Origin of the sequence: Sphingobacterium corticis (assembly GCF_042684745.1) — a bacterium.
Taxonomy (GTDB): Bacteria; Bacteroidota; Bacteroidia; order Sphingobacteriales; family Sphingobacteriaceae; genus Sphingobacterium; species Sphingobacterium corticis.
This window is the reverse complement of sequence record NZ_JBHUMA010000003.1, coordinates 173,015-230,685: the sequence shown is the minus strand read 5'-3', so window position 1 is coordinate 230,685 and position 57,671 is coordinate 173,015. Positions and strand designations below refer to the sequence as shown.

52 protein-coding genes and 1 tRNA gene (2 of these 53 running past the window's edge) are annotated in these 57,671 nt (G+C 41.9%); 19 read left to right on the top strand and 34 right to left on the bottom strand.

Annotated features, from left to right (window positions below; translation table 11 throughout):
• The 16 genes from ACFSQ3_RS01090 to ACFSQ3_RS01015 all read right to left on the bottom strand — a co-directional run.
• Positions 1-260, bottom strand: the start of a protein-coding gene (locus tag ACFSQ3_RS01090; RefSeq protein ID WP_380866744.1) for a tape measure protein. 3,250 nt of this gene lie to the left of the window's left edge; the window shows 260 of its 3,510 coding nt (coding positions 1-260); the start codon lies at positions 258-260; its stop codon lies off the left edge, out of view.
• Between the two features lie 3 nt (positions 261-263).
• A complete protein-coding gene (locus ACFSQ3_RS01085) occupies positions 264-407 on the bottom strand; it encodes a hypothetical protein (RefSeq protein ID WP_380866742.1) in 144 nt (47 codons plus the stop codon).
• A gap of 146 nt (positions 408-553) precedes the next feature.
• The gene (locus tag ACFSQ3_RS01080) at positions 554-967 is read right to left on the bottom strand and encodes a hypothetical protein (RefSeq protein WP_380866741.1); all 414 of its coding nucleotides are present in this window, start codon (positions 965-967) and stop codon (positions 554-556) included.
• A gap of 4 nt (positions 968-971) precedes the next feature.
• Positions 972-1,409 (bottom strand): phage tail tube protein, encoded by a 438-nt coding sequence (locus ACFSQ3_RS01075; protein ID WP_380866739.1) that lies wholly within the window; start codon positions 1,407-1,409, stop codon positions 972-974.
• Between the two features lie 20 nt (positions 1,410-1,429).
• Positions 1,430-1,864, bottom strand: coding sequence for a hypothetical protein (locus ACFSQ3_RS01070; protein ID WP_380866737.1), 435 nt, complete (start codon positions 1,862-1,864; stop codon positions 1,430-1,432).
• On the bottom strand, positions 1,861-2,304 hold the full coding sequence (locus ACFSQ3_RS01065; protein ID WP_380866735.1) for a hypothetical protein: 444 nt from the start codon (positions 2,302-2,304) through the stop codon (positions 1,861-1,863). The genes ACFSQ3_RS01070 and ACFSQ3_RS01065 overlap by 4 nt, the downstream gene beginning before the upstream one ends.
• 2 nt (positions 2,305-2,306) lie before the next feature.
• Entirely contained in the window at positions 2,307-2,642 is a 336-nt protein-coding gene (locus tag ACFSQ3_RS01060) for a phage head completion protein (RefSeq protein WP_380866733.1), read from the bottom strand.
• A complete protein-coding gene (locus ACFSQ3_RS01055) occupies positions 2,633-3,157 on the bottom strand; it encodes a head-tail connector protein (protein WP_380866732.1) in 525 nt (174 codons plus the stop codon). The genes ACFSQ3_RS01060 and ACFSQ3_RS01055 overlap by 10 nt, the downstream gene beginning before the upstream one ends.
• Positions 3,158-3,161: 4 nt before the next feature.
• Positions 3,162-3,374 carry a hypothetical protein gene (locus tag ACFSQ3_RS01050; RefSeq protein ID WP_380866730.1) on the bottom strand — a complete coding sequence of 71 codons (213 nt, stop codon included), beginning with the start codon at positions 3,372-3,374 and terminating at the stop codon, positions 3,162-3,164.
• A gap of 67 nt (positions 3,375-3,441) precedes the next feature.
• Positions 3,442-3,606: a hypothetical protein gene (locus ACFSQ3_RS01045; protein ID WP_380866728.1), complete on the bottom strand. Its 165-nt coding sequence runs from the start codon at positions 3,604-3,606 to the stop codon at positions 3,442-3,444.
• Between the two features lie 29 nt (positions 3,607-3,635).
• The gene (locus ACFSQ3_RS01040) at positions 3,636-4,901 is read right to left on the bottom strand and encodes a phage major capsid protein (protein ID WP_380866727.1); all 1,266 of its coding nucleotides are present in this window, start codon (positions 4,899-4,901) and stop codon (positions 3,636-3,638) included.
• Between the two features lie 28 nt (positions 4,902-4,929).
• Positions 4,930-5,580: an HK97 family phage prohead protease gene (locus ACFSQ3_RS01035; protein WP_380866725.1), complete on the bottom strand. Its 651-nt coding sequence runs from the start codon at positions 5,578-5,580 to the stop codon at positions 4,930-4,932.
• A gap of 186 nt (positions 5,581-5,766) precedes the next feature.
• Positions 5,767-7,740: a phage portal protein gene (locus tag ACFSQ3_RS01030; protein ID WP_380866724.1), complete on the bottom strand. Its 1,974-nt coding sequence runs from the start codon at positions 7,738-7,740 to the stop codon at positions 5,767-5,769.
• Between the two features lie 14 nt (positions 7,741-7,754).
• The gene (locus ACFSQ3_RS01025; RefSeq protein ID WP_380866722.1) at positions 7,755-9,083 is read right to left on the bottom strand and encodes a PBSX family phage terminase large subunit; all 1,329 of its coding nucleotides are present in this window, start codon (positions 9,081-9,083) and stop codon (positions 7,755-7,757) included.
• Positions 9,052-9,549: a terminase small subunit-like protein gene (locus ACFSQ3_RS01020; protein WP_380866720.1), complete on the bottom strand. Its 498-nt coding sequence runs from the start codon at positions 9,547-9,549 to the stop codon at positions 9,052-9,054. The genes ACFSQ3_RS01025 and ACFSQ3_RS01020 overlap by 32 nt, the downstream gene beginning before the upstream one ends.
• 96 nt (positions 9,550-9,645) lie before the next feature.
• On the bottom strand, positions 9,646-9,933 hold the full coding sequence (locus ACFSQ3_RS01015) for a hypothetical protein (protein ID WP_380866718.1): 288 nt from the start codon (positions 9,931-9,933) through the stop codon (positions 9,646-9,648).
• 116 nt (positions 9,934-10,049) lie between these two features.
• Between ACFSQ3_RS01015 and ACFSQ3_RS01010 the strand changes: the two genes are divergently transcribed.
• From ACFSQ3_RS01010 to ACFSQ3_RS01000, 3 genes are all read left to right on the top strand, one after another.
• Positions 10,050-10,262 (top strand): hypothetical protein, encoded by a 213-nt coding sequence (locus ACFSQ3_RS01010; protein WP_380866717.1) that lies wholly within the window; start codon positions 10,050-10,052, stop codon positions 10,260-10,262.
• A 100-nt stretch (positions 10,263-10,362) separates the two neighbouring features.
• Positions 10,363-10,439 (top strand) — tRNA-OTHER (locus ACFSQ3_RS01005).
• Positions 10,440-10,567: 128 nt separating this feature from the next.
• Complete coding sequence (locus ACFSQ3_RS01000) at positions 10,568-10,933, top strand: hypothetical protein (RefSeq protein ID WP_380866715.1); 366 nt, start codon at positions 10,568-10,570, stop codon at positions 10,931-10,933.
• Positions 10,934-11,025: 92 nt separating this feature from the next.
• On the opposite strand, the gene ACFSQ3_RS00995 is transcribed toward ACFSQ3_RS01000, so the two are convergent.
• From ACFSQ3_RS00995 to ACFSQ3_RS00980, 4 genes are read right to left on the bottom strand one after another with little or no spacing between them, the layout of a single operon-like run.
• Positions 11,026-11,472: a PepSY-like domain-containing protein gene (locus tag ACFSQ3_RS00995; protein ID WP_380866714.1), complete on the bottom strand. Its 447-nt coding sequence runs from the start codon at positions 11,470-11,472 to the stop codon at positions 11,026-11,028.
• Positions 11,473-11,491: 19 nt separating this feature from the next.
• Entirely contained in the window at positions 11,492-11,941 is a 450-nt protein-coding gene (locus tag ACFSQ3_RS00990; RefSeq protein ID WP_380866712.1) for a PepSY-like domain-containing protein, read from the bottom strand.
• Positions 11,942-11,995: 54 nt separating this feature from the next.
• The gene (locus ACFSQ3_RS00985) at positions 11,996-13,288 is read right to left on the bottom strand and encodes a sensor histidine kinase (RefSeq protein ID WP_380866711.1); all 1,293 of its coding nucleotides are present in this window, start codon (positions 13,286-13,288) and stop codon (positions 11,996-11,998) included.
• Between the two features lie 5 nt (positions 13,289-13,293).
• Positions 13,294-13,965, bottom strand: coding sequence for a response regulator transcription factor (locus ACFSQ3_RS00980; protein WP_380866709.1), 672 nt, complete (start codon positions 13,963-13,965; stop codon positions 13,294-13,296).
• A gap of 215 nt (positions 13,966-14,180) precedes the next feature.
• On the opposite strand from ACFSQ3_RS00980, the gene ACFSQ3_RS00975 reads away from it, so the two are divergent.
• The 4 genes from ACFSQ3_RS00975 to ACFSQ3_RS00960 are packed head-to-tail and all read left to right on the top strand — an operon-like array spanning position 14,181 to position 23,321.
• Positions 14,181-19,496, top strand: coding sequence for a translocation/assembly module TamB domain-containing protein (locus ACFSQ3_RS00975; RefSeq protein WP_380866707.1), 5,316 nt, complete (start codon positions 14,181-14,183; stop codon positions 19,494-19,496).
• Positions 19,462-21,771: a translocation and assembly module lipoprotein TamL gene (tamL, locus tag ACFSQ3_RS00970; RefSeq protein ID WP_380866705.1), complete on the top strand. Its 2,310-nt coding sequence runs from the start codon at positions 19,462-19,464 to the stop codon at positions 21,769-21,771. Before ACFSQ3_RS00975 ends, tamL begins: the two co-directional genes overlap by 35 nt.
• 59 nt (positions 21,772-21,830) lie before the next feature.
• Positions 21,831-22,769, top strand: coding sequence for a malate dehydrogenase (locus ACFSQ3_RS00965; RefSeq protein WP_380866704.1), 939 nt, complete (start codon positions 21,831-21,833; stop codon positions 22,767-22,769).
• 60 nt (positions 22,770-22,829) lie between these two features.
• Complete coding sequence (locus ACFSQ3_RS00960) at positions 22,830-23,321, top strand: aspartyl protease family protein (RefSeq protein WP_380866702.1); 492 nt, start codon at positions 22,830-22,832, stop codon at positions 23,319-23,321.
• Here ACFSQ3_RS00960 and ACFSQ3_RS00955 read toward each other — a convergent pair.
• Entirely contained in the window at positions 23,299-24,531 is a 1,233-nt protein-coding gene (locus ACFSQ3_RS00955; RefSeq protein ID WP_380866700.1) for an MFS transporter, read from the bottom strand. The two genes, ACFSQ3_RS00960 and ACFSQ3_RS00955, sit on opposite strands and share 23 nt — an antisense overlap.
• Before the next feature lie 129 nt (positions 24,532-24,660).
• On the opposite strand from ACFSQ3_RS00955, the gene fsa reads away from it, so the two are divergent.
• The 3 genes from fsa (at position 24,661) to rnr (ending at position 28,431) form a co-directional block, all read left to right on the top strand.
• Positions 24,661-25,320 (top strand): fructose-6-phosphate aldolase, encoded by a 660-nt coding sequence (gene fsa / locus ACFSQ3_RS00950; protein ID WP_380866699.1) that lies wholly within the window; start codon positions 24,661-24,663, stop codon positions 25,318-25,320.
• A gap of 104 nt (positions 25,321-25,424) precedes the next feature.
• Complete coding sequence (locus ACFSQ3_RS00945; protein WP_380866697.1) at positions 25,425-25,880, top strand: Fur family transcriptional regulator; 456 nt, start codon at positions 25,425-25,427, stop codon at positions 25,878-25,880.
• A 421-nt stretch (positions 25,881-26,301) separates the two neighbouring features.
• Positions 26,302-28,431, top strand: coding sequence for a ribonuclease R (gene rnr, locus ACFSQ3_RS00940; RefSeq protein ID WP_380866749.1), 2,130 nt, complete (start codon positions 26,302-26,304; stop codon positions 28,429-28,431).
• Between the two features lie 52 nt (positions 28,432-28,483).
• On the opposite strand, the gene ACFSQ3_RS00935 is transcribed toward rnr, so the two are convergent.
• Complete coding sequence (locus ACFSQ3_RS00935) at positions 28,484-28,936, bottom strand: hypothetical protein (RefSeq protein ID WP_380866696.1); 453 nt, start codon at positions 28,934-28,936, stop codon at positions 28,484-28,486.
• 274 nt (positions 28,937-29,210) lie between these two features.
• Between ACFSQ3_RS00935 and rpsL the strand changes: the two genes are divergently transcribed.
• From rpsL to ACFSQ3_RS00895, 8 genes are all read left to right on the top strand, one after another.
• Positions 29,211-29,624: a 30S ribosomal protein S12 gene (gene rpsL, locus ACFSQ3_RS00930; protein WP_002993550.1), complete on the top strand. Its 414-nt coding sequence runs from the start codon at positions 29,211-29,213 to the stop codon at positions 29,622-29,624.
• Positions 29,625-29,643: 19 nt separating this feature from the next.
• Positions 29,644-30,111 (top strand): 30S ribosomal protein S7, encoded by a 468-nt coding sequence (rpsG, locus tag ACFSQ3_RS00925; RefSeq protein ID WP_066753031.1) that lies wholly within the window; start codon positions 29,644-29,646, stop codon positions 30,109-30,111.
• Between the two features lie 131 nt (positions 30,112-30,242).
• Complete coding sequence (gene fusA / locus ACFSQ3_RS00920) at positions 30,243-32,363, top strand: elongation factor G (protein ID WP_380866694.1); 2,121 nt, start codon at positions 30,243-30,245, stop codon at positions 32,361-32,363.
• Positions 32,364-32,445: 82 nt separating this feature from the next.
• Positions 32,446-32,751 (top strand): 30S ribosomal protein S10, encoded by a 306-nt coding sequence (rpsJ, locus tag ACFSQ3_RS00915; RefSeq protein ID WP_066753028.1) that lies wholly within the window; start codon positions 32,446-32,448, stop codon positions 32,749-32,751.
• Between the two features lie 120 nt (positions 32,752-32,871).
• The gene (locus ACFSQ3_RS00910) at positions 32,872-33,477 is read left to right on the top strand and encodes an RNA polymerase sigma factor (protein ID WP_380866693.1); all 606 of its coding nucleotides are present in this window, start codon (positions 32,872-32,874) and stop codon (positions 33,475-33,477) included.
• Positions 33,478-33,589: 112 nt separating this feature from the next.
• Complete coding sequence (locus ACFSQ3_RS00905) at positions 33,590-34,558, top strand: FecR family protein (RefSeq protein ID WP_380866691.1); 969 nt, start codon at positions 33,590-33,592, stop codon at positions 34,556-34,558.
• 143 nt (positions 34,559-34,701) lie between these two features.
• The gene (locus ACFSQ3_RS00900) at positions 34,702-38,274 is read left to right on the top strand and encodes a SusC/RagA family TonB-linked outer membrane protein (protein ID WP_380866689.1); all 3,573 of its coding nucleotides are present in this window, start codon (positions 34,702-34,704) and stop codon (positions 38,272-38,274) included.
• Between the two features lie 13 nt (positions 38,275-38,287).
• Positions 38,288-40,057: a RagB/SusD family nutrient uptake outer membrane protein gene (locus tag ACFSQ3_RS00895; RefSeq protein WP_380866688.1), complete on the top strand. Its 1,770-nt coding sequence runs from the start codon at positions 38,288-38,290 to the stop codon at positions 40,055-40,057.
• An 86-nt stretch (positions 40,058-40,143) separates the two neighbouring features.
• Here the strand turns inward: ACFSQ3_RS00895 and ACFSQ3_RS00890 are convergent, their stop codons facing one another.
• From ACFSQ3_RS00890 to pheT, 12 genes are all read right to left on the bottom strand, one after another.
• Positions 40,144-40,785, bottom strand: coding sequence for an outer membrane protein (locus tag ACFSQ3_RS00890; protein ID WP_380866686.1), 642 nt, complete (start codon positions 40,783-40,785; stop codon positions 40,144-40,146).
• 26 nt (positions 40,786-40,811) lie between these two features.
• Positions 40,812-41,453, bottom strand: a complete 642-nt coding sequence (locus ACFSQ3_RS00885) for a hypothetical protein (RefSeq protein WP_380866684.1) — start codon at positions 41,451-41,453, stop codon at positions 40,812-40,814.
• Between the two features lie 209 nt (positions 41,454-41,662).
• Positions 41,663-43,876, bottom strand: a complete 2,214-nt coding sequence (locus tag ACFSQ3_RS00880) for an NADP-dependent isocitrate dehydrogenase (RefSeq protein WP_380866682.1) — start codon at positions 43,874-43,876, stop codon at positions 41,663-41,665.
• A gap of 56 nt (positions 43,877-43,932) precedes the next feature.
• Entirely contained in the window at positions 43,933-47,025 is a 3,093-nt protein-coding gene (locus ACFSQ3_RS00875; RefSeq protein ID WP_380866681.1) for an efflux RND transporter permease subunit, read from the bottom strand.
• A gap of 10 nt (positions 47,026-47,035) precedes the next feature.
• Positions 47,036-48,142 (bottom strand): efflux RND transporter periplasmic adaptor subunit, encoded by a 1,107-nt coding sequence (locus ACFSQ3_RS00870; protein ID WP_380866679.1) that lies wholly within the window; start codon positions 48,140-48,142, stop codon positions 47,036-47,038.
• A gap of 3 nt (positions 48,143-48,145) precedes the next feature.
• The gene (locus tag ACFSQ3_RS00865; protein WP_380866677.1) at positions 48,146-49,402 is read right to left on the bottom strand and encodes a TolC family protein; all 1,257 of its coding nucleotides are present in this window, start codon (positions 49,400-49,402) and stop codon (positions 48,146-48,148) included.
• Between the two features lie 101 nt (positions 49,403-49,503).
• Positions 49,504-50,844 (bottom strand): sensor histidine kinase, encoded by a 1,341-nt coding sequence (locus ACFSQ3_RS00860; protein WP_380866676.1) that lies wholly within the window; start codon positions 50,842-50,844, stop codon positions 49,504-49,506.
• 9 nt (positions 50,845-50,853) lie between these two features.
• A complete protein-coding gene (locus ACFSQ3_RS00855) occupies positions 50,854-51,618 on the bottom strand; it encodes a response regulator transcription factor (RefSeq protein WP_380866674.1) in 765 nt (254 codons plus the stop codon).
• 161 nt (positions 51,619-51,779) lie between these two features.
• A complete protein-coding gene (rny, locus tag ACFSQ3_RS00850) occupies positions 51,780-53,339 on the bottom strand; it encodes a ribonuclease Y (RefSeq protein ID WP_380866673.1) in 1,560 nt (519 codons plus the stop codon).
• Positions 53,340-53,584: 245 nt separating this feature from the next.
• Complete coding sequence (locus ACFSQ3_RS00845; RefSeq protein WP_380866671.1) at positions 53,585-53,875, bottom strand: cell division protein ZapA; 291 nt, start codon at positions 53,873-53,875, stop codon at positions 53,585-53,587.
• A gap of 45 nt (positions 53,876-53,920) precedes the next feature.
• Complete coding sequence (locus tag ACFSQ3_RS00840; protein ID WP_380866669.1) at positions 53,921-54,226, bottom strand: hypothetical protein; 306 nt, start codon at positions 54,224-54,226, stop codon at positions 53,921-53,923.
• 29 nt (positions 54,227-54,255) lie between these two features.
• Positions 54,256-56,652 carry a phenylalanine--tRNA ligase subunit beta gene (pheT, locus tag ACFSQ3_RS00835; protein ID WP_380866667.1) on the bottom strand — a complete coding sequence of 799 codons (2,397 nt, stop codon included), beginning with the start codon at positions 56,650-56,652 and terminating at the stop codon, positions 54,256-54,258.
• A 129-nt stretch (positions 56,653-56,781) separates the two neighbouring features.
• On the opposite strand from pheT, the gene ACFSQ3_RS00830 reads away from it, so the two are divergent.
• Positions 56,782-57,671, top strand: partial view of a valine--tRNA ligase gene (locus ACFSQ3_RS00830; protein WP_380866666.1) — the start only. Its footprint extends 1,726 nt past the window's final position; the window shows 890 of its 2,616 coding nt (coding positions 1-890); its start codon is at positions 56,782-56,784; its stop codon lies off the right edge, out of view.

The window sequence follows — 57,671 nt, the reverse complement described above, 5'->3', positions numbered from 1 at the left end:
CGAGCTTTAGCGATATCGCCCTGGCTGTTACTAAAAGCTTCCATGTATTTATCCATGGAAATTCCACCCAATGCGCTTTTGATATTGGAAGCAATATCTTTAGTCGTTTTGCCTAAACTTTCGAACTTAGCTTCTATTTTGGATAGATTACGATCACCAGCAGCAACGAAATCCCCAATATTCTTTTCACCGTCTTTCAGTCCTTTTGAAAGCTTTTCGAGCTTGGCTCTAAGCTCTACACTTAATACTGCATCTGCCATACTTTATCTCTCCACTGTGCTCCTGATCAACTCTAAGGCAGCATTTCTTTCTTCTTCACTCCAGTTAGCAATATTCATCGATCTCGAAGCCGAAACCGTTTGATCATCGCGGTCGATTGGCCACCAATCCTCCGGTGTTTTAGCCATATCTTTAGGATCCGCCCATCCTTTCACTATAAAAAAAGAAAGGAGTCTAAGGTCTTTTTTGCGCTTAGTCTCCTTTTCGATATGTCCATGGTACATTAGACCAAATTCCACAGGAGTAAGGGCATAGTACTCTCGTGGCAATAATCCTATTTCCCCGAACGCGATTTTTTTGAGGTCGTCGAATGATTGACTACTCGCTTCTTTTTTTTTAATTCTTCATTCCCATTGGCCACAACATCCACTAAGTCATCTATAGCCTGAAATAGTCGCGATCCAGCTTTGCTCTTCTCGAAAGCAGCTAAAATCTCATTCAAATTGCTATCAACTTCTTTTTCTTCAGAAAAGAAATGAGTCTCCAGTATTTCCATCACGTCAGCATACAACATGTCTGGTACGACGGCTTGAATAGCGCAATGATTAAGATATCCAGCCCAAACGACATCAGATGCATACTTATTTGTCCCCATGTATGACGTTACAAGCTTTTGCATCTCTTCTAGAGCAACCATTCCAAAATGAAGGGGGATTGTTTCACCCCCAATTTTTAAGTCGATCTTCATACGATTACGCTGCTGGCTCCTTATCTTCTAAAGCTCCAGTACCGTTGATCGTTAAATCGAAAGTCACTGCTTCATTATGGTTTGCTGCTTTGGATAATGAACTGATATGCCCCATACCATAATCAACATCTGTAGACCCGACCTTTGCCATTTTCCAAGCGCATGTCTCACCAGCTTTCCAAATCGCTTTCAACTCCTTGTACGATGCTTCATCAGCCTTCAAGTCAGAATCAATAGCATTTCCATTGGCAGTCATGGTCCAGCTTGTTTCTCCGGGTAACGCTTCCTTTGCGTTGCCACTACATTTTGACGACGCCGTGATTTCGTCCGCGGACATATCGACACCGTTACTGATTAAGCAAGCCAATACTTTCCATGTTGTGGCCGCCGGTCTTTTAACAAATAATAGGTACTTACTCCCATTCTCAAATCTTAACGCCATCTTTCCCTAATTTTGAATGTTTAATTTATCTGATTTATACTGTGTTGAAATGTCAACACTTTCGTTATTACTCTCTCGCTACCCGTCTCGTCGACGATTGTTCTATTGGTCACTAAACGGGTATTCCATATATCGAAATCTTCACTTATCACAACACCTGTAGTGCTAATTGACGGATAAACCCGTTCTAATACCATATTCGATATCTCTTCGCTATCTTTCTTCGTTCCGGAACCAATTGGATACTTACAAACAATATTCAATGTTATCATGTAGTCTCCGGAAAACCCGCATTTAAAAGATGTTTCGGATGATGATTGACCTGAAACCACGATGTAATTTTTTTCTTCCTGATCTGCTATTTCATCGTAGGAAAAAACCTCTCCATCCTTAAAAAATATACCTTCTAAAGATTTGATGTAGGCAACTCTCAACGAATAACTTGCATCTTTCATCGTACTGATCTTAAACCGCTCCTTACGGCTTCTTTGAATCTAGTTGAGTGAGTATTCCAAGCTGGATATAGGAAACTATGCACCTTTGTTTTTCCTTTACCATTGATGTAAAATTGCTTAGCCACCTCTTGCCACTCTTTTGGCAAAGTTGGAACGTAGCTCGCAGCATATAGTCCGGTTCCAAATTCAAGATAGATAGGCATGTTTTTCATCATGCCGCTACCAGGCATAGCTTTAACACGTATCGCATAGCCGTATCCATTTTGGTCTGAAACAACCTCACCATAAATGAGAGAATCAATTTTTACTGGAGCGTTAAGCTTCGCCGCATTTTCCACATTGTTACCCACTAAGCGCGACGCATGACGAGTAGCATTACGATAGCCTTTGTGCTTACGAGCAAAATTTGCCTTCAGTGATGATAATCCTTTGATTGCCATAACTAATCTCCCGTTACTATGATCTCTACAAACCTATCCCGATACGTGTCTGTGTCAATACTATGAATGGCCATCTTTTTGCCATCTACTTCCGCTGTCATCGATCCTTCCAATTGCTTATCTGATCGATATCGGAAGCGGATGGATAAAACTTTCTTCAATTTGTCTTGAAATGACTGAGCAACCCGAGAAGCTTTGACGTGTTGGACATCAGCCATCGTTTGCCAATACAGCACCGGCAAAGTCGTAGTACCACCTCCCTCATCGCGCACACGCTCCATCCTGTAAATCGAAACGACCTCACTTCTACGGCCAATCAACGTGTGTTTTAAAGCCATAGATTACGATTATATGGTTTCACTAATGACTTTGCGCTATTACTTAATTCAACACCGGATATAACCTGCGACCTTTCAGATACGGTAAAGTTTTCCCTATTATCGTAATCGGTAGCCACCTGTTTCATAATAGCAAGCTTCAAATCAGCAGGAACTTTACCAAAACCAGCTTGATAGGTTACGACATATCCATTATGGCTATTGACTTTCAATCGCTGCGCCTGTGGAGACTCTAAGTACAAAGTATCGCCGTTTTCATCAACCAAACTTTCAATTTCTATAACTGGCGACATCGGAAGCCAGAATAACTTTGTGCTATCCGTGAATACCTCTAGTCTTTTTTTGATAAGGGATATGTTAGCGTATTGTTCAATCATAGAGCGAGCGGAGGATATGAGTGTCTTAAGCAAATCATCTTCTCCTATATAATCTTGGTCAATACGGCAAAATCTTTTTACCTCTTCCAAGCTTACGGGTTCATCACCGATAATATTTAGAACATTTACGCGAAACATAATTCTACTTTGCTTCTTTCGTTTTTACTTCCGTTTTGTCTTCTTTAGCAGATGCTTTTTTCGCTGGAGCTTCAATAACGTCAACCTCATTGTTGTCGATATATTGCTGGGCTTTCTTCTCACTCTTTTCGTTGAATTCTTCTCCGGGATGATAGAAACCTCCGCAATTGCATTTAGGATCTTTGCTGATTAGTACTTTTGCTTTCAACTTGTACATAATGATAGTATTTGATTTGCAGCATCCAGCGGAATCGAACCGCTGGCTTGTACCATAATGCTGATGCTTACTTAATGAAGCCTTTTGATTTTAAGTGATCTACTTGAAGCACTCCGACCTTAAGTTTATCACCATCTTTTTTGAACGGGTGTTTATCAGTAGCTACTACGTCAACACGCTTATGAAGGTCTACAACCTTACCCTTTGATTTTGATTCTTCAGCTTTCGCCATTTCTATCTGTTTTAGTTATGATTCATGGGTTAAGCAGCTGCTTCATCAGCTACAATTGCCGCCTTGATGTTGTCAAATGTGTCGTAAACGAAAGCAGTTTTATCGTGCTTCTTGATGTACGCATGAAGACGGCGCTCCACGATGATCGTACGTAAGTTTTTACGCAAATCATCATTCTCTGTGCCGATCTCGATGGTATATGGACCATAAGGACGTACATGGAACTTGCGCATATCTCCGACCAGCACGCTACCTACTTCGATTTCGTCTGACTTTACGACTCTAATCTCCGCGATCTGGATACGCTCACCATCTTTAGTAGCAAACAAAGGCATGATGTAATGACCATCAGATCCTTTAGTAAGCGCCAAATTTGTGAAATCGATCGAATTTACGAATGCAATATTTGGTGTATGGCGAAGCATTGAAACCTGTAATGATGCAGCTACAATAGCATCATAATTATTAGGATTAGCAACCGTTAGCCCAACAACGTTAAACGCCGCCGCTTGAACGATTAATCCTTTCGGCTCAGTTGCAATAGTACCATCTCCGTTCAATAGCTTGTCGTTTACTTCATCTTCAACCGCTTCAATACCGTCTTGACGAATTTCATCTGCTAGGATGCTAATATCCTGCAATGACTCTGTAGTTACTTTGAAAGCAACCGCAACTTTCTTTGCTTTAGACTCCTCTTGACTATACTCGAAAGAGCGCAAAGGTTTTAATTCACCTTCTCCAAGAAACTCCGCGTTACCTTCACTATTCTCACGATTAACCCACTCAATCGTCGCGGCAGTGGTTGCACGGACATTTGCGTTATTTAAAACGTTTCTTTGAGGAGCATTTGGGCGATTAATCCCACCATCAACTTCACGAGAAACAATCAGATCTGCGTTCCCGCCTACAGAACCTACTGTCATAGGACTAGCTACAGCTTTGATCTCCATCTTCGCGATAACTGTAGAATTACTCTTAGTGTCCATCGCCTTTTTCAAGTCTCCGTTTTCTTCAGCTTCCTTTAAAGCTTTTGCAAGAAAATCCTCATCGGAGGTCCTACGCGTTTTTGTTCCCTGAAGTTCAACGTCAAGTTGATCTAAATGCTTCTGCATCTCGTCTTGATTCTTCTCCAGCTCTTTAGCTTTCTTCTCTGCTTCATCAGCGCGAGTTTCAGCAGCTTTGATCTTCTCGTCCGCATTGTCTAACTGAGCTTTGAAACCTTTAGTTGCTTCATCAGTTGCCTGTTTCTGTGCTGCCTTTACTTTTTCTAAGGCTTCTTTTTCTTTTTCGTCCATCTCACTAATCTTTCTCGTGAATTTTAAATTATAAACCGTTGATTATTGACTCGTAGACCGTCGGCTTTTGCTCTACCGAAGTGGTCTTTGCCGGCTTAAGTAGACTTGAAAGTGACTTGATACGTTCGTTTAATTGAATGCATGTTTCATCGGTGTAGGTGGCATTGCGTAATGCCTTCTCAAGCATGGTAATTGTTGCTATTACTTCTATTTCCGATTTAATACCAATGATTGGAGTGTTGGCATTTGCGCCCCAGAATTGAAGGCTTGATCCTTCCAAAAGAATGTTTTCGTAAATGTAATTGGCATCAGCTTTCTGCTGTTCTTTCAATGTGATATAACCGTGGGAATGCTCGGTAATGATTCCATCTTCTACCATTTTCAAGAAGTCTTGACCAGCAGTATGGCGACCAGCTTTTGATTCATAGTATAGGCCGAAATCATCTTCTTTTAAAACGGTGATCTTGGCAATCGCATTCTTCTTGTTATGATCCAGAAGATGTTTGATTCTAGGGTGATTTGATTCTGGACCATTCTCGCGAATTGATTTTGCGAAGGCACCAGCCACGATAATATCACCATCGCTATCCTTTGAGCCAAAGTGAGCAAAGTAACCTGTTACGATCCCTTGCTTTACGTCTACATCTTTAAATCCTTGATTGATTCCCTTGGTTAACATTCCCTGCATAATCCCACTACACTAAAAAGAAAACGGGCGATAGAACCTCCACACAAATCTTGCTCACTTCTATCAACTCCCGTTTTACTGCCATTCCCTGACCACATTTACCTCACTACCTACAGAAACAATGATACATAGGTTTTTTAGTTTTCCAATTTATTTTGGAAAATTTTGCTAACCTAATTAGCCAGCACCAATGACAGTTTTTCGCTTGCTGGAATCCGAATATTTCATCAGCCCACTATTGATGTTCTTCAAACCATACTCACTCAAATCAATCAACGCTCCGTCGAAGTACTGGCCGGAGCCTTTCTTAGCATAAGCTATTGTGATGTGAGGTTTGTAAACTGGATAGTCATTTTGATATGTAAATTCCTCTTTCAATAACTGATTTAAACGTGTCAGATTTCCGTTCAGATCCTCTACATTGATCTTTATTACATCCATGTCATTTGAAAACACACCAATTCGTGTAGCGTCGATAGCTATTGGATTCTCACTAAGGAAGCGGCCAACAACCTCTGCCAAACGTGTAGTTTCCATAGCTTGGTCATCGAATCCATATAAAACCGTCAAATGCGGATCAAAATAATATTCTTCAACTATATGGCTTGGCACTAGCTTTCGGATACCATTCACCCAATCATTAACATCTATGTCTGGATAAAACATCAAACATCCTTTCAAGAATTCCGCTTTGGTTCTATCTGAAGTATTTAACAGCTTTGCCTTAACATCCGGAGTGACTCCATCGTTCGCGGCTGGCTTCTCCTTTCCTGCCTGTTGTTCATTGATTATCTCCATTGATGTAGGCTTGACATTCGTTGCGACCAACATCAGATCAGCTATAGGGTCGACATGTGCATCCCAACCCAATTCGCTTCGATATTCGTTGTATGTGAAGCCACCACTTGCATAAGTCTCTTTGATCAACTTAGCATCTGGCTGTAGCTCTGGGTAAAACTTGCTATCTGCTTCCAGAAAATAAGCTTTAGTAGCTACCTCATCTCCACCTTCCGACTTCTTCGTGTACATAGGCAACAACCAATTATTCAAACCCTCTGCTAGATCATTCAGTTGAGGCATGATAGTTTGCGTCACTAGGGCTTTGTATGCTCCTTCTTGGTTATCATACTTAGCGCCTTCTTTAAGGCCTAAAAGGATCGGATCAACGTTCATGATAGCGCATATCTTTCTCAATCCCTCTTTATCCGCCTCAATAAGCTTCATATCAGCTACACTATCTCCGACTTTTTGCACTTTAACTGGAGCATTAGTAGCGGTTATTGTTCCGTAATTCTCTACGCCTTGAATACGCTCTTTGATGCGATCATTCAGAATATCTAGCTGCTCCTGCGTCATTCCATCGAACGTGTCGTTGGGCGTTTCTGAACTCATTAAGAACGCTGATCCACCATTGATGAAAGCCTTTGTTTGCGCTGTTTGGTTCGCTTTACCACGATTGATTAAATCTCTTGCTACTTGTACCGGAGCTATAGCATGGAGTCCACCCCCGTTGTAGTTGTATAAAGGATTCCACTTTTTGATATGCAAGATTCGACTGGGATCAATATCTATTGGATTTCCGTCAAACGAGAATTGATAGTGCTTAATTGGGTTTCGATAGTCATTCGAATAAATCGGCTCTACCAAATGTGCTGGCAACGAGTACAGCGCCGTAGGCTTACCAGCGTTACGACCGCGAACCGGAATATCGGCGTAGATAAAGCATTCACCAAGCGTGTTGTAGAAACCTAGTACATCCTCAATGAACTGTGATCTCGTTTGATAATTATTTGGCTTATTGAGCAAATCCAAAATTGGATTATCCTCCACTTCCTTAAGCGCCTTCTCTTTGAGTTGTCGCTCTTTGGTAAAATGCTCGGACTTATTACGATAACTTAGGTAATAATCAAGATCGCCCTTTTGCTGATTCTTTACCTCATACAAACGCCATGGGCACGGCTTCGCTTTGTCCAATATCACGCGGACAACTGGAAAAACATTCTCACTATTGAACATAGCTTCTTCTAGTGACCCAGCCTTCCCTCCTTTCAGCAAATCGATGATATCCCGACTTACACTGATTACGGGATACACAGGAGCAAAAGCACCCGCACTTAAACTTTTCTTTTTAATCCAACTCCACATTCCCATACCGCACTCTAATTTTAGTTCGTTAACAGTTCAAATTTCTTCTTGTAGTATTGTGGGTAAACTGCGTATCGAATGGCATCTATTGCGTGGTTGTAGGCATCCACTGGTATTTTACTCTTCTTATCGTGCCAGACATAGTTGTTGAACTCTCGGCCCAGCTCAACGCTTTCCCGATCAACAATTATTTCGTCAAAGTCTTGCATAATTGCAATACCGGCCGTAACGCTTCCCTGCCCTTTAATAGTTGGCTTTATATTGTTACCCAATCCTTTTAACTCGGATATCAAACGTGGCTCCGCACTGTCTCCATAAATCAATGCGTTGCGGGCATGCTCGCTGTTGATGTCGTATATTTCGCTTGTTTTTAGTTTCGGCTTGTAGGTGTGTAGCTTTACGTATAAGCGTTTACGTTTCTTATCGATAGATGTTTGTACGAGTGTCGTAGGATCCGTGCTAAATCCGAAATCTTGCCCCCAAACACTCGGTGCGACCTCTTCAAATTCTCCATATCTCCAGTTGGTAAACACAACACCTTCCGCATTATTTAGCCACCCGCCGAGCACCGAGTGTTTGTAATATCGAGCTAGTTTGACTAATCTAGGCTTCGTTACTTCCAATTTAATCAAATCATCTTCCGTAAACGATTTGGTCTCTTCGTATGCCAGCCTAGCTTCTTCAAATTCTTCCCAAAGGTTATCGGCGATATGGTCGCGTTCCATATCTAAGTAGGTAGAGTGGATATACAGGATGTTGCCGACAATACCATTGAAGCCTTCCTGTACACCGCGCTCCTCAAAAAACTCTTTGTATATCCAATGCTCTTTGGTTGCAGGATTTAGAATGAGGACGTTTAGGTTTCGTTTTTCTGCACGAATTGATTTCTTTATCTTATCCCATTGCTTGAAATCGGGCATCTCCTCTGCTTCTTCCAAAACGAAAACCGAAAAGCCCTTTAACGACTTTAATGATGCTGTCTGATTACCGGATGATGTCTTGATGCCCTTGAATACGATTTTTGCTTTACCATCGACTGTATTGACGCGATCCTTAAGGACTTCGAACGCTGGCTCACAATTTAGGATGTCAATCTTTTCTTTGAACTCTGGAATAATGGAATCTTCAGTAGTAGCCATTGTATATCTGGTGTACAATACTGACCTCGCATGATCTTTCGCCGCGATGCACATGGCCGTACCCGCCGCGAAGGACTTTTGACTATTACGTCCACCGGTTACAACAACTGTATCAACCTTGTACAACGGATCATCTGCAGGAGCATCGAACCATTGAAATAGCGGCTCATACTTAGCACTAATCTTTAGTTCCTTCTCCGCTACTTCCATCTGGATTACTTCCCCTGGTGAACACTATTTTGGTTGGAGCAGACATAGAACCGTCGCTTGAGGTGTGATCAACGTCTAGCCTATCGCCGTACTTTTTAGGCTGCATTTTTGATAACGCCCACTTACGAGCATCGATCCTTAATCGGCTACGTTGGACTATATCGCCCCGAATTATCATCTTTCCTTCATCAGATAGATCCGTGTCAGCGTTGGACTCGTCAGCTATTTCAAGTATCTCATCGAACAGCATATCGGACCTGATATCCATCGCGCGCGCGTACTGGTCTTTTAATTGGTTATCTTCACTCACCCATTTCAAAAATAAGCTCATTGAAGGGAGTATGTCTCGGTTAGCGTATAATAGAATGGAGCGTAGGCTTTCGCCGTCACAAATCCTATTTATGATCGCTTCTATTGCTTCCGCCCTCTTTTCTTCTATCCATATATCCGGACGTCCTACTCCCATATCTACCTCACTAGCGTTCCAATCAAATGTGTAAAAGATTTTCTCAAAAAAAAAGACCGCCAATTTGAGCGGTCCTAAACTGTGTTGTATTATACTTTAATTTCGATTTCCTGATACTATGCGAATCACTTTCACACTACGACCATTCTTATCTTTAAGATTATCCCCTACCTGAGTTCCAAGCGGAGCGACAAACGCCGCGTCTTTGATTCCTCCTTGATATTCTACACGAACAGCCATCAAACCGTTATTTGCCAAACTGATGTCATACCGTTCTGCGCTTTTTCTGTGGTCTTCTTGCACCCTTCTATCAAATCCCTCACAAGAAGTGAATGAGATTGCCAATGTTAATACTGTGATGATGTTAAATAATACCGTTTTCATGTTCTTTTTGTTTAATGTTTAACCTTAATTGTATGACACAAATATAGAATATATATTCTATACATCTACTACTTTTATAGAATTATTATTCATTATTTTATTTATTATCTTTGTTTATGGATTTGAAGAAGTTTTTAGAGGATCATCCGGTAATCAATAAGGCCGAATTTGCTAGACTACTATGGGTTGAGAATAAAGCGGCTAATACTAAATTAGCCAATAAAATCGCCGAGCATGGCAAACAGCGTATTACTGAAAAAGACGAAGCTCGGGCAAAGGAAGTTCTTGCTGGCATAGCGAAAAAGATATTGGAGTATATACACGGTTAATGCTGCTATGTTGCTGCTTTGTTACCGACCTTTATATCATGTAGCTGTTTGTTACAATTAAATTTGTTCCGCAAATGTTCCGTAAATAAGTCGAATTAACACGTTAATATATCATTAAAACGTATTATTATCGGTTTTCTAAACCGTCGGTCAGGGGTTCGAATCCCTTTTGGCGTACTTTACAAGAAGCTTCCGATCATTCGATCGGGAGCTTTTTTGTTTTAAGCTTACCTAAAAAAATAGACTCTCGTTGCTCAAAACATTTGAATTTGCTATTTTAAACAACAGCAACAAAACCTTAATGCATGAAAACTTTATTCACTATCCTTACCTTATTCTTGAGTCTATCCTTCGCTCACGCGCAGGAAAACGAAGAAAAACCTAAAGCAAAAGAAGAATATTGTATGGTCATTTTCGACCCATCGCAATTTAGGTCTTCCGGGATTAGTATTTCCGTTGATTTTGGACAGAAAAGTTCAGGATTATTTGATAGAAAATTCCTTCGAGATGAAAACGACAAAAAGATGGAATTCGATTCTATTATCGACGCACTCAATTATTTAGCAAGCCTTGGTTGGGAATTTGTGAACGCATACGCGGCGAAAGATAATATTGACAACACGCGACATCATTATATTTTAAAACGAAAAACGGCGGAGGCAATTTTGTGAAATCGAACATTTAAATTACACAAAAAAACGGAGCCACTGTTCAGTAGCTCCGTTTCAGTTACGCATTAATTACTAGAAGACTTTTGGTCGACTTAATCCACACGTTTGAAGTTGCCAGCCAAATCGAAAACAAGATCAATTCCGCTCGGTGTAAGTTCTACGTCGAACTCATTTCTATCCTTCTCAATGCTTGAAATTTTCTGACCTGAATACGTTTTAGCGATGTAATCTTTGATCGGTTGAATAACAAATCCATCTGGAATTGCTGCCGTACCCGGACCGTCCACTTCTGTCCAATTGCCATCTTTGTCGAATGAAATTTGTGTTCCATCATTCAACGTTACTTCGTATTCACGTCCGTTCAAACCTTCGCGTTCGCGTTTCACATTGGCAATGGTCGCATTCGGGAAGTTCGCAGAAACAAAAGTCGATGCAGTTCCCGGCAAATCCGCGGCCTGCACATTCTCTTCCTTGTCGCAAGAAAGTGTAGCAACAGCGATCGTTAGTAATACAAGCGTGTTTAGAATAAACTTTTTCATGTTTTTGATGTGTAAGTTATTAGTGATTGATTTTTATAAATTTTCCTTTTCTATTAAATTCTAATTCGAGACCATTTGAAATAGCAACTAAATATTTATCGTCGTCTCGTCGCATACGTACTACAAAGTTTTTCGGAAAACTTCTAGCCAAATATATACGCACCTTTTCTGGAACAATAGCGAGCGGTAATGCAGCACGTTTTCCGTCCAACTCTTTCCAATTTCCCAATTCATCGAACTCAATACTTTTGCCGTCACGCAGTTTTACTTGAAAAGCATCTTTAGCAAACCAAGATTTTATTTCAGAAGTTACCGACGATACTTGCACGCGCTCGTAATGCTCCATCAGAAAATCTTTTGCTTTACTCGGTAGCTCAGCTACAGATACTGCTTTCTTTTGGGCGTAGGATGTTGCCCAAAACGAATACATGATCACACCTATAAAAGCGATTCGCCAAACTTGCTCCATACCTAAACTACCCCATTTACAAAGGACAATATTCAGGTGAGTTTTAGGAAAAATTTAGGAATTATCGAACGTTACAGAAAATTGATGAAAATTTTGTTCAAAAAAATACGCAATGCCACCTCCCGGGGTAATATCCAAGATAGATTTCACAAGTGATAAGCCTAATCCACTGGACTGAATGGCATCCGAACCTTTGTAAAATCGATTGTATATATAAGATTCTGGCAAAGCTCCCGTTGCGCTGGAGTTCCGAATTTGCCATGCGTTGTCGACGATCTCAATCTGAATTTCTCCACCACTTTGCGTATAACGAATAGCATTTCGAATAAGATTAGAAAGCGCCATCGTTAGCAAATCCAGATTCCCTGTTACAATTAAATGATGTTGAAAGTCAGCGTGAATATGCACACCTTTATGTACAGCAATTTCGTTGAGATTTTCCAACAGCTCCGACGTGATTTTGTTTATATCCACTTGCTGTGTTTGAACAAACTGCCGATTTTCGATGCGCGAAAGAATTAAGAGCGAACGGTTCAAGTCGATCAATCGTTGCAGTGCAGATTTCGTTTCGGACAACTTAATAAGTAGTGACGGTGGCGTTTGACTATCATCCATTATCAAGTCAATCTTATTAACGGTAATCGCTAATGGAGTTTGTAGCTCATGCGACGCATTTTCGATAAATAGCTTTTGATCGGCAAAAACCGCAGCATTACGTGCAATCATTGAAGCAACATGCTGCTGCAAATTATTAAACTCTTGCACCTCGGTATCTACAGCTGCAACATTTGCGGTAGTACCCACTTCATACGCATTCAAATCTTTTAATATTGCGTAAAACGGTTTCCAAGCAGTTCTAAAAATCCTGTATTTGAGCAGGAAAAAGATCCCTAAAACGACCGCAACATATAAAACAAATAGTGCTGTAGACAAATCGATGATTAGATCATCGCGTTCGACCGTCGAAGCGCGAATTTCCAAATGATAAGGCAACTTATCAGGTCCGTAAAACATGGTTCGCAACACACGATACGGCTCGTCCTCGTCGTCGTAAGGCATATAGAAAAATTCGTGCGAAAAGTTGTTACGTTCATCAATCTCACTTCCTTTGGCAGCATGAATTCGAAATTGATTGACCCCGTATGTCGACAGCTTTAATATTGATGGATCCTCATAGGCCGAACGCAGTATAGTAATCTTTTGGTCGCGTAAGCCATCATCTACATTATCATATACTTCTTCCAATATATAGGCGTAGAAAAGCAGCGCCCAAATGGTCATCACTGCAAAAATAGCCAGCATGAAATGGCGCATCATATATTGCTGTAGAGAAACCAACTTTTTCATTCGATTTAAATCAGTTTGTAGCCAACTCCGTAAACAGCTTGTATATCCAAATCTGCACCATGGTCACGCAATTTTTTACGAAGGTTTTTTATTTGAGAATAAATAAAATCTAAACTATCTGCCTGATCAACAGCATCTCCCCAAATCGATTCTGCTAGCAATGATTTTTGCACTAATTTCTCTGGCCTTATAATAAAGTAATAGAAAACATCAAATTCTTTACGATTCAACAACAATTCTACACCGTCGACTTCAACACGTCGGTCTTCTGGCCAAAGCAACACATTCTTATAACTAAGCTGATTATCTACGTGGTTATTGTGCCGACGAATCGCAGACTTTACACGAGCATGTAGCTCTGCTAAATGAAATGGTTTGGGGAGGTAATCATCTGCGCCTAGATTTAAGCCTTCAATACGATGATCCACAGAGCCTTTAGCCGATATTATAATGACTGGGGTAGCATCGCTGCGCTCCCGCAAATATTTTAGCAATTCGCTTCCATCTCCATCTGGTAATGTGAGATCTAACAAGATGCACGCATATTGGTAAATAGAAACTTTTTCCTTCGCCGTCTCGAAATTGTTTGCCAGCTCTGGCAAATAGCCTTCCGAAGATAAAAACTTCGCGATCGTTTCCTGAAGATCCTGCTCGTCTTCGACAATTAATATTTTCATTCAGTATATTCCAAAATAGATAAAAAAATGGCTTCCATTCAAAAAAGGAACATTATTTGCTCTTTCACGATAGAATACAAAAATTATGCTCATTTTTTTGCTTTAGAGACATTGGATCGCAGAATCTTGTCCAAGATTAGACTTTCTAACTTTACCAAAACATATTAAGCATCATGGTGTTTTCAACATAATATTAACATATATACACTTTTATTTTGAACAGATTCGGAAAAATTGCGCTGAAGACTCTCTTGTGGATCATCGGTTCTGTCATCTTTCTGGTGCTATTAATTATTATCCTGATTCGTATACCATCGGTACAAAACTTTGTGGTGGGTAAAGTAACTAATTACGTAGAGGGAAAAATTGGCACTCCGGTACGCATTGGATACATCAATATTGCTTTTCCCAAAAAGTTGGTATTGGAGAATATCTATTTTGAAGATCAATCGCGAGATACTTTGCTTTCTGGAGAAAGTATTTTGGTTGACATCAACATGTGGCGTCTGCTAGATAACACGGTAGAATTAAATGAACTGGAGGTAAAAGGTGTAACTGCAAAAATCAATAGAACGTTGCCCGACAGCACGTTCAACTTCGATTACATCGTAAATGCTTTTGCTTCTCCAGAAACGCAACCAAAACAAGAGGAAACCGAATCGACGATGGTTTTTGATCTCGATAAAGTGTTGTTTGAAAGGATTCGTTTTGTGTATGATGACCAAACGATAGGAACAGCTGCCGAACTAAACCTAAATCATTTCAGCACTAGAATCAAAAAGTTCGATTTGAGTGGCGATATGGCCTTCGAAATTCCAACGATAAATCTAGACGGCGTAGATGCCACCATCCGCCAATGGGCAGTAGCCGATAGCACGGATGTACCGGATGCGAGTGATTTCGGCATCGCCACCGCGGATACATCTGCAAGCGCAGCTATGCCAGCATTGGCTATCAACACCTTGAACTTAAGTAACATTCGAATAAAATACGATGATGCTGCTTCTGGCATGGACACTAAATTTGATCTCAAAAAATTCATTGCGAACATTGATGAGATGGATTTGAACAAAGAAGTTGTACGTATAAAAGATGTCACTTTAGAAGAATCCGATTCGTATGTGCTGTTTGGAAAGGTAACAAACCCTACTCCATCCGCACAACCCACCCCTGCCGACACCACCGCAACCGAGGCACAGCCGATGAACTGGGTGGTTACCTTGGGAAAACTAAACGTTGAAAAAACGAACTTTTGGTTTAAAGACGAAAATCAGCCAAGAACAAAAGGTCTGGATTTCTTCAACATGCGATTATCGAACTTCGAAACCGATCTTCAGGATTTGTATTATTCGGCAGATTCCATTTCCGGATCATTGAAAAATCTAACGGTAAGAGATCATTCTGGATTTTTGCTGAAGCAATTGAAAGCCGATTTTGCTTACCATAATACGGGTGCGCTGATTGAAAACCTACATGCCGAAACGTCAAAAAGTTTAATTCGCGATTACGTCAAAGTGAGTTATCCTTCCTTAGACGCACTTTCTAATGATCTGAATGCCGTACGAATTGAGGCAAATATCAAGAAAAGTCATATCGATATGTCGGATCTTCGCTTTCTAGCACCAGATCTAGAGAAGGAAGAGTCAATGCGGCCGTTATTAAATAAGAAGTTCTATATCGATGGACGCGTTTATGGACGTGTAAACGATCTTCACATTCCAAACTTCGAGTTTAAAACGCTGGATAATACACACATGCTGGCAAAGGCACACATTAAAGGTTTGCCAGATATGGAAAAATTGTATGTGGATTTAGATTTGCGAAAATTCACGACTGGCCGTCGCGATATCGAGCGACTAGTAGCGCCGTCTATGTTGCCGGACAGCATCCAATTGCCAAGATCGATCAGTCTGAACGGAACTTTTAAAGGCGGTATGAAAGCCTTCGCGACTAAGTTAGATCTGATTACAGAGCAAGGTAATGCTAGCGTAAACGGTAACATGCGCATGGCACGTGATACGACGTACGATATGCGGGTGGCGATTAAGGATTTGAATATTGGTCAGATTTTAAATCAAGATTCGGTATTAGGAATCATCGCTGCACAAGCAGAGGTAAAAGGAACTGGTTTGGATCCGAAAACCATGCAAGCTCAAGTAAAAGGCGCCATCAACCGCGTGGATGCTATGGGTTACTCCTACCGTGATATCACTATGGATTTGGTATCTGATCGCGGGGATATTCGTGGAAACGTTCATAGTCCAGATCCAAATATTCGTTTTGATTTGGATTTAGACGCGAACATGCACGATACCTACCCTCGATTGACTGCAACTCTAATGGTGGACAGTGTAAACCTTCAAAAGCTTAAGCTGATGAATGAGGATTTCCGCTATCATGGACGCGTCGTTGCCGATTTCGAAACCTTGGATTTGGACTATCTTAATGGTTCGTTGAAAGTGTTAAACTCGAATATCGCTTATCACAACGAGCGCTATCTACTCGACACATTGGCGCTAACTGCAGTAGCGGATGGCGAACGAAATAAGATTTTATTTAATTCGGAATTTCTAAACGCTCACTTGGTGGGTAACTACAAAATAAGTGAACTAGGAACATCCATTCAAGATATCGTTCGGGTTTATTACAACCCAACAAACACCATCGATACGACATCCTACTCGCCACAACGATTCGAATTCAGCGCGCGGGTAAATCATTCGCGCATTATTCGAGAAATGGTTCCGGAATTGGAGGAAATGCGTGACATTACAATGGATGGTACTTTCGATAGCGAAACAAAAACATTAATTGCAAAAATCCTTGCTCCAAAGCTAATTTATGCGGGAAACGAGGTAGAGAACGTAGGCGCAGATATCATCACAGTGGATAGCACGATGTACTATAACGCGTTGATTAACCGTATTGCTGCAAGTGGAGTTGAATTGATTAATACCGTAATAAGTGGTGATGTGGTCCAAAATAACGTAAAATTTGGACTTTGGATTCGAGATAAAGCTAGCAAACCGCAGTATCATCTTGGCGCAAAAATGAGCGCCGAAAACAACAATTTTGTGTTGAGTATGCTTGAAGACGGCCTAATGCTAAACTACGAAAACTGGAACGTCATGCCGAACAATCGTATTGCTTTTGGTGACGCAGGTGTATTGGTTCGCGACTTTATGCTAAGCAATAATGGGCAAGAGCTATCTATACAATCGCAAGATTCTACATTTAATGCACCGATTGCAGTAAACTTCAATGACTTCCGTATAGAAACTCTGAGTAGAATGCTCGACTCGGAAACGCTTGATGTAGGCGGTGGTATCAACGGGTCAGCTACTGTTTCCCGTCTAGAAAGTAGTCCAGTTTTCGTTTCGGACTTAACAATCAATGAATTTAGCTTCGCTAAACAACAAGTAGGCGACATCAGCATCAAAGTAAATAATGAACAGGAAAATACCTTCGCTGCAGACATTGGCATAACCGGTAATGGCAATGAAGTACAGTTGTTGGGAACATTTACATCGCCTCCTGAAGGTGATGCGCAAATTAATGCGAGTTTAGAGTTGAAACCAATGATGATGAAAACTTTAGAAGCATTCAGTTTGGGCAACCTAAAAGATACTGAAGGTGATATCACCGGAAAAATTAATATTACTGGCACTACTGCAACTCCACAAATCAGTGGTGGTCTTACATTCAATAATAGCAAAATGAATGTGGCGATGCTCAACTCCACCATGTTGATCAACAACCAAACGATCTCATTCAATGATCAGGGAATTCGTTTTAGACAATTTGAAATTCGCGATGCGAAAAACAATACGGCTCGTATAGATGGTCGAGTGTTGACGAAAGATTATAGCGACTTCGGTTTCAACTTAAGTCTAGCGATGGACGATTTCGAAGCGATGAACTCCACGTCGGAAGATAACGAGATGTTCTATGGACAAATGTATTTAACCACGAATTTGCGCGTAACTGGCGACATGAATAGCCCGCGCGTAGATGGTAGCATCCGCACAAACGATAGAACCGATTTTTATTTTGTAGTTCCGAATGAGAACCCAGGAGTTGCGGAGCGTGATGGCGTCGTGAAGTTTGTGAATCGCAGCGACAGCGCTGGGCGCAACGTATTCGCACAACTTGATTCCATGACCACCGTACCAACTGTGCTTACAGGAATGGATATTAGTTTGAAATTGCAAACAGATCCAGAAGCTCGCTTCACGGTAGTCTTAGATCCTGGAACTAAGGACGAGTTGCACATACAAGGTATTGCAGAATTGACCGCAGGGATCGATGCGAGTGAAAAAATCACCATGTCTGGAACATATACTATTGAAAAAGGAGAATATACCGTTCCGTTAGGCCCACTTTCTAGACGTTTTACATTCCAAAAAGGAAGTGTTATCACTTGGGGTGGTGATCCGCTCGATGCAAACTTAAGTATTACCGCCGTGTATAGGAACCGCTTCCCGACGCTTGAGTTAGTACAATCGCAAATTAATCCGCAGTCACAAAACTTGTACCGCCAACGTATACCGTTTAACGTATTATTGAAATTGTCCGGTGCGTTATTCACACCTAATTTAGGCTTCGATATCGAATTGGATGAAAGCTCATCAGTGGTACCACAAGATGTGACGAATAACGTTAATATCGCACTATCAAATATGCGTAACGACCCAGCAGAACTAAACAAGCAAGTATTCTCGTTGATCGCTTTAGGCAGGTTTATGTCGGCTAATCCGTTCGAAAGTTTATCCGGTGGCGGAGGTGTTGAAGGCGCGGCAAGAAGCACCGTCAGTAATTTCTTGACCGGACAACTTAACAACTTAACGTCTGATTTAATCCGTGGAGTCGATATCGATTTCAATTTACAATCCGAGCAAGATTACCTAACTGGTAGCGCGCAAAATCGTACGGATCTGAATGTGGGTATTTCCAGAGCATTATTCAACGACCGCATAAAGGTAACTGTAGGTTCGAACTTCGAAGTCGAAGGAAATTCAAGACCAGGTGAGAAAGCGTCCAACATTGCAGGCGATGTTTCTATTGAAGGACGTATTTCTGCGGACGGACGTTATGTGGGACGGGTATATAGAAACAATCAATATCAGCCTACGCTACAAGGTCAATTCATCGAAACGGGTATTGGTTTAGTTGCGAACATGACGTACGATAAATTCCGCGAAATATTCATGAGTTCGCGCGCAGCAGACAGGTACTACGATACGGACAATCCAAACTTCCGCCGACGTTTTGATTTAGATAGAATAGAAACAGATTCAGTGTATAGGGATAGCGTAAGAACGCTGATACAGGATAGTCTTGAACGTCGACAGAATAGACAACTCCGTCGCCAGTCATCGGCTGGAGGCCAACGTTCAAGAAGAGACTCTGCACAAAACAATGGCGTAACCAACTTCGGAACAAGGGAGCGCAACAAAAGAGATTCAGTAAAAAGAAAAGAAAATACAGCCATAAGAAATGAGGAAGAAGAAAGGGGGTCTAATGAAAAATAATCCAAGGCTATATACCGGCATGTTATTGCTGTTACTTGCAGGCTGTAATGCAACGAAGCACATTGCCGATGGTGAACATCTTTTTGAGGAAGCTACGGTTAATATTCAAAATGACACGCTCGACAAAGACCGCAAGGAGCTATTCGAAAGCAGACTTCAAAGCTTCGTTCGACCGGAACCAACATCGAAGCTTAAAGTAGCTTTGTGGAATATGGGCGGAGGTCCAGATACCACAGTTGGTTTCATCAAGCGTTTTATCAAACGACAAGGAAAACCGCCGGTTCTATTGAGCGAGGTTAATCAAGAATATAATGAGAACCTACTGCGCAACAGACTGGAGAATTTCGGTTTCTTTCAAGCCGAAGTTACCTCTGATACTATCATTGACGGAAAAAAAGCGACCGTTCAATTCGACGCACTTCCTGGGCCGGGTTACAAAATTAGAGAGGTTTCTTTTGATGTGGACACGACCAAGCAATGGGGGCGCGACGTGGCAAGTTCACAAGCAAACACCCTACTCCGCAAGGGGAACAACTATAATTTGGATGTTGTAATCAATGAAAGAGAACGCATTGATGTGGATATGAAAAATAAAGGCTACTATTACTTTAATGCAGACAACCTATTGCTAGATGTAGATAGTACAGTAGGGCAACATCAGGTCGACATGTACATGACGGTGAAACCCGAAACTGCGGAACGTGCTAAGCAGCCGCAGCGCATCGGAAAAATTGTTGTATTCCCAGATTACAAACAGACTGCCGATGGGTACACACGTCGAATCCCTCGCGGAACCGAAGCGTACCAAAATGACTATTACATTTACGACCCTAACCAAAAGTTCCGTAAAAAAGTATTAGCTAATCATCTCTTTTTCCATAAAGGCGAAATGTATAATCGAGAGGATCACAACATGACGATCAATCATTTGGTGAATCTCAACACCTTCCAATTTGTGAAAAACGATTTTGTGGATAGTAAGGATTCAGCAAACACGATGGATGTGTACTATTACCTCACTCCTATGAAACCCCGTACGCTTAGAACGGAATTAATTGCGAAGACAGCAACCGTGTACGACGGTATTGAAGGGAATGTAAACTGGAGTCTGAAAAATGCGTTCAAAGGTTTTGAAACGCTTACGCTTAGTGCTTTTGCCGGATTTGAAACGCAGTCTGGAGGTGGAGTTGCATTAAACTCAAACTTTATTAGATATGGTGCAGAAGCGGCTATTAGCTGGCCGCGTTTACTCTCTCCTTATAAATGGGCGCCATCTCGAAAATATATTCCACGCACCTTTACTAGTTTGCGTTACGAATTTTTAGATCGTCGAACAGCTTATACACTGAGTTCCCTTACTTACAATTTTGGCTATTCATGGAAAGAAAATGAACGCAAAATCCATGATTTGACCGTAGCGGAGATCATCTATGCACAACCGAGAAACATTACTCCGGAATATCAAGCACTTATCAATAACTTCCCTACACTTGGCCATATTATCGAGCCGCAGTTCTCCTTTGGACCGAACTATGTGTATACCTTCCAAAATAATATGGAAGATCGTACTCATACCTATTTCGTTCGCAGCGCGCTAAATACGTCTGGTAATGTATTGGGTTTGATTCAAGGTGCTGATGCGTCCGCAGATAGCCCAGAGTTTTTATTTGGAACCAGATATGCTCAATTTGTGCGTGGTGAGGCAGACTTCAGACATTATTGGAAGCTTACACCGAAAACAACATTTGTAACCCGTGCTATGATTGGCCTCAGTCATTCGTACGGTAACTCAAGACAGCTACCATATTTGAAACAATTCTTTTCAGGTGGTCCTAATGGTATGCGCGCTTTTCGCGCGCGTTCGGTCGGTCCAGGTTTAACAAATGTGGCTGATTTGGGAATTGATGAATTTTTCGCTGACCAAACGGGTGATTTTAAGGTAGAACTTAATGCAGAATACCGCGCACCAATCTCTGGGATCTTTCAATGGGCAGCGTTCGTCGATGCCGGTAACATTTGGTTACAACGAGCAGATCCATCTAGACCCGGAGCCGAAATAACGAGTAAATTTTACGAACAGTTGGCAGTAGGTGGCGGTTTGGGTTTACGTGTCGATATTGACTTTTTAGTGATCCGTACCGACTTCGCTATTCCTTTCCGCCAACCCCACGTGCGAACAAACAACGGTTGGGTATTTAACGCGATAGATTTCGGAGATCGAGATTGGAGAAGTAAAAACTTGGTTTTCAACTTAGCAATTGGTTATCCATTTTAACACTTATGCCGTCTAGGTTATTTTATGTAACTTTAAATGAATCAATAATCCGCTAAGCTATGAAAGTAACTGTAGTTGGTGCAGGCGCCGTGGGTGCGACGACTGCCGATAATATTATTCGAAGAAACATTGCTCAAGAACTCGTTCTGCTCGACATCAAAGAAGGTTTTGCCGAAGGCAAAGCACAAGATATGTCACAAACAGCAGCATTGTTGGGTTTCGAATCAAAGATTAATGGCGTAACAAATGACTACCTAGCTACGGCAGGATCGGCGGTTGCTGTAATAACTTCGGGTATCCCACGTAAACCTGGAATGACGCGTGAAGAATTAATTGGCACTAATGCCAACATTGTTAAAACTGTGCTAGAAAACCTGGTTAAACACTCACCAGACATCATTATCTTGATTGTTTCGAACCCGATGGATACAATGACTTATTTAGCGTTAAAATCAAGTGGATTGCCCAAAAACCGTATTATCGGCATGGGTGGCGCATTGGATTCGGCGCGATTTAAATATCAAATCAGTCAGAAACTAAACGCCGCTGCAACAGATCTCAACGCAATCGTGATTGGCGGGCACGGCGACACCACCATGATTCCACTGATTAAACATGCGACATGGAATAGCGTGCGCGTTAGCGACTTTCTATCGGAGGACGAAGAAGCGGATATTGTGCAAAAAACGATGGTCGGTGGAGCTACCTTGACTAGTTTAATTGGTACATCCGCTTGGTATGCGCCTGGAGCTGCTGCTGCCGCGATGGTTGAAAGTATTGTACGCAATCAAGGAAAGCTATTTACGGCCTCCGTGCTTTTAGAAGGTGAATTCGGACATGATGATATCGCTTTAGGCGTCCCTGTTATCATTAACAGCAAAGGATGGGATCGTATTATCCCGCTGGATTTATCTCCAGAAGAAGAAGAGTTACTAGCAAATAGTGCAACTGCGGTTCGCAAAATGAATCAAGTACTTTCCGACGAAGGAATTATTTAACACAACAAAGTTTTAAGAATAACTCGGCGCTGTTTTACAGCGCCTTTCTAATATCCATACATGACTAAAATACCTTTGGAAATTATTGCCTTGCAACCTGACGGTTTCCACGTACTTGTAGAAGTACAATTGCTGGAGTGCACCTTTAAAATGGTGGTGGACACCGGCGCCTCGAAAACCGTTTTGGACAAGGAAACATTATTAGCTTCCGGCATTGATGAATCCGCCCTGCAATCGACCAATGTACTATCCTCTGGCTTGGGAACCAATGCCATGGAAAGCTATTTCGTACATATTCCTTCCATGCGTATGTTGAACTGGGAAATAAACACATATGATTTTGCCGTACTGGATTTAAGCAGCATTAATTACGCGTATCGTCAGATGGAAATTGAGCCTGTCGTTGGTGTTTTAGGTGGAGATATCTTGCAAGCTTATGGCGCTGTGATCAATTACAGAACTAGCACTATGCAACTGACAAACCGTAAGCGCAGCACCAAAACGAAAAGGAAAATAACGTTGGACGAGGTTAATGTGGTCGATAACGTTTGAACAACCGACGCTTAATGTGCAAGCGCAAATACAGGTAGAATCCGAGCGAGATCAATACCGCGCAGGTTCCCATAATATACAGCGTGTTCTTCAATCCGGCAACTTCAGCAATACTACCAATCAGCAAACTTCCGACCGGAAAAATGCCTTGCACCGCCATCACATAATAGGACATCGCACGTGCCCGATAAGCCGGCATAGCGTGGGTTTGGATATAGGTGTTGATGGAAGAATTTTGCATCATCATACCGAAAGCCACGCAGGAAGTGAAAGCTAGTGCGGATGGCAAATAATGCGCATAAGCGAGAAACAGGAGCGCCACACCCATAATTCCTGCAGAGAACATGACGCGATAACGCAAGTTCTGCCCAGATTTTAATCGCGCCATATTTACAGCTCCAATCATCGCTCCTAAACCAGCCATACTCTCAAACCAAGAGAAGGTAGATTCGTCGCCATTAAATAGCTCACGAGCCACCGCAGGAAGCAACGATGTATATGGTATCACTAATAAGCTCGAACAAGTAAGCACAATGATCAGCGAAGCGATATGCGGCGATCTTTTCAAATAGTGAAATCCTTCCACCAATCCTTGCCAATTACTGCCTTTCCGTGGCGGCATTGCCCGTTCCGTCACGCGCATCAGCATCAAGCAAATGATCACCGGAATGAAGCTAATGAAATTCAACCCAAAGCAAAATAATTCCCCATACGTACTAAGTAGTATGCCACCAATTGCAGGACCAACCATCCGCGCAGCATTGAATATGGATGAATTTAAGGCGATCGCATTAGGCAAATCTTTCCGATCATCCACCAACGACACCATTAACGATTGCCGACCAAGCACATCAAAAACATTGACTAACCCCTGAATAAAGCCCAAAACGGAAAGCAAAAGAACAGATTGTTGTTCCAAATAAACCAACAATGTTAGCAACCCAGCTTGTAACATCAGCCCGAACTGTGTCCGTCGAACAAGATCATACTTCTTTCGCTTATCGATAACAGAACCAATAAATGGCGCTAAAAATAATGATGGGGATAAGGAGATAAAAGATACAAAGCCCAACCAAAAGACGGACTCCGTCATAGAATAAACCATCCAACTGATTGCCACACGTTGCATCCATGTACCCATCAAAGAAATAGACTGACCGATCACATGCAGTCGGAAATTAGGGTATTGGAGGGATCTAAAAATATTCATGTATACGTGTGAACTCCGAATTTAAGGATTAGCTTTCATTCTTTGTATTTTTTATAGTTAACTTTGGAACAACTAACGAGACGGTTAGTTTTCTATAAGTATAACAGTCTAAAAATCAAGACATCGAATATGAAGTTTTTTATCGACACGGCTAATCTGGCTCAAATCAAAGAAGCTCAAGATTTAGGCGTTTTGGATGGCGTAACAACCAATCCAAGCCTGATGGCGAAAGAAGGAATTTCCGGACAGGAAAACATTATTAACCACTACAAAGCAATTTGTGAGATCGTTGACGGCGACGTTAGTGCAGAAGTTATCGCAACAACGTATGCAGAAATGATCGAAGAAGGTGAAGCTTTAGCAGCCTTGGACAGCAAGATCGTGGTGAAAGTTCCCATGATTAAAGATGGTATCAAAGCGATAAAATACTTCAGCAGCAAAGGTATCAAAACGAACTGCACATTGGTATTTTCTGCGGGTCAAGCTTTACTTGCGGCGAAGGCTGGAGCGACATATGTGTCTCCATTTATCGGTCGTTTGGATGACATTTCCGTAGATGGTTTAGCGCTTATTGAAGAGATCAGACTGATCTATGACAACTACGGTTTTCAAACACAAATCTTGGCCGCATCAGTACGTCACAGTGCACACATTTTAGGTTGTGCGAAGATCGGGGCCGACGTGATGACTGGCCCTCTATCGGCGATCGTTTCTTTGTTGAAACATCCATTAACTGATAGCGGACTTGCTCAATTTTTAGCGGATCATAGCAAGGCAGCCGGACAGTAAAAACCCGAGCGTTGTTGACCGATATTTGACGGCTCAAAAAGCCTCCATTACGTATCGTAATGGAGGCTTTTTTTTACCCCTACAATTGCTTAATTTTACAGGATATGAAAGAGGATTTGAAAGGCGTATCTGGCCATAGCGATACCGAAGGATTCAAGGCACTTCTTCGTGAAAACAACTTGAAAGTGACGCAACCGCGCTTGCGTGTTTTGGAAATCATATCCGAAAAAGACACCGCAATTTCACAACCGGAGTTGGAGAAGATGCTCGGAAAAGAAACTGACAGAGTGACATTATATCGCATCTTAGCAAGTTTTGAGGAGAAGGGGATTTTACATAAGGTTTTTGATTTGCATGGTACAGCAACGTACGCAACCTGTTCGCAAGATTGTACAGCACACAAGCACGAAGATCAACACATCCATTTCATTTGTTCGAACTGTAATAGCGTAACCTGCCTTGACGAAACAGCTATTCCAAACATTAAAGTCCCTGCAAATTTCACGTTGCAATCCGTCGCTATAAACGCAGTCGGCCTTTGCGACAAGTGCCATCTGTAAAATTCATCAATCGATATTTACAGAACCAATAACTGCAAAAATAAAGCCCGACCTAGTCGGGCTAATTTTTTATCAAAAATTTCATAAAACACTAAACTATAAACATTTTGTGAAATTAATCAGCAAATTGACTTTAGGTAAAATATTTTAGCAAAACACACTTTTTCAGTACTGAAAACAGCAAACACTTCACAATGTATTTAACCACACTTTATGTTTTAGCAAAATGAATTTATAAATCTTATTTTCAGCACTTTTAATAAGCTAAAATAAACTTTAAAATTACCTATTGATTTTCTCCACCGCTCTCCCCTGCTAACCTTGCTTTTCCCATCGAAAAAAGGTATCTTCGAATAGATGCGATAACCAAAATTTGAAAATTTCTATTGCATCACACGTTACAACATCAAACTCAATAATGATGAAGAATAAAACAGACAAAGTGTATAAAGACGTTTTTGTAAAACTGATCGCAGAAGTTTTTGAGAAGAACGGAAACAAAGCACTAAACTATAAACAAGTCGCTGCAAAACTGCATTTGGACGACGCCGAAGCAAAGCAAGCTGTTAAAGACATTCTGTCAGACAACAATAAAGATGGATTATTCATTTCGCCTGATCGTGGCAAATACAAATTGAGAGCGCTAAAGGTTTATGTCAATGGAAAAGTAGACATGACCGCAGACGGATCAGCATTCATCGTTCCGGAAGATTCGCAAGATGGAGACATCTATGTAGCACCGAGAAAGCTTCGCCAGGCACTACATGGTGACATGGTAAAAGTTCACGTTTTCGAACGAAAAAGCGGACGCAAAAAAGAGGGTGAAGTAGTGGAGATTTTACAGCGTGCAAAAACCGATTTTACCGGAACCTTGGACATCGCAGGAAGCTTTGCTTTCTTCGTTGCCGACGACCGAAAAATGCACCACGACATCTTCATCCCCTTGGACAATTTGAACGGCGCGAAGAACGGCGAAAAGGTGGTGGTCTCGATTTTGGAATGGCCGCGCAGCGCGAAGAATCCAATTGGAAAAGTCAAGAATATTTTGGGCAAAAAAGGAGAGAATAATACCGAGATGAATGCCATCTTAGCCGACTTCGGATTTCCCCTTTCCTTCCCACAAAATGTCGAAGATGAATCCAACAACATATCGTCGGAAATAACGAAAGATGAGATTACAAAACGTCGAGATTTCCGAAGTAAAATTACTTTCACCATCGACCCTGCAGATGCGAAAGATTTTGACGACGCGATCTCTTTTGAGCGTTTGGAAAATGGCAATTACGAGATCGGGGTTCACATCGCCGATGTTTCGCATTACGTGATTCCGGATTCCGCTTTAGATAAGGAAGCATTCGACCGCGGAACATCCGTTTACCTTGTCGACCGCGTTATCCCAATGCTTCCTGAACGTTTGTCGAACAACTTATGTTCACTCCGCCCAAATGAAGATAAACTCTGTTTCTCTGCTGTATTCGAACTTAATGATCAAGCCCAAATTCAATCAGAATGGTTCGGCAGAACGGTCATTCATTCCGATCGTCGATTTACCTACGAAGAGGCACAAGAAGTGATTGAAAATAAAGCCGGCGATTTTTCCGAGGAAATACTAAAGCTAAATGAACTTGCCTACATCCTTCGGGAGAAGAAATTTAAAAGTGGCGCAATTAGCTTTGAATCGGAGGAAGTCAAATTTCATTTGGATGAAGACGGAAAACCGACGGGCGTCTACACAAAAGTGCGTAAAGACGCGCATAAGTTGATCGAGGATTTCATGCTACTAGCGAACCGACGCGTTGCAGAATACATTGGCAAACAAGGAAAGGGCAAAAACAAACCAACTTTCGTTTATCGCTTTCACGACGTTCCAAAACCGGATGCCCTAGCGTCATTCTCCCAATTCGCATCCCGTTTCGGGCACAAGATGAATACGCGCACCGACAAAGAAACAGCCAAGTCGTTAAACGCTTTAATGACGAAAATTGAAGGACAGAAAGAACAGAACATCTTAACGTCACTTGCTGTGCGCTCGATGGCAAAAGCCATATACACCACCAAGCATACTTCGCATTATGGCTTGGCTTTCGATTATTATACGCACTTCACGTCTCCCATTCGTCGATATCCTGATGTGATGGTTCACCGACTTCTACAATTTTATTTGGACGGAGGCGATAAGGTAAATCCGGAGCACTACGAGAAGCTTTGCGAGCATAGCTCACAGATGGAGAAGAAAGCCGCAGAAGCAGAACGCGCGTCTATTAAATACAAACAAGCGGAATTTTTGCAAGATCAAATCGGCGCGGAATATACTGGTTTAATATCGGGAGTTACCGAATGGGGTATGTATGTAGAAATTGAATCCAACAAGTGCGAAGGAATGGTGCGCTTGCGCGACATCAATGACGATTTCTACACCTTGGATGAAAAGAACTACGCGATTATTGGACAACGCAAGAAAAAGGTTTATCAATTAGGCGACGAAGTGCAAATTAAAGTGAAAAAAGTAGATCTGGAGAAACGTCAGATTGATTTCACGTTGATTAGTTAGTTTTTGATTAAACACAAAAAAGCCGGATCCAAAAAATCCGGCTTTCTTGTAATTAATACTGAAAACTCAGCACAGTAGGTGTTGCGTTAGGCACAATATCCGCAGATTGCTCAACAATCACTTTTCCACCTTGTTCAATTTTATAAACCAGTTTGAATGGCACAGAGTACGCTGCCGCGCCGATCTGAACAGTAGCTGCGAGATATGATGACTCACTTTCAAATACACCAGTCTTACCTCCAGCAAAATATTCTCTGTTTAACTCGTAAATGGATTTTCCCGAAACACCAGACGCTCCATTAACTTTCCACAATGTTGGACCTTGAGCAGTTGAACCAATCACAGTTGCAGACATTGAACTACCTTCTTCACCCGTGTAACCTTCAGCCGTCACTGTCACTTTCAAAACACCTTTATTTGACACGGAATCATCATCCTTAGAACATCCAACGAATGCCAATGTCACCAACGCCAATATAAGGGCGGAAATCCATTTTGTTTTCATAGTTTTTAATAGATAAATAGTAATGTTTTTAATAGTTACGCATTTGACAAACGATATGCCAAAACTTTGCAAAAATAACAAAATAATCAATCGTTTGCTATGACCACTATTTTTAAAGCATAAAATCGACTGAATTACGAACCTTTATTATTACCCTAAAGCCGATACGTATCAAAACGCATCATAAATTTATTCCGTTAACTATTTAATATTCAAAAGGGAATAAGTATCTTTGCGGACTTTAAAAAAATTAATTTTAAACAAAAACAGGTAAATGCCTACTATTCAACAATTAGTTAGAAAAGGTAGAGTAGCTCTGGTTGACAAGAGTAAGTCGCCAGCGTTGGACTCATGTCCACAGCGAAGAGGTGTATGTACACGTGTATATACTACTACCCCTAAAAAACCAAACTCAGCAATGCGTAAAGTCGCTCGTGTACGTCTTACAAACGGTAAAGAGGTGAATGCCTACATTCCGGGAGAAGGACACAACTTGCAAGAGCACTCGATCGTGTTAATCCGCGGTGGTCGTGTGAAAGATTTACCAGGTGTACGTTACCACATCATCCGTGGTGCGTTAGATACATCAGGTGTAGCTGGTCGTAACCAACGTCGTTCTAAATACGGAACAAAACGTCCTAAACCAGGACAAGCAGCAGCAGCTCCTGCAAAAGGCAAAAAGAAATAATTAAACGGAGGAAAATAAAATGAGAAAGTCAAAACCAAAAAAGAGAATCATTTTACCTGATCCGAAGTTTAATGACGTTCAGGTAACTCGTTTCGTAAATAACATGATGTTCGATGGTAAAAAATCTATCGCATATTCTATCTTTTACGATGCAGTAGAATTAGTAGAATCTAAAACTCAAGAGAATGGTCTTGAGGCTTGGAAAAAAGCATTAAACAACGTAATGCCAGCCGTAGAGGTTAAATCTCGTCGTGTTGGTGGTGCTAACTTCCAAGTTCCTATGGAGGTTCGTCCAGATCGTAAAATCGCTTTGGGTATGAAATGGTTAATTTCTTATGCGCGCAAACGTGGTGAAAAAACTATGTTTGAAAAATTAGCAGGAGAAATCATTTCAGCTTCTAAAGGTGAAGGTGCAGCTGTTAAGAAGAAAGAGGATACGCATAAAATGGCGGAAGCTAACAAAGCGTTCTCACACTTCAGATTCTAATCGTGAAAACAAGCAGAATCCAATAAGGTATACGCCGGCTTTGACAAACTCGAAAGAGATCGTCAAAGTCGGTGTACTTATTTAAACCATTGAACAACTTTACAGGCTTACGCCTATCGCTTTAAAATATTATGGCAAGAGATTTAAGATTAACTAGAAATATCGGTATCGCTGCCCACATCGATGCTGGTAAGACTACAACCACAGAGCGTATTCTTTACTATTCTGGGGTTAACCACAAAATCGGTGAGGTTCACGAAGGTGCATCTACCATGGACTGGATGGAGCAAGAAGCAGAGCGTGGTATCACGATCACTTCAGCAGCTACTACCGTTTTCTGGAACTACCGCAACAACAAATATCAAGTAAACGTTATCGATACACCAGGGCACGTTGACTTTACCGTAGAGGTAAACCGTTCTTTGCGCGTATTGGACGGATTGGTGTTCTTATTCTCCGCAGTAGACGGAGTAGAGCCACAGTCTGAAACTAACTGGCGCTTGGCAGATAACTACAAAGTTCCTCGTATCGGTTTCGTAAACAAAATGGACCGTTCTGGTGCTGACTTCTTAAAAGTAGTTGGTCAAGTAAAATCCATGTTAGGATCGGAAGCAGTTGCTTTGCAATTGCCAATCGGTGCGGAAGACACTTTCAAAGGTGTAGTTGATTTGATCAACAACCGTGGTATCGTATGGAACGAGCACGATAAAGGAATGACCTTTACTGAAGTGCCAATTCCTGATGATATGGTTGACGAAGTAGCAGAATACCGTGAGAAATTATTGGAAGCTGTTGCTGGTTATGATGAAACTTTGATGGAGAAATTCTTCGAAGATCCAAATTCATTGACTGAGCGCGAAATCTTAAACGCTTTGCGTGCAGCTGTTTTGGATAACTCTATCGTACCTATGGTATGTGGATCATCATTCAAAAACAAAGGTGTACAAACCATGCTAGATTTAGTAATGGAATTGTTGCCTTCGCCAATGGATTCAGAAGGTGTGAAAGGTACTCACCCTGACACTGGCGCAGAATTATTGCGTAAACCAGATGTCAACGAACCTTTCGCAGCGCTAGGATTTAAAATCGCAACTGACCCATTCGTAGGTCGTTTGTGTTTCATCCGTGCTTATTCTGGTAAATTAGATGCAGGTTCATACGTATTGAATACTCGTTCTGGTAACAAAGAACGTATCTCTCGTATCTTCCAAATGCACGCTAACAAACAAAACCCTATCCCTTTCATCGAGGCAGGTGATATCGGTGCGGTAGTTGGTTTCAAAGACATCAAAACAGGTGATACACTTTGTGATGAGAAACACCCTATCGTATTGGAATCAATGAACTTCCCTGAGCCAGTTATCGGTTTAGCTATTGAGCCTAAAACACAAGCTGACATGGATCGTTTGGGTATTGGTCTTGGTAAATTAGCAGAAGAGGATCCTACCTTCGTAGTAAACACAGACGAAGATACTGGTCAAACAGTAATCTCTGGTATGGGTGAGCTTCACTTAGAAATCTTGATCGACCGTTTGAAACGTGAGTTTAAAGTAGAGGTTAACCAAGGTGCTCCTCAAGTTTCTTACAAAGAATCTATCAACGGTACAACGGAGCACCGTGAGGTATTCAAGAAACAATCAGGTGGTCGTGGTAAATTTGCAGACATTAAAGTGGTTATCTCTCCAGCAGACGAAGATCACGATTTGTCTAAATCTCCACTTCAATTCGTTAACGAGATCGTTGGTGGTAAAATCCCGAAAGAATTTATCCCTTCTGTTCAAAAAGGATTTGAAACTTCTATGGTAAATGGTGTACTTGCGGGTTATCCATTATCAGGAATGAAAGTTCGTTTGATTGATGGTTCATTCCACGCAGTCGATTCAGATTCGCTATCTTTCGAGTTAGCAGGTCGCCAAGCTTACCGTGAGGCATTACCAAAATGTTCTCCTGTATTGATGGAGCCAATCATGAAAATCGAGGTATTGACACCAGAAGAAAACATGGGTGATGTAATGGGTGACTTGAACCGTCGTCGTGGTCAGATGCAAGGTCTTGACTCTCGTAATGGTGCGCAAGTAATCAAAGCATTAGTACCACTTTCTGAGATGTTCGGTTACGTAACTCAATTGCGTACGATTACTTCTGGACGTGCGACTTCAACGATGGAGTTTGATCACTATGCAGAAGCTCCTCGTAACGTAATGGAAGAAGTTATCGCGAAATCAAAAGGTAAATTGAAATCTGAAGATTAATTCAGACCTTAAAAATAAACCGATCGCTGGTTGTTAATAGCTCTAATCAGCGATCTTTTTAAAACAAATTAAATAATTGACAATGAGCCAAAGAATCAGAATCAAATTGAAATCTTACGATTACAACTTGGTTGACAAATCAGCTGAGAAAATCGTAAAAACGGTAAAACCTACAGGTGCAGTAGTTAGCGGACCTATTCCATTGCCTACCGAGAAAAAAATCTACACGGTTTTACGTTCACCACACGTTAACAAAAAAGCGCGCGAGCAGTTCCAATTAAGTGCTTACAAAAGACTATTGGATATCTACTCTTCAAACTCTAAAACAGTTGACGCGTTGATGAAACTTGAATTGCCTTCAGGCGTTGAAGTAGAAATCAAAGTGTGATCGATTTTCAATCTGAAAAATTTAAAAGCTTCCAGCTCAGCTGGGAGCTTTTTTCGTTTCTACCGTTTGTAATTTGCGCGATAAATACTGTATATTTATAAGAACTTATTATAAACTACGATGCAGAACTCCGAACTAACCGACGAGGAACTGCTGTCCCTGTTAAAAAATAACGACCACGCTGCGTTTGAACATATCTACCGACGCTACTGGAAGTCATTATTCAGACAGCTATACGCGAAATCTGGGAATGTGGAATTGGCCGAAGAATTGACACAAACTATTTTTGTATCAATTTGGGAACGTCGAACAAGTCTTTGTGTACAACATCTTCCATCCTACCTCGATGCCGCAGCTCGTTTCAGTTTCATCAATCATATCAGATCCATTGCAAAAGAAATACGTTACGCAGATGCACAAAAAGCCAATGAAAACAGTACGCAGGAAGCGAACAGCTTAAACACGCTAAACGTGGAGGAGATAACAAGCCAATTGCATCAGGCACTAAATCATTTACCTAAAAAAACACAGGAAGTATTTTTAATGAGTCGGATGGAATATCAACCCATCAAAAAAATTGCACAAGCCCTTCAATTGTCTGAAAAGGCCGTTGAATACCATATTACCAAATCCCTCAAAACGCTTCGCATCGCTCTGCGTGACTATCTAACTATTGGAGCGATTTTCACTTTCTACCACTTATACGAAGTTTTTTCTTTGATTTAAGAAATATTAAAATTCTTTTTAGGGGATCGGCCTAGTTCTGCTACTTAGTTATAGATGTGCCTACGAACGGTACATCACTAACCCAATAGCAGATTATAAACTGACTTCTAAAATGAGTCATCAAACTTTCAAAAAGCTTTTGCAGCGATACCTGCATGGCTCTTGTACAACGGAAGAAAAACGTATTGTTGAACGTTGGTACGATTTACTGCCCGACGAAGAGCGCCAATCCTTAGGTCAAGATGATTATGAAGCGATTGAGGAGCGTCTGTGGGAAAAGGTATCGTCGGCGACAGCCCTTTCTAGAAGGAAGTATCCAGCGAAGCGAATCACGCACTTTTGGAGTGCCGCTGCCGCAATACTTGTGCTGCCATTTTTGCTGTTTTTATTCATTAAATCGGAACGAAGTATCAAACATGTCTACAATGAAAGCCTAGATACTTTGCGGGTAGATCTTCCAGACGGATCAATCGTAAAGTTATTAGGCGGTAGCCACGTATCTTATTCTTCTGATTTTTCGCCAAGAAAAATTTCCTTACAAGGCAGTGCCTTATTTGATGTGACAACGGATAAATTGAATCCATTTCGCGTAACCCATGGATTTATGACCACGGAAGTGTTGGGGACAGAATTCTTAATTCGAGACAACGACGATACCAACGAAAGTGAAGTCATTGTCTATTCCGGAAAAGTTCAGGTTGAACAAACATGCCGAGACGTTTCTTTAACCAAAAGATTATTTACTTCCTCGGCGAAGCCCGTGCAGTTAAATACTAACGAAAAAGCCATATTCCACAAAAGACGAGAAGTCCTTGAAGCAACTATCGTAGAACAACCTAAACCTGTAATTTCCGACCGTGCTTTGTTCGAGCATGTACGCTACCGCGCCGTGAACTTAGCTATGCTTGCATCCAAACTAAGTAAAATGTATGCGTTGGATATTCAAGTAGATGCAACGCATTCCCAAACCACCTTTACCGGAAATCTAGACAATCTTGGTCTATTTGAGCAACTTGATATGATTTGCGCGGTCACATCCACGCGTTACGTTGTTCAAAATCGAAAAATTTCAATTCTGTAACCACAAACATATAAACCCATATTCTATGATTAAACACCAAAACAAACATTTACCTATTAGGATTATTTCCTATCACATTGATCTTAAACCTACAGAAAAACAAAACGGCAACACTAACCTGCCGAAAAACTAATGAGAAGATTATGAGCACAAGAAATAACTACATCAACACGAAAGCGTTGAGACGGTGGGCCATCCTCTGTAATTGGCTTCTACTCACGTTAATGGGAGCAACCAATGCGCAAGCGGTCGTTTCCTCGGATAATCCATCCGCTAAAAAAGTGACGCTTACCGAAAAACGGCTTAGCTTAAAAAAAGTCATGCAAGAAGTGGAAAAACAAACGGAGTTGCATTTCGTGTATAGCCCCTCCCTACTAGAAACCGGACGTATACTAGAATTAAAAACGACCGATTGGGTGCTAGGATCGTTACTAAACCAGATTAGTGCAGACTTAAACGTTCGGTATAAAGTCGATAAAGAAAAGATTCTTTTGATGCGTAGTGTACAAAGAACTGTTCGTGGAACGGTAGTAGATGCGGCCACAAAGGAACCTTTACAAGGTGTGAGCGTTACCGTTCAGGGAACTAATGTGAGCACGCTTACTGGTGAGAATGGTTCGTTTGAAATCACAGCCGCCGCAGGCGATGTATTGACTTTCGGTTTTATTGGCTATACGCAAAAAGATTTGCCAGCGCCAACTTCTGCAGGAAACTTCACGGTAGAATTGGTAGAATCTACCAGTAACCTCGACGAAGTCGTTGTAACGGGTTATGCCGTACAACGTCGCAAAGATTTGACAAGTGCTGTTTCTGTGGTCAACGTTTCTGAAATGAATCGTCAACCATCTGGACAGATTAATAACCAATTACAAGGACAGGCATCCGGTGTTACCGTAATTGGATCTGGACAACCTGGAAGAGAGCCACAAGTGCGTATTCGTGGTATCAACACTTTCGGAAATAACACACCGCTTTACGTGGTTGATGGAATTCCTATCCAAAATATTGTGGATTTGAACCCAAATGACATTGAGCAGATGCAAGTGTTGAAAGATGCGGGATCAGCTTCTATCTATGGAGCACGTGCAGCAAATGGTGTAATAATCATTACTACGAAGAAAGGAAAGCAAGATGGCGAAGTGCGCGTGAATTACGACATGTTCTACGGAAGTCAACGTCCAATTAGTGGTAACATTTGGGATATCGCTTCACCCATCGACAATGCACGGCTGACATTTATGGCACAACGTAATAGCGGTTTAACGGCGGGCAGCGACTTGTACGGCACCGGCGATCAGCCTCGTTTGCCAGACTACATTGCCCCACAGGGAGCCATGGAAGGTGATCCTCGCGTAAACCCTGCACTTTATAATGTGAACCCAAATTTCTTCGATAGAAATGCTGGCGATTTTTATCGCATTAATCGTGCAAACCACGCCGGAACCGACTGGGCAGATGAAATTTTTAACAATGCGCCGATCATGAGTCACAATATTGCTGTTAGTCATGGTAACGACAAAGGTGCATTCTTGTTTTCAGCGAATTATTTCGATCAACAAGGCGTGTTGAAGAATACGTTTATGAACCGCTATACGGTACGCGCCAATTCAAACTATAAAATTGGAAATCGCGTACGTATCGGAGAAAATATTACCTATTCACTACGACGCTCTCCGCAAAGCGGTGAAGGTTCATTATCTGGAGGTTTAGGTAATGATGGTATTGGCGAGTTGGACGAAGGAAATGCAATCGGTATGAGTTATAGGCAGGCGCCTATTATACCTGTACACGACATTATGGGAAATTATGCCGGAACTGCGGGTGGTGGATTGGGTAACGCAAGGAATCCGGTTGCTATGGCAGATCGTATGCGCAACAATCGAAGTCAGAATAACCGTATTATTGGTAACGTTTTTGCCGAAGCCGATTTATGGAAAAATATTACTGCACGCACTGTTTTTGGCGGTGAAATTGTTTCTGGCCATGCACAACGTTTTGTATTTCCACAATATGAAAACTTAGAAAATGAAGTCGCAAACGCCTATACGGAAAATGCCATTAATGCATGGAACTGGACGTGGACCAACACCATTAACTACAAGCAAAACTTCAATAATGTACACGACATATCCGTAGTTTTGGGTACAGAGTCTTTTCAAGAAAACTTCCGTTTTATGGAAGCAACAACGCAGGGGTATGTTTCATTCGATCGTGATTTTGTTGACTTGAGCACTGGTTTTGGTGCACAGACTGCAAGATCGGCGCGCGACGCTTCTGCGCTTTTTTCTTACATCGGTCGTGTAGATTATAACTTTAAGCAAAAATACTTGCTTGGCCTAACACTAAGACGTGACGCCTCTTCCAAATTTCTTGTAAATCAAGCAGGCTGGTTTCCTGCAATTAGTGCGGGATGGCGTGTATCCGATGAAAATTTTATGTCGGGAGCAAAAAATTGGTTAAACGACTTTAAAATTCGAGGTGGTTACGGTGTTATGGGTAATCAGCTTAATGTGAATTCGAGAAACTCGTACGATACATTTGTTGGACTACGACGTGCTTCATACTATGACATAACAGGTTCTGGAAATAGCACGGCACTAGGAATCCAACCTTTCCGTATTGGAAACCCTGATGCTCGATGGGAAAAAAATATTAATACAAACATTGGTTTCGATGCGACATTGTTTTCTCGTTTAGAATTAAACGTAGATTATTATAGCAAAACAGTCGATGACCTTCTTTATAATCCAGAACTACCTGGAACAGCAGGTAGAGCATTACAGCCATTTACGAATGTTGCTAGAATGAAAAACTCTGGTTTGGATTTAGCCATTACGGGTAATTTCGATTTGGGTTCTGACCTAAAATTGACAACAACCGGAACGCTTACTACGTATAAAAATGTTATTCAAAGCATATCCCAAAACAGTGATTATTTTGACGTAATCGGTACTCAATATCGCTACAATGGAAGTTATGTGGTTCGCAATTCGGTAGGGAATCCGATGGGATCTTTCTATGGTTATCAAGTAGATGGATTTTGGAATTCTCAAGATGAGGTAAATGCGGCAAATGCTAGAGCCAGAGAAGTTTCAGGTAACCCCGAAGCTCTTTATCAAACGGATATCGGTGTTGGACGATTTAGATACGCAGACACCAATGGTGATGGTATCGTTGATGCAGATGATAGAACCGTTTTAGGAAACCCGAACCCGACCATGAGCTACGGATTAAATTTAGGATTGACTTACAAAAACTGGGATTTCAGCGCCTTCCTTTATGGAGTTGCAGGAAATGATATCTGGAATAATGTTCGTTGGTACACCGACTTCTATTCCTCGTTCAATGGTAGTGCCAACAGCAATACTGCAGTTTACAATTCTTGGACACCAGAAAACATGAATGCAAAAGCACCCATCCAAGAACTAAACAGTTACGTAAGTACTAAAGACGTTCCTAACTCTTACTTCGTAGAACCGGGAGGCTATTTGCGTTTACGTAACGTAGCTATAGGCTACACACTTCCAGAAGCTTGGTTATCCAGAGCGAGATTGAAAACGGTACGCGTTTACGTGCAAGGTGCCAACCTATTTACGGCAACCAAGTACACGGGTCCAGATCCGGAAATATCTGGGTCAGCCGTTGCTTTTGGTATAGATCAAGGTACTTATATCACTCCGCGTCAAGTGTTGTTTGGATTGAATGTTGGGTTTTAACGATGAATGAATTATGAAAACGAAATTTTTGACAATTATACAATGGGGTTTGTTCAGCAGCATATTAATTACCGGCTGTAACAAGGACTTTCTTAACCAGCCCCCTCTAGGCGAACTAAGTGAAGAGCAACTGAGTAATAAGGTAGGCGTTAACTCTTTGTTAACGGGTACCTATTCTGCACTTGCTGCATCTCGAGACGATGATGGTTTAGGCGGCGGTGGTCCTTGGGAATCTGCGCCTGATAACTGGATTTATGGAAGCGTTGCGGGAGGCGAAGCACATAAAGGCAGCGACGGTGGTGATCAACCTGCTATCAATCAAATTGCACGATCAACCGCAGATGCAAGTAACGGATTTTTTAACAATAAATGGAAGTCAGCTTTTGAAGGCGTAAGCCGTGCTAACCAAACGCTTCGCTTCTTAGCCTTGGCTAGCGATCTTACGGATCAAGAAAAAACAGAAATTGCTGGGCAAGCAAGATTCCTTCGTGCTCACTTTTATTCGGATTTAAAAAAGATGTTTAACCAAGTACCTTGGATTGATGAAACAAGCGATAGTTATTATCAGCCAAACACAGAAGATATCTGGCCGAAAATTCAAGCTGACTTTGAGTTCGCTTACGAAAATCTTCCGGCAACTTTTAGTGAGGTAGGGAGAGTTAACAAATGGGCAGCAGGTGCGTACTTAGGAAAAACGTTGTTGTATCAAAAGAAATTTACAGAAGCTCGTACAGTTTTTACGGATGTAATCACAAATGGGGTGAACATAAAGGGCGAAAAATATGATTTGGTTCCTTTTAACAATAATTTCAATGCCGCAACTAAGAACAATGCTGAATCTGTATTTGCTATTCAAATGGTAGCAAACGATGGAACCAACTCGATCACATTTGCCAACTCGGGCGGACGTTTGAATTTTCCATACGAAAGTCCGTTCCGCTGTTGCGGGTTCTATCAACCTACTCAAGATTTAGTAAACTCTTATCGTACTAATCCGACAACTGGATTGCCATACCTAGATAACTACAATAGTACAGCCGTGAAAAGTGACATGAACATCGCCTCTGATGCGGCATTTGTACCAGATACAGCAACGGTAGATCCAAGATTGGATTGGACGGTAGGACGAAGAGGAATACCTTTCCACGACTGGGGTTTGCATCCAGGTCGTCGCTGGATACGTGAACAAGCGAGTGCCGGACCGTACAGTAACAAGAAAAATATCTATTGGCAAGCGACACAAGACACCTATTCTGACCAGAGTTCATGGGCTCCTGGCACGGCAATCAACGTGCTAGTCATCCGATTCGCCGATGTATTACTTATGGCGGCGGAAGCAGAAGCACAAAGTGGATCGCTTGATCAGGCATTAACCTATGTGAATCGTGTTCGTGCTCGCGCGGCTGATCCGCAAGGTTGGCTGTATAGATATTTGAGCAACAGTGCCCCAATGTCCGGGTTTAGCACTACGCCAGCAGCGAACTATGTTGTCAACCTGTATCCAACTGGATATTTTGCGTCGCAGGCGGTAGCACTAAAAGCTATTTATTTCGAACGTAAGCTGGAATTAGCGATGGAAGGCCACCGATTCTTTGATCTCTCGCGTTGGGGTATTCTACAAAGCAGCATGAATGCGTTTTATACTTATGAAGGTACTATAACCACGGATATTCGGGGAGCAAATGCAATTTCTAGAGCAGTTTACTATCCTATTCCGCAAAATCAAATTGATTTAAGCGTGGTTAATGGCGCAGCAACTTTAACCCAAAATCCAGGATACTAGCATAACAACTATCCACTAACTATTTTTATGAATGCAAACGGGCGGTGAAATCACCGCCCGTTGTTTTTTAAAATCTCTTTCTCTGACTAAAACTTAAATGTTAAGCCAAATCTGTAGGAGTCGAAGAAATTGTTAAATACGTTTGCATTCGTTGAAAAGGCAGATATGGGCTCTGCGTTTGGCCAATCTGGTTTTAAACGCTGGTAGGAAAGTAAATCTGCTAGCGAAAAATTAACCGCGATACGATCAGTTAGGAAGAAATTAGCACCTATCCCCGCGTTTGCTTCAAAACCCTTTTGTGTTACTTCGCTGGGAGATTGGCCGAGGTATGTGGATCGCGATTTATTCTGAAGGTAACCAGCACCCACTTCTGCGTATGTTTTGAACCGCGAACCAATATCTAAAAAGTAATAACGCCCAAACGCTCCCAGCGACAAATTATTGCTTTTACTCTCTAGCGGAGCAAATTGTGAAGCCGTACCTATGGTTTGCCTAGTATATCCGATACTCAAATCAGCACCCAAAGCAAAATTGTCGGAGATAAAATATCCAATTTTTGGATTAAACCCAACACTTACCTGTTCTACATCTTCGTTCCGATGTTTTACGGAACCCGCTTGAAAACTACCTTCCAATAAAACGTTCCCTCTCTGAAAACCATAATCTTGTGCTTTCCCTGCCAACGCTAAACCAACGATCGCAAAAACTGTCGATAATATCTTTCTCATAATTCCGTCTTTAATTACCGATCGTATTAAAATTTGAAAGTCAAACCGAATCTGCTTGAATTGAAAAAGTTATTGAATACATTGAAATTCGCCGAAAACTGAGAATTCGATTCTGCGTTTGGTAAATCTGGTTTTAGCGTTTGGTAAGCAATCAGGTCGGCGAATAAAAAGTTGACCGCGATGTTGTTGTTTAAAAAGAAATTCGCTCCAATTCCAGCACCAGTACGAAAACCGCTGGATTTGATATCATAAAATCTTTCATTCGGAATGCTCGATTTATCTCTATTGCTTAAAAAACCCAAACCCAATTCGGTGTAAGCTTTAAATCTTGATCCAACTTCCAGCATATAGTAACGACCAAAACCGCCAATACCGAACGTGTTTTGTTTGCTCTCACTATTTATTCCGGAAACACCGAAAGTATTTTTTTCTGTTCTCGATGAAACATTTAAGTCGACACCCAATGCGAATTTATCGGACAAAAAATATCCGAATTTCGGACTGAACTGGAGCGAAGTCGTTTTGGAAGTTTCTGCGGTTGGTTTAACAGTAGAAGCCTGAAAACTTCCTTCCAGCATAACATTACCTTTGTTAAATCCATAATCCTGCGCGACGCCAACTAATGCAGTTCCAGCAATAGCATAAAGAGTTAATAAGACTTTTTTCATAAGTTAAATTTGTAAATCATGTAATTACAATTATCCGTTTGGCTTATCGAAACCGAACGGATTATCATTCATTGATTAATTAGTGAATTGCGAAGATAGCTATTTTAGCTTCAAAAGGAAATTTTAAACCGGTCGTTTTCCCACCTTTTTGTCATAAAAAAAAGCCCGGCGAAATCGCCGAGCTTTGTACGCTATTCAGAAAATTAATCTTACAAATTGTCGATAGCTTGATTCAATGTAGCAGATGGGCGCATCGCCTTGGAAGCTAACTCATCGTTAGGGAAATAATACCCACCAATGTCCTGTGCTTTTCCTTGCGCCCCGATCAACTCATCATTGATTTTCGCTTCATTATCCACCAGCGATTTAGCTACAGGAGCAAATCGTTCTGCCAATTCGCTATCTTTCGTTTGGTTTGCCAAAGCTTCCGCCCAATAGCTCGCTAAGTAAAAATGCGAGCCTCTGTTATCTAACTGTCCTACTTTACGAGCAGGAGATTTATCGTTCGCCAAGAATTTAGCATTTGCTTCATCCAAAGCATCCGCCAAAACTTGTGATTTTGCATTATCTTGCGTTTGTGCCAAATGCTCGAAAGATGCCTGCAGCGCCAAGAATTCGCCTAATGAATCCCAACGCAAATATCCTTCGTCCACGAACTGCTCAACGTGTTTCGGAGCCGAACCACCCGCACCTGTCTCAAACAATCCTCCACCATTCATCAAAGGAACGATTGACAACATTTTTGCCGATGTACCTAATTCTAAAATCGGGAATAAATCCGTTAGGTAATCACGCAAAACATTTCCGGTAACAGAGATCGTATCTTCGCCTTTACGAATACGATCTACGGAGAATTTCGTTGCTTCAATTGGAGAAAGGATACGAATATCTACATCGCTGGTATCGTGATCTTTCAAATAAAGTTCCACTTTAGCGATGATCTCGCGATCGTGTGCACGATCTTTATCCAACCAGAATACTGCTGGAGTTGCCGATAAGCGTGCGCGGTTCACCGCCAGCTTCACCCAATCCTGAATAGGTGCATCTTTCGTTTGGCACATGCGGAAAATATCACCTTCTTCCACCGCTTGCTCTAGCAATACGTTTCCTTCTGCATCTACTACACGGATTGTTCCGTTTTCCGAAGCTTGGAATGTTTTATCGTGCGATCCGTATTCTTCAGCCTTTTGCGCCATCAAACCCACGTTTGGTACAGACCCCATTGTCGTTGGATCATAAGCACCATTCGCTTTGCAATCGTCGATTACTGCTTTATAAATTCCTGCATAAGAACGATCTGGAATAATTGCCAACGTATCACGTTCTGCGCCGTTCTTATCCCACATTTTTCCCCCAATACGAATCATAGCCGGCATTGAAGCATCTACAATTACATCAGAAGGAACGTGCAAATTGGTAATTCCTTTATCCGAATTTACCATAGCTAAGTCCGGACCAGCAGCGATTGCCGCATCAATTGCCGCTTTCACTTCACTTTCCTGCGCGTGTCCAACAATTTTGCTGTACACTTCTCCTAACCCATTATTTGTATTTATTCCTAATTCTTTGAATAAAGCGGCATATTTTTCGAAAACGTCTTGAAAATACGCCTCCACAATCGCTCCGAAAATAATTGGATCAGAAACTTTCATCATCGTTGCTTTCAAGTGAGCTGACAACAAAACACCTTCTGCTTTTGCTTCTGCGATAGCAGATTGCACGAATGTTTTCAATTTAGATACGCTCATTACTGATGCATCGATAACCTCACCAGCTTTCAAATTTGCTGAACCTTTCAATTCTTTTGCGCTACCGTTAGCAGCGACAAATTCGATTTTGAAAGATGTCGCTTTATCCAATGTTACTGATTTTTCAGAACCATAGAAATCGCCTTCCGACATAGAAACTACCGCTGTTTGGCTGTCTGCCGCCCAAGCTCCCATACGGTGAGGATTTGATTTTACGTAGTTTTTAACTGCTTTTGGCGCGCGACGATCCGAGTTACCTTCGCGTAATACCGGATTAACCGCCGAACCTAATACCTTCGCATAGTTCGCTTTAATTTTCTCTTCTTCCTCATTTGCAGGGGAATCCGGATAGTTTGGCACTGTATATCCTGCATTTTGCAATTCTTTGATTGCTGCTTTTAGTTGAGGGATAGAAGCGGAAATATTCGGCAACTTGATAATGTTTGCATCTGGCGTAGTTGCCAATTCTCCCAATTCAGCTAAAGCATCCGTGGTTTTCTGAGATGTTGACAAATAATCATTGAAATTTGCCAAGATTCGTCCTGCCAAGGAAATATCTCTTAATTCTACATCAATATCAGCCGTTTTAGCAAATGCCTGAACGATTGGTAAGAATGAATAAGTGGCCAATAATGGCGCTTCGTCTGTTTTGGTATAAATAATCTTAGATGACATAGTATCTGTTTTGAAATTCGCCTAAAGATAGCAAAATCCTTAGAAAATGCCTTAATTTATCGGTGACTCTTGCGGTGCGCGAAGTAAAAAACCACCGGTAAAATCGTAAACGATAAGACCAAACAAATCAGCAATCCACCTACGATCATGATCGCCAAGGGCTTCTGAATTTCGGATCCCATTCCCGTTGAAAGCGCTGCAGGAAGCAAACCGACAGATCCCATCAACGCAATCATCACAACAGGTCTGATACGACTCCGAACACCTTCTTTAATCGCTTCAATCAACGTATATTTTCTATTGAGATTATCTCGAATAACTCCGATTAACACGATACCATCAATAGTAGCCACGCCAAAGAGAATAATAAACCCTATTCCCGCTGAAATTCCGAAGATTGTTCCAGTCACCCAAAGGGATATAAATCCGCCGATGAAAGCAAAAGGCAATGTTAACGCCGCTACCGCAGTGTCTGTAAAATTCCCGAAATTGAAATACAGCAATAATAAGATCAACACCAAAGAAACGGGCACAACCAAAGCCAACTGCGCCGCTGCACGTTCCTTACTTTCGAACTCGCCCGCCCATTCCATATGATTCTCTTTCGGCAACTTCACTTCGTTCGCCACCACGCGCTTCGCTTCTGCTATCGTGCTTCCCAAATCTCGCCCTTCGATACTGAAACCAACACCGATATAGCGGCTGTTTCCTTCCCGATAAATAAATGCCGGACCAGTTTGATAACCGACGGTCGCGATTTCCTGCAAAGGAATGTTTTGGCCGTCGCTGGTCGGAATTAGAATATTCTTTATTTTTTCGGGCGTATCCCGATATCCTTCTTCGAAACGAAGCACCACATCAAACTGCCGATCGCCTTCATAAAATTTGGTGGCTGCCTGACCGCCAATCGTCATGGCAATGACCGCCTGCACGTCATCCGTGAATACACCGTATTTTGCCATTTCTGAATCATGCAATTGAATACGCAATTCCGGCAATCCGACATTTTTGTATACGTTGATATCGGTAATTCCTCGAACCTGCTGAATGGATGTAGCGACCTGATTGGCATAATCCTCCAAATCATATAGATCATCACCGAAAATCTTAATGACCAAAGAGCTTTTCACGCCCGCAACATATTCTTCGACATTATCTTGAATCGGCTGACTGAATCCGAAATTCACACCCGGATAACGATCTAACTTATCGCGCAACTCCTGAATAATATCCTCCTTCGATACCGCTCTCGTCCAATCGGATTGATCTTTCAATTGGACATTGAATTCGATATTAAAAAATCCCGTTGGATCGGTTCCGTCATTTGGTCGGCCTGTTTGTGTTAAGATAAAATCGATTTCTTCCACGGATCCACGCATAATTCCTTTCATTTCTTTGGTCAGGCGTGTGGATTCCTGCAGATTGATGCTGTTCGGTAAGGTGGCACGAATGTAGATTGCTCCTTCATTTAATTGGGGCAAAAATTCCGAACCATAATGCGCAAAGCGCAAAATACAGATTCCAAGAATGGCTATAAAAACGGCAATCGTTCCCTTCTTGTACCGAAATGCTATATCGTACAACCCATATATATTCCGTTGAAAGAAACGCGTAATGGTATTTTCCTTTTCCTCAATGTGTTTAGTAAAAAGCAATTTACACATAGCCGGAACGTAGGTTAAACTCAAAATCAACGAACCGAGCAATGCGTATCCCAGCGTAAATGCTAGAGGCGAGAACATTTTGCCTTCGACCTTTTGAAAGGAGAAAATGGGTAGCAACGCGACGATCAGAATCAACAGCGCGAAAAAGATATATGAGGCAACGCTACCCGCACTTTTCTTGATAATGCCCATTTTGCTCATCTTCGCAAAGCGCTCCGCGCCCACTTTATGAGAAACGGTTGCTAAAGCTACAAAGACCGTTTCCACAATCACCAACGTTCCTTCTAGCAACAAACCAAAATCCAACGATCCCATAGAAATTAAATTCGCGGGAAGTCCTTGAATTTTTAGCATGATGATGGCGAAAAGAAATGCCAACGGAATGACAGAAGCGACAATGAATGTCGATTTCCAATTGTACAAAAAGATAAAGACAATCAACGAAACCAGAAGCACGCCTTCGATGAGATTTTTTGAAACGGTATGTACGGTATTGTCCACCAATTTTGTACGATCGATAACCGTTTCCATGTGCACATTATCTGGCAGAATGCGCGTATTCAGTTCTTCAATCTTCGTTTTCAGTCGATCGATTACTTCATTCGGATTTTCGCCACGAAGCATAATCACGATTCCTTCCACCAAATTGTCATCATCATTGTAACCAACTTGCCCCAAACGTGGTTTGTTAGAAACTTCCACATCCGCCACATTCTTGATCAAAACGGGGGTAGATCCGTTAAGCTTGATCGTAATATTGCCAATATCCTCGATCTTATCTAACAAGCCCACTCCGCGCACCACATAAGCTTGATCGCCTTGCTGAATAACATCGCCGCCCACATTGATATTGGATCGGGAAACAGCTTCATAAACATCCAAGGGCGAAAGATCAAAGTTTTTTAGTTCCGTTGGATTAATTCGTATTTCGTAAATCTTTTCTTCTCCACCGAAACTTACCACATCAGCAACGCCAGAAACGCTCAGCAGCTCTCGTTCGATAACCCAATCCTGAATCGCCGAAACCTCCTTAATCGGCAGATCGCTTTTAATTACATAGCGAAATATTTCTCCGGTAGCTCCAGATGGCGGTTCGATTTCCGCATCCGCACCATCCGGCAGATTCACGCCATTTAGTTTGTTGGAAACATATTGCTGCGCATAAAAATCATCCACGCCGTCGTCGAATTGCACAGTGACAACCGACAAACCAAAGAGCGATATCGAACGAATATGCGATTTCCGAGGAATTGCATTCATCTCCTTGGAAATAGGCAGCGTAACGAGTTTCTCCATTTCCTCGGCACTGCGTCCCGACCATTGCGTAATAATCCGCGCTCTAGTATTAGTTACATCCGGAAATGCTTCAATCGGAGTATGTTTTAATGCGTAAACACCAGCAAAAAGCAATAGCATCGTTGCGAACAAAACCAACGTGGTATTGCGCAGCGAAAAAGTAACAATCTGTTGTACAAATTTCTTCATGACGCAATCCTTATTGATTTATCTGTTCGAAAATGAGCAACGCATTCGAGCCGATTACTTTCTCATCCTCCGCGAAGCGTTCATGCACGTACGTAAATTCTTCGTTGCTGGCAATCGGAGTAATCTGCTTCACGCTCAATTCGCAATCCGATTTATAGATCACTACGTATTCTTTATTGTGGCTGAATACACGTGCAGCATTAGGAATGGCAAAAGCCTTTTCCTGCGAACTTTTCCGATCGATGATGATGTCGGCGCTCAATCCCGGCATCAAGTTTAAATTCTGATTCTCCAAAACGACGCGCGCTTTCAGCACGCGCTCATTATCGTCGAACACATGATTGATACGATCAATTCGCCCGGCGTACAATTGATCCGGATATGCAATGGTGCGAACTTTTACAGCATCGCCTTCGTTGACATAGCGCAGATTTCTTGCATAGATATTTACCATTACCCAAACTTGTTTCAAGTTGGATATGGAAAACAATGGATCGCCATCGGATGAAATACTTTGGCCGCTACTGATTGCTTTTTGAACAATGTAACCATCTTTTGGCGCGAGCACTCCAAACGTTCCAGAACCAGATGCGCGGTAAAGCTGTAGTGATTGATTGATGCGATCCAGCTCGATTCTTTCATTGGATAATTCACGTTCAATTTCCAACACTTCTGGACGCGAAGCCAGCCGGTCGTCCAATAATTCTCGTTTGGTTTGAAGCTGTTGTTCCAGAATACCAATTTGTGCTTGGTGCGCGCGCTTCTGCTGCACTAAATCTTGAATATCGTTGGATTTAACGCTGGCCAAAACTTGTCCTTTACGGACAAAATCACCCAACTCAAAACGTACATCTTCCACCACACCGGCTAACAAACTGCGGAAAGCGACGAGGTCATTTTCGTTATATTCGATTTTCCCGGAAAGCGCTAATTGCTCGGTAATCGGACGTTCTTTCAGTTCCAAAATTTGGGTAGTAGCTTTCAAATTTTCATCTAGGCAAAAAGCTTTGGGCGCTTCCGTCTTGGATTCTTTTTCGTTCTCGGACGGATTGGCAGAACAGGAAGCTAAAGCGACCGCAAAAATGGACAGGTAATAGAGTATTCGGCTATTCATCATCGGTTAAAAATCGTTTCCAACTAGAAGTTGGAGTTCTTCGTATGTATTTAAAAAGTTCTTTTGTGTGGCTAACATGGCTTGGTATGACGCGCGCCAAGCTTGCGTGAAATCGATAAATTCTAATAAAGTAATTTGTCGATTTAACATATTCTTTTGGTAATTTTCAAGCATTTGTCGTTCGCCTTCGGAATCGTGATCCGACCATTGTTGCAGGGTTTGGCGATATTTCCCGATCTGTCCAGCTAAACTGGAAATCTTATTCTCCAAACTGCTTTGCACCGCAGAGCGCTTTGCTTGCTCTTCTTTAATTTGAAATTGGGCTACCTTAATATTTCCTTTGTTGCGATTGAGAATCGGCAAATCCATGCTAACGCCGAGCCCGAAAAAATCCTGCATGATATTTCCACCGCGATCGTAGTTCACTTGGAAAGTAAGATCGGGTTTGCTATTGGCCAATTCCAATTCCAGACTCTTATCAGCCATCATCACATCATTTTCTTGGCGTTTGATGCTAATGTTGTTTTCCATCGCAAGCGCGCGCATTGTCGCTGGAAGATTCTTTTGCAAATGATTTGGAACATCCTGAAAAGTAAAATCTGTAGCTTGTAAAGACGAATTGTTCGTGAGCGTACGTAGCACTTGCAATGCTTCCAATAGCTCTGTTTCCAAATCCAACTGTTCTTTTTCTAGCGTTACTAATTCCGCTTGCACGCGCAACCAATCTGCTCGAGAAATATTTTGTGCTTCCGCTTGTTTTCTGTAAGTCGATTTCAACGTACCAAACATGCTTAACGACTGTTGCAAATGTGTCAGTTCCTGATTAAGCACATACACCTCGAAATACGCATCGCGCAAATCTTTACGCAATTCGCGCATCAATTCTTCGTAATCCAATGCCGCAGATTGCTTTTCTAGGGTTCTAATAGCTACCCGTTTTTTGCGTTTACCTGCCGTTTCAATGAGTTGCTCGAGCTCAATTGCGAATTGTTGTGTACGCCCGTAATTCCCCAACAAGCGAGCGAATTGTTCGCTCGTGCGGTTGCTCCATAAATTCACTTCGCTGATACTTAGATTGGGGTTGTCCCAAAGCTTTTCCTGAATGATTTCGGCGTCAGCCTGATCAATTTGAAAGCGCGAAGCGATCAGCAGATAATTGTTCTCCAAAAAAGCAGCTTCTAATTGTTGCAAGGAAAATTCCTGCGCTCGCGCGGGTGGCAAGAATAAAAGCGCACTGCATAAGAATACATAGAATAATTTCACGTCAGTATCGATGGTGTTTATCCCAAAGTTACCGGCGCAACATTAAGCCCATTTTCGATATAGATTAGAATTTGATTAGAAAGGTGTTTGAGGCACAAGCATTAGCCATGGAACCACAACAAAACCGTTGTACCGCTATTATCCGATTCGATTTTCATGTTGATTTGATGCAACGAAAAAATCATATTGGCGATAGATAATCCAATCCCTTTACCTTGATAATTGGATGTATTCGAGGCGCGAAAGAAATTCTGCGTGCAACGTTGTAGCTCTTCTTCAGGAATGCCGATTCCTTGATCCACAACGCGCAAGCAAATCTGTTCGTCCACCGCATCCAAGGACAGTTTCACCAGTTGGTTATTGGAATACTTAATGGCATTTTCCAACAGATTTTTAATCGCCAATTCCAGCAATTTTTCATTGCCTTGAATACCTAAGCGCGCATGATCTTCCACGGAAATCGTCACTTCAATGTTCGCTTGGTAATATAGCGTTGCTTGTTCAACCACTTCCCAAATGACTTCGTCGATGCGAATAGTTTGAAATTCAAACTTCGTTTTCGCGCCCGTCAACAACATCATTTGATCCAAAGTGGACTGCAAATCTTCGATGTATGCCGACAAATCGTGCATCATTTCCTTATATTCCTCCGTTGACCGATTACGCTGATCGGTAACTTCCAATGTTCCTAACATGGCCGCGATCGGTGTGCGCAGTTCGTGAGAAACGTAATCAATAAAGTTCTTTTGGATATCGAACGTTTGTGCAATCCGATTTGTAAATCGATTGTACGTCGAAATCAGCTCATCAACCTCACGGTAGCTTTTATCAATCGCAATCGGAACATGCAAATTCTGGTGATCGCGCGTATTTACTTGCTCCATGATCCGCAAAATCGGTTCATAAGCAATTTTCCCAAGCCATCTGGAAAACAACAGAATGATCAATAAACTAACGATAAAAACCGCCGACAATATCCCTAGTAAAACATACATTAGTTCCTGAAAACTCGATTTGCTACTTCGGGTAAACACGACAAAATCCCCTTGATTATCGTGGTAATGAATTCCAGCGTAGAAATCTGTTTTCGACTCGAATAAATATTGATCATTGGATCGCGTTTGCTCCAAGACTTCTGTCGTAATGAAATCGTCATGTTCCATTTGCCCGAAAGCCTGTTTGTCTAAGCTATCATACACGGCGATGTTCGTTCGGGAAATCAAACGCTGCAACTCATCACGAACGCTGGCATGTTCGGCGTGCGTTTGTTCATCTTTTTCTAGATAGTAAACGGCAGAAACCAAGGTCGTATTCTGTAAGTTTTTGTATTCGTTTTGGCGCGCCCAACGATAAAACAGGGTATAAATCAGCACGGATGTGCAAATGAAAAGCACGCCAAAAATGAGCAAAGAATAATACGAAAGGCGCGATCTCAGTTTCATAACACCGAATTAATCTTTCAACATATAACCAATTCCTTTTACCGTGTAGATGTATTTCTTGTCCTCTGTTTCCAGCTTATTGCGGAGATAAGAGATGTACACATCGACCACATTGGTTTGGTTATCGAAATGAATATTCCATACCGCATTGAGGATTTGCAATCGGCTCAGCGCAATGTTTTTATGATCTACCAGATATTTAAAAAGCTTGAATTCCCGTGGTGACAGTTCAATAGTTTCTCCATTTCTGGAAACTAAATATTGATTAAGATCGATTTGCAAATCGGAAACATCGATCCGATTGTCGCGTTCGACTCCTTCGCGTCCAGCTCTTCGCGTGAGCGCTTGAATCCGCGAGCGTAACTCTGCAAAATGGAAGGGCTTGGTCATGTAATCGTCCGCGCCCGAATCCAACGCAGCCACCTTATCATTGACGGTTTGCAAAGCGCTCAACATCAATATAGGCAAAGCGATTTTCTTGTAGCGCAGAGTCTGCACCAGCTGAATGCCGTCCATTTTCGGCAACATGACGTCTACAATCAACAAATCCCACGGCATATCAACAAACTGATCGAGCACCGCTTCCGCCGTTTTGGCCAAGGTTACGGAATACCCGAGCTCCTCCAATCCTTTGATTAGGAAACTGCTGATACGGGAATCATCTTCAACGAGCAGGATCTGCATTTTAATTTTGCTTAATGATGGAGAACCGAATCGCCTTACCATGGCTGTACATTTGTAGAGCGACGTATTACGAAGATAAGAAATGTCCATGATTGCTGCACAAAAACACGAATACAGATGATCCGGACATGCGATATGGCTATAGTGAAAAACAGCCTGCTTACATGTGAACAGCAATGAAAAAGGGCGCTATTAAAGCGCCCTTTTCTATAGATTCGTTTTCGAAACAGCTTTTAAAGCCATTTCAAATTTTATTTTGCGAAAGAAACCGATCTCGTTTCGCGAATAACCGTCACTTTGATCTGACCAGGATAAGTCATTTCCGTTTGAATACGATTTGAGATATCCGCAGCCAAAATCTCAGCATCCGTATCATTCACTTTCTCGCTTTCTACTACAACGCGTAGTTCGCGCCCAGCTTGAATAGCGAAAGTTTTCTCAACGCCCGGGTACGATAAAGCTAAATCTTCCAGCTCTTTCAAACGCTTGATGTAGCTTTCTACCACCTCGCGACGAGCGCCAGGACGAGCACCTGATATCGCATCACACGCTTGAATTACTGGAGAAATCATTGAGGTCATCTCAATTTCATCGTGGTGGGCTCCGATCGCATTACATACTTCTGGATGTTCTTTATATTTCTCCGCAAGCTGCATTCCCAAAATCGCGTGTGGCAATTCCGGGTTATCATCCGGCACTTTACCAATATCGTGCAGTAATCCAGCGCGCTTCGCGTGCTTTACGTTCAAGCCTAATTCTGCCGCCATGGTTGCTGCAAAGTTGGCCACCTCACGCGAGTGCTGCAACAAGTTCTGTCCGTAAGAAGAACGGTAGCGCATACGACCTACCATACGGATCAATTCCGGATGTAAACCGTGGATACCAAGATCAATTACCGTACGTTCACCAATTTCAACAATTTCATCTTCGATTTGCGTCCGCGTTTTCGCTACCACTTCCTCAATACGAGCTGGGTGAATACGTCCGTCTGTCACCAAACGGTGCAACGACAAGCGCGCGATTTCACGACGAACGGGATCAAATCCAGAAAGAATAATTGCTTCCGGTGTATCATCTACGATAATTTCTACGCCAGTAGCCGCTTCTAACGCGCGGATATTTCTTCCTTCGCGACCAATAATACGGCCTTTCACTTCATCATTTTCGATATTGAAAATAGATACCGAATTTTCGATCGCTGATTCCGTTGCTGTACGTTGAATCGTTTGAATAACAACTTTTTTCGCTTCTTTAGATGCCGTCAACTTCGCTTCGTCCACGATATCTTTAATTTGCATAATCGCTTGTGAACGCGCTTCTTCACGCAAAGAACTTACCAATTGTTCACGCGCCTCATCAGCTGTCAAACCCGCAATGGTTTCCAATTGCTTGATATGCTGATTTTTTAATGCTTCTACTTCTTCGCTTTTCTTTTCGTTAAACTCGATCATTTGATCTAGTTTTTTGCTACGATTTTCAAGCTCTTGCTTATCGCGATTCGCGTTCTCCAATTTTTGGTTGAGCGATTGCTCTTTTTGTTTGATGGAGTTTTCTTTCTGCGCGACCGTGTTATTGCGTTGGCTAACTTCCTTTTCGTGTTCTGCCTTTAGTTGCAAGAATTTCTCTTTCGCTTCTAGCTGACGTTGCTTTTTAACGTGTTCCGCTTGCTTTTCTGCTTCCTTTATAATGCTATCGGCTTTATCTTGCGCTGCCTGTTCCTGCTTTTTTAGCAGCATCTGCAACAAGAACCGCCCGATAACGATCCCTATTACTAGAGATATGATAATCGATATGGTAATAGATATGTCCATGTTTTGTATAGTGGTTATTTAAATTTTTCTCAAAAAAAAACCGCAATTAAATTAAACAGGTATCAAGTATTATTAAACTTCTATTCACATGATTTGAGCGTATGATCATGACCCAGATGGCTTTCGCAAAATGGCCTACATCTTGTTTTGCTCGTGATATTGAAGCGTTAAGTTTAAAATAGTGACAACCCGAATTTAATTGCGGCAAATTCGTCGTTTTAAGCCCGTAAATAAAGAACGTAATGCTATTTATTAAAAAAATCGGAAAGCAACTTATCCAATTCGTGTACAGATTGCTCAATGCCTTGACCTTGGTCCTGCGCGCTGCGTTCTGCTTTAATCATCCCCGTTGCGTATTGTAATACACACATGGACAATAAATCTTGTTTATCACGAACTGCATAATTGTCTTGCAATTCTTTTATCTTCTCATTAATCAATTTCGCAGCGTAACGTATCACTTCCTCTTCTTCCGTATCTACGCGCAACGGGTACACCCGATCTGCGATATTTATTTTTATGGAAATTTCTCCCATTTCGTTGAGCTTAAAAATGTACGCGACCTAATCGTTGGCTTTGCACTACTTGAGTAGGTTTATACATTTATCTATTTCACGAACAAAATCGTTAATTTTTTGCTTCGTGTCAAGAACTTTTTCACTAAGCGCACTATCTGCAGCATTGTTCTCGAAAGATTTTGCAACGGCCAAAGCTTTCACTTTTTCTTCCAGTTGCTTTACTTTTTCAGAACTCGTACCAAGAGCTACTTGTAACGACTGGACTTCCAGTTTTAACAAATCATTTTCCTCTTGATATGCCTCACACAATTGAATTAAATTTGTCGCCTTCTCGACGATAAGATCCATTTGCGCAGATAATGAAGCCATGTTTCGCAATTATTATCAAATATTATTCACTAGCGCACTTCAGCGCCAACTTCCTTCTCAAAGTTAGTAATTAATTTTTGAATTACCCCATCAATTTGTTTATCGGTTAAGGTCTGATTTTCATCCTGCAACGTAAAACTTAACGCGTAAGACTTCTTCCCTTCCGGCAATTTATCGCCTTTATAAACATCAAAAATGGATACTTCTTTGAGTAATTTTCGCTCTGTTTTTTGCGCAATCATGCGCAATTGTTCGAAGCGAATGCTCTCGTCCAACAACAACGCTAAATCACGACGAACCGCTGGGAATTTGGAAATTTCTTGGAACTTGATCGACTTCTTGCCCATCACTTTCAACACCACATTCCAATCAAATTGCGCAAAAAATACGGGGCGATCCACATCGGCTTTCTTCAAGTTTGCTTTGGAAACTTCTCCGAAAGAAACTAATACTTTTTCGCCTTTTTTGTAATCCAATCCGTAGCTGAAATAATCCGAAGAGGAATCTTCCACGCGAACACCATCAATACGCAAGCGCTTGATAATTCCATCAATAATTCCTTTCAGCACAAAGAAATTCGTTGCCGCATCTTGGTGATTCCATTGTTCTGCTTGCTGCCTTCCGGTCAAAGCCAACGCCAAATGTTGCGTTTCTTTATATTTATCTTCGATCAAGTGATAAGCTTGACCAAATTCAAAAATTTTCAGATCAGCACTTTTACGTTTTTGGTTATACGAAATAGCCGTCAATGCGGAGAATAGCAAATTTTGACGCATCGTATCCAAATCGCTGCTCAATGGATTCAACAGCTTCACGCTTGTTTCTACGTTATCTGCGTATGCTTCTTTCGTCAAAGAATTCGACAAAATTTCGCGATATCCATTAGCAATCAATAAATCCGCTACCTGATTTAAAATCACTTCGCGATCCGGCTTTTGCACCGTGTTCAACGAAGCTTTAATCTGGGTACCTAACTCAATATTATTGTATCCGTAAATACGTAAAACCTCTTCAATTACATCCACTTCGCGGGTTACATCCACTTTAAATGGTGGAACCGCCACCGATAAGGTTTCCGCAGTTTCGTGTTCGATGCCAATTCCCAAGGATTGGATAATGCTTCGGATATCTTCGGTAGGAATTGCTTTACCGATCAAACGTTGAACGCGATCGTAGCTTACCTCAAAACGGAAAGCATCCACCGGAGCAGAATATAAATCTACAATCGATGAAGAAATTTTCCCACCAGCCACTTCCTGAATCAGCGCAGCTGCTTTTTTCAAAGCGATAACCGGCATATTTGGGTCGGTACCACGCTCGAAGCGAAACGAAGAATCCGTTTTCAATCCATGACGTTTGGCTGTTTTGCGAACGGTTACCGGGTGGAAATAGGCAGATTCCAAAAAGATATCGGTCGTTGATTCGGTAACGCCCGATTCCGCACCGCCAAATACGCCAGCGATGCACATCGCCTTTTCTGCATCCGCGATTACTAAATCTTCCGCCGATAATTTTCGTTCTACGTCGTCCAACGTGACAAACAACTCGCCTTCATTCGCTTTGCGAACGATTACATTGTTACCGACGATCTTCGATTGATCGAAAGCGTGCAATGGTTGTCCTAAATCATGTAATATATAGTTGGTCACGTCGACCACATTATTGATCGGACGCACGCCAATCACTTGTAATTTTTCTTTTAGCCAAGCTGGGGATTCCGCCACCGTGATACCGGAAATATTTACGCCCGCGTAACGTGGAGCATCTTCAGCAGATTGTACTTCCACAGCTGTTCCAGTCGCAGCAACTTCCTCCACCGTTTCTGTGTTGATTGGAAGCAATTCCTGGCGGAAATACGCCGCTAAATCGCGTGCAACACCTAAGTGCGAAGCAGCATCTGCTCTATTCGGTGTCAATCCAATTTCGAAACAGAAATCATCTTCCATTTCATAAAAATCCTTCACCAACAAACCCGGAACGGTTCCGGCAGGCAATTCAACGATGCCCGCGTGCGATGTCCCTAAGCCCACTTCATCCTCACCACAAAGCATTCCTTCGGAAACTTCACCGCGAATTTTGGATTTCGTGATTTTAAACGGTTCACCGCTCAACGGATGGCAGGTTGTGCCCGGAGGCGCAACGATGACTTTCAATCCTGCACGGCAGTTCGGCGCTCCACAAACCACATGCAATGGTTCTGCCGCTCCGACATTCACCGTCGTGATTTGCAACTTATCCGCATTCGGGTGACGCTCACAAGTCAGCACTTCTCCAACCACCAAACCTTCCAATCCACCCGGAATGCTTTGCACCTTCTCAACGGACTCCACTTCCAGACCGATATCGGTCAAAATCAATGATATTTCGTCGGGTGTACGGTCGGCGATATCAATAAAATTCTTTAGCCAATTATAGGAAATCTTCATGCTACTTTATTTTGCGTCGCACAAATATAGAATTTTACGCTAAAATATGGCGTGTGCAATGGCATTCTGCATCGTATAAATCAAGATTATTCTGTAATTTCGTAGCTTCAATTTTTATGCATAGCGAATATGAGTATAGCGAAAACATACAGTCCTAAAGAAGCCGAGAACAAATGGTATTCCTATTGGAAAGAGAATGGATTTTTCCGTTCTGTGCCTGATGGGCGCGAGCCTTACACCATCGTAATGCCGCCACCGAACGTTACCGGCGTGTTGCACATGGGTCACATGTTGAACAACACGATTCAGGATGTATTGATTCGCAAAGCGCGTATGCAGGGCAAAAACGCATGTTGGGTTCCGGGAACGGATCACGCTTCTATCGCAACCGAAGCAAAAGTGGTTGCGATGTTGAAGGAAAAAGGCATTAATAAAAAAGATATTTCTCGGGAGGATTTCTTAGGCTATGCTTGGGAATGGAAAGAGAAATACGGTGGCATCATCTTGAGCCAATTGGAAAAATTGGGCGCTTCTTGTGATTGGGATCGCACAAAATTCACGATGGATCCGGATTTGTCGGATGCGGTAATCGACACGTTTATCAAATGGTATCAGGAAGGATATATTTACCGCGGTGTACGCATGGTAAACTGGGATCCGCAAGGAAAAACAGCACTTTCCGATGAAGAAGTAATCCGCAAGGAAGTCAACCAAAAACTATATTACATTCGCTATCAAATTAAAGATAGCTCAGAATACGTAATCATCGCGACCACGCGTCCGGAAACCATTATGGCGGATAGCGCGGTGTGCATCAACCCGAACGACGAACGTTACACACATCTTCGCGGAAAAACAGTTTTAGTACCCGTTATCAATCGCGAGATTCCGATTATCGAAGATGAATATGTGGAGATGGATTTCGGAACAGGGTGTTTGAAAGTAACGCCTGCACATGATTTGAATGATTACGAGCTTGGTCAAAAACATAATTTAGCGGTCATCGACATTTTGAATGA

Bases quoted from the DNA above. Each gene is read 5' to 3' on its own strand.
- ACFSQ3_RS00860 (WP_380866676.1), bottom strand. From the start codon at position 50,844: ATGAAACTGAGATCGCGCCTTTCGTATTATTCTTTGCTCATTTTTGGC.
- ACFSQ3_RS00845 (WP_380866671.1), bottom strand. From the start codon at position 53,875: ATGGGAGAAATTTCCATAAAAATAAATATCGCAGATCGGGTGTACCCG.
- rpsJ (WP_066753028.1), top strand. From the start codon at position 32,446: ATGAGCCAAAGAATCAGAATCAAATTGAAATCTTACGATTACAACTTG.
- ACFSQ3_RS01015 (WP_380866718.1), bottom strand. From the start codon at position 9,933: ATGAAAACGGTATTATTTAACATCATCACAGTATTAACATTGGCAATC.
- ACFSQ3_RS01045 (WP_380866728.1), bottom strand. From the start codon at position 3,606: ATGGCGAAAGCTGAAGAATCAAAATCAAAGGGTAAGGTTGTAGACCTT.
- ACFSQ3_RS00900 (WP_380866689.1), top strand. From the start codon at position 34,702: ATGAGCACAAGAAATAACTACATCAACACGAAAGCGTTGAGACGGTGG.
- ACFSQ3_RS00905 (WP_380866691.1), top strand. From the start codon at position 33,590: ATGAGTCATCAAACTTTCAAAAAGCTTTTGCAGCGATACCTGCATGGC.
- ACFSQ3_RS00840 (WP_380866669.1), bottom strand. From the start codon at position 54,226: ATGGCTTCATTATCTGCGCAAATGGATCTTATCGTCGAGAAGGCGACA.
- ACFSQ3_RS01080 (WP_380866741.1), bottom strand. From the start codon at position 967: ATGAAGATCGACTTAAAAATTGGGGGTGAAACAATCCCCCTTCATTTT.
- rpsG (WP_066753031.1), top strand. From the start codon at position 29,644: ATGAGAAAGTCAAAACCAAAAAAGAGAATCATTTTACCTGATCCGAAG.
- ACFSQ3_RS00995 (WP_380866714.1), bottom strand. From the start codon at position 11,472: ATGAAAAAGTTTATTCTAAACACGCTTGTATTACTAACGATCGCTGTT.
- ACFSQ3_RS01000 (WP_380866715.1), top strand. From the start codon at position 10,568: ATGAAAACTTTATTCACTATCCTTACCTTATTCTTGAGTCTATCCTTC.
- rpsL (WP_002993550.1), top strand. From the start codon at position 29,211: ATGCCTACTATTCAACAATTAGTTAGAAAAGGTAGAGTAGCTCTGGTT.
- ACFSQ3_RS00945 (WP_380866697.1), top strand. From the start codon at position 25,425: ATGAAAGAGGATTTGAAAGGCGTATCTGGCCATAGCGATACCGAAGGA.
- ACFSQ3_RS00985 (WP_380866711.1), bottom strand. From the start codon at position 13,288: ATGAAAAAGTTGGTTTCTCTACAGCAATATATGATGCGCCATTTCATG.
- ACFSQ3_RS00870 (WP_380866679.1), bottom strand. From the start codon at position 48,142: ATGATGAATAGCCGAATACTCTATTACCTGTCCATTTTTGCGGTCGCT.
- ACFSQ3_RS01020 (WP_380866720.1), bottom strand. From the start codon at position 9,549: ATGGGAGTAGGACGTCCGGATATATGGATAGAAGAAAAGAGGGCGGAA.
- ACFSQ3_RS00875 (WP_380866681.1), bottom strand. From the start codon at position 47,025: ATGAAGAAATTTGTACAACAGATTGTTACTTTTTCGCTGCGCAATACC.
- ACFSQ3_RS01025 (WP_380866722.1), bottom strand. From the start codon at position 9,083: ATGGAAGTAGCGGAGAAGGAACTAAAGATTAGTGCTAAGTATGAGCCG.
- ACFSQ3_RS00895 (WP_380866688.1), top strand. From the start codon at position 38,288: ATGAAAACGAAATTTTTGACAATTATACAATGGGGTTTGTTCAGCAGC.
- ACFSQ3_RS01040 (WP_380866727.1), bottom strand. From the start codon at position 4,901: ATGGACGAAAAAGAAAAAGAAGCCTTAGAAAAAGTAAAGGCAGCACAG.
- pheT (WP_380866667.1), bottom strand. From the start codon at position 56,652: ATGAAGATTTCCTATAATTGGCTAAAGAATTTTATTGATATCGCCGAC.
- ACFSQ3_RS01035 (WP_380866725.1), bottom strand. From the start codon at position 5,580: ATGTTAACCAAGGGAATCAATCAAGGATTTAAAGATGTAGACGTAAAG.
- ACFSQ3_RS00880 (WP_380866682.1), bottom strand. From the start codon at position 43,876: ATGTCATCTAAGATTATTTATACCAAAACAGACGAAGCGCCATTATTG.
- ACFSQ3_RS01085 (WP_380866742.1), bottom strand. From the start codon at position 407: ATGGCTAAAACACCGGAGGATTGGTGGCCAATCGACCGCGATGATCAA.
- ACFSQ3_RS01075 (WP_380866739.1), bottom strand. From the start codon at position 1,409: ATGGCGTTAAGATTTGAGAATGGGAGTAAGTACCTATTATTTGTTAAA.
- rnr (WP_380866749.1), top strand. From the start codon at position 26,302: ATGAAGAATAAAACAGACAAAGTGTATAAAGACGTTTTTGTAAAACTG.
- ACFSQ3_RS01055 (WP_380866732.1), bottom strand. From the start codon at position 3,157: ATGTTTCGCGTAAATGTTCTAAATATTATCGGTGATGAACCCGTAAGC.
- ACFSQ3_RS00965 (WP_380866704.1), top strand. From the start codon at position 21,831: ATGAAAGTAACTGTAGTTGGTGCAGGCGCCGTGGGTGCGACGACTGCC.
- fsa (WP_380866699.1), top strand. From the start codon at position 24,661: ATGAAGTTTTTTATCGACACGGCTAATCTGGCTCAAATCAAAGAAGCT.
- ACFSQ3_RS01030 (WP_380866724.1), bottom strand. From the start codon at position 7,740: ATGGGAATGTGGAGTTGGATTAAAAAGAAAAGTTTAAGTGCGGGTGCT.
- ACFSQ3_RS00855 (WP_380866674.1), bottom strand. From the start codon at position 51,618: ATGGACATTTCTTATCTTCGTAATACGTCGCTCTACAAATGTACAGCC.
- ACFSQ3_RS01050 (WP_380866730.1), bottom strand. From the start codon at position 3,374: ATGTACAAGTTGAAAGCAAAAGTACTAATCAGCAAAGATCCTAAATGC.
- ACFSQ3_RS00885 (WP_380866684.1), bottom strand. From the start codon at position 41,453: ATGAAAAAAGTCTTATTAACTCTTTATGCTATTGCTGGAACTGCATTA.
- rny (WP_380866673.1), bottom strand. From the start codon at position 53,339: ATGGACATATCTATTACCATATCGATTATCATATCTCTAGTAATAGGG.
- fusA (WP_380866694.1), top strand. From the start codon at position 30,243: ATGGCAAGAGATTTAAGATTAACTAGAAATATCGGTATCGCTGCCCAC.
- tamL (WP_380866705.1), top strand. From the start codon at position 19,462: ATGAGGAAGAAGAAAGGGGGTCTAATGAAAAATAATCCAAGGCTATAT.
- ACFSQ3_RS01010 (WP_380866717.1), top strand. From the start codon at position 10,050: ATGGATTTGAAGAAGTTTTTAGAGGATCATCCGGTAATCAATAAGGCC.
- ACFSQ3_RS00910 (WP_380866693.1), top strand. From the start codon at position 32,872: ATGCAGAACTCCGAACTAACCGACGAGGAACTGCTGTCCCTGTTAAAA.
- ACFSQ3_RS00990 (WP_380866712.1), bottom strand. From the start codon at position 11,941: ATGGAGCAAGTTTGGCGAATCGCTTTTATAGGTGTGATCATGTATTCG.
- ACFSQ3_RS01065 (WP_380866735.1), bottom strand. From the start codon at position 2,304: ATGGCAATCAAAGGATTATCATCACTGAAGGCAAATTTTGCTCGTAAG.
- ACFSQ3_RS01070 (WP_380866737.1), bottom strand. From the start codon at position 1,864: ATGAAAGATGCAAGTTATTCGTTGAGAGTTGCCTACATCAAATCTTTA.
- ACFSQ3_RS00980 (WP_380866709.1), bottom strand. From the start codon at position 13,965: ATGAAAATATTAATTGTCGAAGACGAGCAGGATCTTCAGGAAACGATC.
- ACFSQ3_RS00960 (WP_380866702.1), top strand. From the start codon at position 22,830: ATGACTAAAATACCTTTGGAAATTATTGCCTTGCAACCTGACGGTTTC.
- ACFSQ3_RS00890 (WP_380866686.1), bottom strand. From the start codon at position 40,785: ATGAGAAAGATATTATCGACAGTTTTTGCGATCGTTGGTTTAGCGTTG.
- ACFSQ3_RS01060 (WP_380866733.1), bottom strand. From the start codon at position 2,642: ATGGCTTTAAAACACACGTTGATTGGCCGTAGAAGTGAGGTCGTTTCG.
- ACFSQ3_RS00955 (WP_380866700.1), bottom strand. From the start codon at position 24,531: ATGAATATTTTTAGATCCCTCCAATACCCTAATTTCCGACTGCATGTG.
- ACFSQ3_RS00935 (WP_380866696.1), bottom strand. From the start codon at position 28,936: ATGAAAACAAAATGGATTTCCGCCCTTATATTGGCGTTGGTGACATTG.